Source organism: Enterobacter cloacae complex sp. IR53030, assembly GCF_049238365.1.
GTDB lineage: Bacteria > Pseudomonadota > Gammaproteobacteria > Enterobacterales > Enterobacteriaceae > Enterobacter > Enterobacter kobei.
The window spans coordinates 113,577-169,986 of record NZ_JBMKHA010000009.1; the positions used below are offsets into that span (position 1 = coordinate 113,577).

Consider the following 56,410-nt stretch of genomic DNA (forward strand, 5'->3'; position numbering starts at 1 on the left):
AAAGTCGTTGCTGATTTCCTCTCCAGCGTCGGCGTTGACCGCGTACTGACCGTTGACCTGCACGCAGAGCAGATCCAGGGCTTCTTCGACGTCCCGGTTGATAACGTATTCGGCAGCCCAATCCTGCTGGAAGACATGCTGCAGCTGAACCTGGACAACCCGATCGTGGTTTCTCCGGACATCGGCGGCGTGGTACGTGCCCGTGCTATCGCTAAGCTGCTGAACGATACCGACATGGCGATCATCGACAAACGTCGTCCACGCGCTAACGTTTCTCAGGTGATGCACATCATCGGTGACGTTGCTGGCCGCGACTGCGTACTGGTTGACGATATGATCGATACCGGTGGCACGCTGTGTAAAGCCGCTGAAGCGCTGAAAGAACGTGGTGCGAAACGTGTATTTGCTTACGCAACTCACCCGATCTTCTCCGGTAATGCGGTAAACAACCTGCGTAACTCCGTCATTGACGAAGTTGTGGTATGCGATACCATTCCACTGAGCGACGAGATCAAGGCACTGCCAAACGTGCGTACCTTGACCCTGTCCGGGATGCTGGCCGAAGCGATTCGTCGTATCAGCAACGAAGAATCGATCTCTGCAATGTTCGAACACTAATCGAACACGGCCGAAAAACCCGCTGCGGCGGGTTTTTTTGTCTTTAGGTTTTATTTGTATGATCAATGCCTCCTTCACCTGCCATTCATATGACAGATGATGCGCACTCGGATGATAGATAATTGTGAAAAACGTAGCCTCCTCACATGTTCTGCCCTTTCGCGCCCTCATCGACGCTTGCTGGAAAGAGAAGTACACCTCGTCACGTTTTGTCCGTGACCTGATTGCCGGGATCACCGTCGGCATTATCGCCATACCGCTGGCGATGGCGCTGGCGATTGGTAGCGGCGTTGCACCTCAGTACGGCCTCTACACCTCAGCCGTTGCCGGGATTGTCATCGCCCTGACCGGTGGTTCACGCTTCAGCGTCTCCGGCCCGACCGCCGCTTTTGTGGTGATCCTCTACCCGGTTTCGCAACAGTTTGGTCTTGCAGGCCTGCTGGTTGCCACCCTGATGTCAGGCCTGTTTTTGATTCTCTTTGGCCTGGCCCGCTTTGGCCGCCTGATTGAGTACATTTCCCTTTCCGTCACGCTCGGGTTCACCTCAGGGATCGGGATCACCATCGGAACCATGCAGATCAAAGATTTTCTCGGTCTGCAGATGCCTCACGTACCGGAACATTATCTGCAAAAAGTAGGCGCGCTGTTTATGGCACTGCCTACGGCCAACCTGGGCGACGCCGCCATCGGGATTGTGACGCTGGGTACGCTGATTGTCTGGCCTCGTTTAGGGATTCGTCTGCCGGGTCACCTTCCCGCGCTGCTGCTGGGTTGCGCAGTAATGGCTATCGTCAATATGTTCGGTGGTCATGTCGCGACAATCGGCTCGCAGTTCCACTATGTGCTGGCGGACGGTTCTCAGGGTAGCGGCATTCCGCAACTGTTACCGCAACTGGTACTGCCGTGGGACATGCCTGGCTCCAGCTTTACCTTAAGCTGGGATTCCCTGCGCGCCTTGCTTCCCGCCGCATTCTCTATGGCAATGCTGGGGGCCATTGAATCGCTGCTCTGCGCCGTCGTGCTCGACGGCATGACCGGCACCAAACATAAAGCCAACAGCGAACTGGTCGGTCAGGGGTTAGGCAATCTCATCGCCCCGTTCTTTGGCGGTATTACCGCAACGGCAGCCATCGCCCGTTCAGCGGCGAACGTGCGCGCGGGAGCAACCTCCCCCGTTTCGGCGGTTATCCACTCCGTGCTGGTGATCCTCGCTCTGCTGATCCTTGCCCCGCTGCTCTCCTGGCTGCCGCTTTCCGCTATGGCCGCGCTGCTGCTGATGGTGGCCTGGAACATGAGTGAGGCGCATAAGGTGGTCAACCTGCTGCGTCGTGCACCAAAAGACGACATCATCGTAATGTTGATCTGTATGTCGCTGACGGTGCTGTTCGATATGGTTATCGCCATCAGCGTCGGGATCGTGCTGGCTTCCCTGCTGTTTATGCGCCGCATTGCACAGATGACGCGCCTTTCGCCGGTCAACGTAGAGGTGCCTGATGATGTGCTGGTGCTGCGCGTAATTGGCCCGCTGTTCTTCGCCGCAGCGGAAGGCCTGTTCAGCGAACTGGAAACCCGCATCGCGGGCAAACGGATTGTGGTATTGAAATGGGATGCCGTACCGGTGCTGGATGCCGGTGGCCTGGACGCCTTCCAGCGCTTCGTACAACGTCTGCCGGAAGGCTGCGAGCTGCGGGTGAGTAACCTGGAATTCCAGCCGCTGCGCACCATGGCGCGCGCGGGCGTACAGCCGATCCCTGGCCGACTCTCCTTCTACCCTAACCGTGAAGCGGCGTTAGCGGATCTGTGATTCACCTGATGCGGAGAAGCGTCTCTGCATCATTATCCCGATGGCCTGCTGGAGCCATGCAAGCACAGCAGGCGACATCCATGTTCCTTTCATCAGCTGCGGCTCCTGCTGCATGGCCGCGCGAAACTTTTGCTGGGTTTCCGGGTTTGTTCCCGCATACGACTGGAATAACGCCAGCCAGTTTTCAGCCAGCTTTTGCGCCTCCTCACAGGCAGGATCGATACTTTTCCGCTGCGCCTGATGCAGTTTCGCCACCAGCGGCGGCCACTCCATCATGCGGTCAAAATAGTGTGCCCTGGTAAAGGCCATCTCTTCGGCGGTGAGATACTTCTCCCATATGTTGAGCTTAGATTCAGCAAACGCCCGGGTAATGTACTCCGTCATCTCCGACGTGATGCCAGTCTGCGCCTGCATTTGCGGCTCAACGCTGTGCATTTCGTTCAGCCGGGTAAGAAACTCCGGCTTGCCCGCCGTGTCCTGCTCCAGGCGTTCCATCCAGCGCGTCGCCAGCTCCATGGCTCGCGCATCCGTAACGGGGATATGTTGCTCCAGAAGTATGTTGGCCTCTGTAACCAGCCCTGACCAGATAGCCGTCAGTGCCTCCTTCTGCACCGCAAACGGCAGCTGCTGTAACTCTTCTTTGCTAAACCAGCGATCGTACATATTCATTAACTCCAGCGTCTGTAGCCAGGATTCCAGATCCGGCGTCGCATCGTCGCGAAGCCCGGTGCGCAGTTCCACCAGCCGGTCGCGCAGCGTATGTATGCTGCAAAGCTGTTTATCCAACAGCGTGATTTGCGCATCGAGTAACTCGGTTAACGACAGCGACGCCTGTTCCAGAAAATCCCTGATTTCAGCAAGTTCCAGCCCCGCTTTTGCCAGCGTCTGGATCATGTGCAGACGCTGGACATCTGCCAGGTTGTAAAGCCGGTAACCTGCCGCACTTCTGGCAGAAGGCAGCAACAACCCTGTTTGCTCATAGTGATGCAATGTCCGCACGGTGATCCCGGCCCGTTTCGCAAGCTCACCCACCTGAATCAACATAATTGCTCCTTTTTACTTTGCCAGTGCACACACTCTGGAGCCTTACGTTACGTGAGGGTCAATACTACATGCAAAAAAAAACGACTCCCTCGGGAGTCGTTCGGTGTTCTTTATCAGGTACTAGCTGTGCTTGTGCTGATCCCTGCGACAACGTTTATCATAATGGCGCACCCACCAGTATTTATCGCAGACTTCCTCATGTCCGCTCACGCGCGCCCCGGCAAGCCACAATACTGCACCGAGGAAAATGCTCAGTACCGCGCCATGCGCGAAGTATTGCGGGAGATCAAGCTGCGGCAATTGGTTTAAAATTGAATAACCCACGCCGACAACCATCACAAACAGCCCCAACCCCATCAGCACGTTACCGAGTAACGAAGCGTTTTTGCGTTTCATGTGTCACCTCCGGAACTTTGGGTTGTCAGGGGAAAAGCCCCTAATCCTTGTGTGTAAAGTATAGACAGCGCCTCTTTTATGAGTTGCGTGAATGATCACATTTACGGATAACTCCCAAACAAAAGTTTACAAATAAGGCGTTGAACAGCTTGAAATTCTAATTGTTCAGATGAGTAATTATTCGACTTTCGCCGTGACGATTGCAGAATTTTGTCAAGCGGCGCGCCAGACAGTAAACTACGCGCCAGATCTGGAACCCATTAGGAATTGAATCGTGACGATTAAACTGATTGTCGGCCTCGCCAACCCGGGCGCAGAATATGCGGCCACTCGCCACAATGCCGGGGCATGGTATGTTGATCTGCTGGCCGAGCGGTTGCGTGCTCCCCTGCGCGAAGAACCTAAATTCTTCGGCTATACCTCACGTATCAACCTTGCTGGCGCAGATGTGCGCCTGCTGGTACCCACCACCTTTATGAACCTGAGCGGTAAAGCCGTGGCGGCAATGGCAACGTTTTATCGCATCAATCCGGATGAAATTCTGGTGGCTCACGATGAACTGGACCTCCCACCCGGCGTGGCAAAATTCAAACTGGGCGGCGGGCACGGGGGCCATAACGGTCTGAAAGATATTATCAGTAAGCTGGGCAATAACCCGAATTTCCACCGTTTGCGCGTAGGAATCGGCCATCCGGGCGATAAAAACAAAGTTGTTGGTTTTGTGTTAGGTAAGCCCCCGGTTTCTGAGCAGAAACTGATTGACGAGGCGGTAGACGAAGCGGTGCGCTGCACTGAAATCTGGCTGAAGGATGGCTTAACCAAAGCGACAAACCGCCTGCACGCTTTCAAAGCGCAATAATCCGCCCGATACGGCTTTTTTACCGCGCGTGATGCGGGTTACGTGTATAATAGGCAGAGTAATTTACTTTTCATCAATCGGTTATCGTTAACGGATTGATTATCAAGATATTAAGGTGATTTAGAAATGGGATTCAAATGCGGTATCGTCGGTCTGCCAAACGTGGGCAAATCCACCCTGTTTAACGCGCTTACCAAAGCGGGTATCGAAGCGGCGAACTTCCCGTTCTGTACCATCGAACCGAACACCGGGGTTGTGCCAATGCCCGACCCGCGTCTGGACCAGCTCGCGGAGATCGTGAAGCCACAGCGCATTCTGCCGACCACCATGGAGTTCGTTGACATCGCGGGCCTGGTAAAAGGCGCCTCCAAAGGTGAAGGTCTGGGTAACCAGTTCCTGACCAACATTCGTGAAACCGAAGCGATCGGCCACGTTGTGCGCTGCTTTGAGAACGACAACATCATCCACGTCAACAACAAAGTGGATCCGGCTGACGACATCGAGGTCATCAACACCGAGCTGGCGCTCTCTGACCTCGACACCTGCGAACGCGCGATTCACCGCGTGCAGAAGAAAGCCAAAGGCGGCGATAAAGACGCGAAAGCGGAACTGGCTGCGCTGGAAAAATGTCTGCCACAGCTGGAAAACGCGGGCATGCTGCGCGCGCTGAAAAACCTGACGGAAGAAGACAAGGCGGCGATCAAATACCTGAGCTTCCTGACCCTGAAGCCAACCATGTACATCGCCAACGTTAATGAAGACGGTTTCGAGAACAACCCGTATCTGGACAAAGTGCGTGAAATCGCCGCGGCGGAAGGTTCTGTCGTTGTGGCTGTATGCGCTGCCGTTGAATCTGATATCGCCGAGCTGGACGACGCTGACCGTGAAGAGTTCATGGCCGAGCTGGGTCTGGAAGAGCCGGGTCTGAACCGCGTAATTCGCGCAGGCTATGAGCTGCTGAACCTGCAGACCTACTTCACCGCTGGCGTGAAAGAAGTGCGCGCGTGGACGATTCCTGTGGGCGCAACTGCGCCTCAGGCGGCCGGTAAGATCCACACCGACTTCGAGAAAGGCTTTATTCGTGCGCAGACTATCGCGTTTGAAGACTTCATCACCTACAAGGGTGAGCAAGGCGCGAAAGAAGCAGGCAAGATGCGTGCGGAAGGGAAAGATTACATAGTTAAAGATGGCGATGTGATGAACTTCCTGTTTAACGTCTGATTTGTTTTGTAAGGAAAAAATCCACGCCCTGGCGTGGATTTTTTTTAAGTTAACGAATTTAAGCCCTCTTGCGCAGATAGAACTCAAGGTATTTTTTAGGTCTATCCTGAAATGCTCGTTCTTTGCCGTAATTATAAGCATCGTTAAAATATTTATACGCTTCATCGAATTGATTCAGCTCGTAACAGACCATACCCAGGTCGATTAATGGTGCAGTATCTATATCCGAACCACGTGTCCGTAATGTCGTCTCTCCCCATTTCTTTGCCTCAACGTAATCCGCGAGATCAAAATATGCGCTGTACATGCATGCAGAGATCCAGTTGGCGAGCTCCCATTCAAGCTTTGGCTCAGGGAGAGCTTTCCAAGCTTTTTGATATTGCTCTAAAGCCTCGGCGTATTTTTTTTCATCGTGAAACTCGTTTCCTTTTTCAACAAAGGAGTTAATTTCGGATTCAATTTTTGGGTCTTCAAGGTCTTTCATGGAACAATGCTCCTTCATTGGAAATATTGGGATTTTTCCTGTGGGCCAATAAAATCGGCGGAATCTTTATATCTATCAGGTAGCAGAGCTCCCTGAGACCGGTTGTGGCCATAATATTCAAGCTCATAATTTCTGGAATCTCTCATAAAGGCTCTGACCTCACGAGATTTAGGCCCATAGTAGCCACCCTTCTGATTCCAGTATTTAACTGCATCTGTTAAATGAGCCATGTCCGCATCCTGAATACGGTACCATTTACCATCAGTTGAGCTTTTAAATTGCATCCTATCGCCCGTACCACGAATACGTCCTTCTCCTCGCATTCGTGCGATTACTTCACGTCCAGTCTTACTATTTTTTCCCGGGGTCCTTCCCATAAATTTTTTACGGCAACTCAACCCCCACGGATCCACCCACCCCAGCGCATTCGGCGCATACTGGTAAAGGTTTATCCCCCCCGCCAGCCCTATCGGGTCCTGCTGCGTAAACCTTCCGCAGTCCGGGTCGTAATACCGGAACAGATTGTAGTGCAGCCCTGTCTCACGATCCAGGTATTGCCCCTGCATACGCAGGTTCTGAGAATATCCTGATACCTGCGTTTCGCTTTCCCGCAGCAGCTTGCCCCAGGCGCTGTTCACTCCTTCCCAGCGCACCTGCCCTTCGATATCCGTCATCCGCTCCGGCGTGCCGTTGGGCTGACAGTGGAACCAGAAGATTTCCGGGGCATCCACGCCGTCGATACGCGCCAGCGGATCGTAGCTGTCCTGATCGCTGTAGACGTAGGTCAGCGGCACATCCCCGTGCACTTCCTGCAGCAGGCGGAACCCCTCCCAGACAAAACGGGTAGTGACCGGCTTGCCGGTTGGCTGCCCGCCCAGCATCTGGCGACGCGTTTTGCTGATCCGTCGTCCGAGCGGATCGTAGCGGAAGTTGACCTGCGTCTGCGGTTTGTTGCGATCCCGCGGCTGGCTGATGACCTCCGTCAGGCGGTGCTCGCCGTCGTAGCGGTAGTGCCACCGGGTCTGGCCGTTATCCTTCTCCACGGTGCGGCCGTGAATGTCATAACGCCAGCGAATGCCGTTCAGTTGCGTCAGGCGGTTATGCGTGACCTTCTCAGTAGCCCCTTCGAGCGGGTTACCAGCGGCATCCCAGCGCCACTGCTCCTGTCCGGGCAGCGAGCCGTCCTGAACCAGCAGGCGCCCGGCACTGTCATACTGCCAGCGGTACCAGCTGAACGGATTATCGTCCCGCTCTTCCCGCACCAGGTTATTGCGGTAGTTGTAATCCCAGCGGCGAGACCAGCGGCGCGGCGACGGGCGTTGGGCATTGCCAGTGAATACATCCCGGCGATGCAGTCGACCGAGACGGTCGTACTCGCTGCGGGTGGTCAGCAGCCCCTGAGTGCGGCTGGTCTCCCGGTGGAGTTCGTCGCGCGTGAAATCAGAGACCGACAGCTTATCGAGGGCAATACCGAGCAGATGCCCGCTGCCGTAGTAGAACTGTTTCAGCTCGCGGCCATCGGGCAGCGTGACGGAGGTGCGGTTGCCCAGCGCGTCATACTCCCACGCCAGCTCGCCGTGTTCGCCCGCCTCGCGCGTCACGCGACCGAGCGCGTCATAGTCAAAGGCAAGCTCCTGCTCGGCCTCGGTGGCCCATGCGTCGGCTGAAAGCGCCGGATGCAGCCCGATCCGGCTTAATAGCCCGGATGGTGTGTAATGATAGCGGGTCTGGCCTTCCGGCGTGGTGCGGGCGACCAGCTGGCCGCTTGCACTCCAGGCGAAGGTGTGGGTGATGGCCTCCGGATGACCGGCGGCAAAGGTGCGCGCTATCGTGCGCCCGCAGGCGTCGTAGCAATACTGCGAGGCTACGCCATCAAGCCCTGTCTCTTCCAGCAGCAGCGAGTCCGCGCCCCAGCGGAACCGGTACGCTTCGCCGTTTTCGTTTTCCAGGGCAACCAGACGCCCGCGGCTGTCCCATCGGCGGCGCACCTCTTCCCCCTGAGTATTGCGGGTGGCGGTTAAGCGCCCTGCGTCATCGTATCTGAACTCGCTTTCTTTCCCGTCAGCGCCCGCATGCTTCACCGGCAGGCCGCGCTCGTTCCATGCAAGTGACTCCGTCCAGCCTTCCGGACGATCGAGCTGTACCGGACGTCCTGCCGCGTCGTAGCGATAGCGCGTCTCTTCGCCGTCGGCGCCAGTCTCGGCCACCAGCCAGCCGAGCGGATGATAACGGTAGCGGGTAATGCGCCCGGAACAGTCCGTCGCACGTACCATCTGCCCGGCGTCGTTATACTCCTGATAGCGGCTGTTTCCGGTGGCATCGACCTCCTCAACCACCTGACCAAACTCATCCCGGTGCAGCAGCATGGTCTGCCCCATCGGGTCGACCACGCGCTTCAGGCCGTGATGTTCGTCGTACCAGAAACGGGTCGCGCTGCCGTCGGCTTCGATAATGGCCGCCGGAAGCGCGCGGTGCTCCAGCCAGGTGGTGGTACGGGTATTGCCGTCGGCGTCGATCTCCTGCACCCGGTTGCCCATTTCGTCGTAGACAAAGGTAACGGCATTGCCGAGGGGATCGACGCGACGGGTCAGAAGTTCGTTGTCATCCCACTCGTAGCGCCAGTTTTCACCGCGCTCGTCAACGTAACGGACAATCAGATTTTGCGCGTTCCAGTAGTGCTTACGCGTCTGGCCGTCGTAGTGCTCGACGGTCGTCAGCCCGGCGGCTAAATCATAGCTAAAGCGGCACCCGTCGCCGGTGCTGGTGCGGTTTTCCACCACGCGCCAGTGGTCGAATCTTTGCCAGCGGTATTCACTCTCCAGCCCACCAGGCAGGCGGTGCCAGACCATCAGGCCGCGGTCATTATAGCGATATTCACGCGTTACCACGCCGGAGGCATCTGTCGCGCTCGCCAGTTGGCCGCCCGCATCGTAGCGCCACTGCATCAGCGGCCAGGAACGGTTGCCGTCGAAATGGCTCGCCGACGTCACGCGCTGCGGGAAACGTTCATCTTCATAGCGCAAAGTAACATCTATTGCCCGTGGCTCGTCGTGAAGACCAACCAGCCTGCCGTGCTCATCCCACGTCGTCAGCAGCGCGTTGCCGTATTCGTCGCTGAGAGATGCCAGACGCAGAACAGCAGGGTTTGCCCGGGTTGGTTTGTACAGACGCCACACCGCACCGTCGTCATCAGCTATCGCCACGTCGCCATTTTCATTACGGCGGATAATGATGCCTTCGCTGATGCTGTAAAACGCGCGGTCGACAGGCGGCAGCTCGAAGCTCAGCTCACGCCCGGTTTCGTCGAACCAGGTGGCGTTGTTTTCTTCCAGCGTCAGATAGCTGTCAAAGGGGGTTGCCCAGCCCAGCCCGAACAGCCCTTCGCGGGTGGTCAGGCTGTTATAGCTGCGCTGCCAGCGAAGCGGGAAGCGCCCCGGCAGCGAGAAATCGAGTTCATCGTCGTCATTCAGTACCTTTACGCCGGTGGCGGCGTGAACCGGATGCGAGGAGCCAAACACGGCATTCACGGCCATATCGGCCAGCATCCCGCCGCCGGCCGCCGCCAGCGCGCAGGGCATGTTTTTCAGAATCTTGCCCGGACGTCCGCGCAGCAGGGAGAGCGCAATCATCCCCAGCGCCAGTCCCGGCGTTTTACCGCTTTTGATATCGCGAACCGTAAGCGTGTCGCCGCCAATGATCACGTTCGGGGAGACATCGTCGGAAATGGTGCCTTCGCAGGTGGTGCGATCTTTCGCGCGCACCGCAGGCTGTCCGTTGATAAAGACGCTTTTGGAGCCTTCCGCCAGATACTGCGGCCCGGAGTGTTTTTCGCACGCCACCTTGTCTTCTTCCAGTGGCGAGGTCCCCGCCGCGGCAGAGGCCACGCTCGGCTGCCACATTTCGCTGCCAAATTGTCCGGCGGCGGAAAGCAGCATCCCTGCGTAATCGGCAAAACTGCCCGGAGACTGCGGTTCAGGGGAAGGGGTATCCGCAGGCGTCAGCGTTCCGGCCGCGCGCGCGGCGGGGATCGCATTCGTCAGAACGTTATTCGAACCGGTGGTAATTTTGCCCGCAGGCGACGGAGGGAAAAGCGCATTGCCCAACCCTTCCGCGGCATTGCTGATATTGTCAGTGATCCCTGCCACGTTCGCCAGCACGCCGCCGATAATCCCGCTTAACAGACAGCTGGATCCAATTGCCGCCACGCCTGCTGCCGCGGCCCCCGCCCCCAGCAGTGGCGCCGCTACGGTTGCAGCAGCGCCAACCGCCGCACCGATCACCGCATAGGCGGCACCTTCCGCCACAATGCTGGTGATGTCAGCAAAAATGCTGGAGTGAATAATCTCGTCGCCCTTACGGGCCGCGTTGTTATCGCTCATGCCTTACACATTCCGGTTGTCGTTTAGCGTCAGACTTTGCTTAAGCGCGCTCCAGCGCCCCTCGTCCTCTTCGGTGAACGCTCTGAGTGCCGAGAGGGTAAAAATCATCAATACCGGTTTGCCCGGCGTCTGTACGGCCAGCTGTTTTTGCCACAGGCGTTGCCCGTTACTGTCGAAGGTGGTCTCAACTTCCAGCCCATTAATTTTTCCGTCAGGGCCGGCTTTTACATTCCGGAATTCGCTCTGAGCAATTTCGCCCATCTGAGGACGCAGCACATCCCACTGGCGGTGAAACTCTTGTTCGTAGTCACTGCCGTCCGGAATGACGCCGCGGCTGACCACCACGGATAATCCGCTTTCGTCATCGCGAATAATATTCATACTGTTATCCTGCCAGGCAGCAGGATAAAGGGAAAACGAACCTTCCTGGAGGGTGTATTTCATAAGTGAACTCGGGATGGTTAATATTGTGAGAAACAAGAAGGCCAATCCATGCTGGCCCTTTGGGCTGGCTGTTTTATTATTTACGCCATTGACCTGACTGTTCGACTAAAACCTGGCTGCCTTTGCTGACAACCAGTTTCGCGGGTGCATACGTCACGGTATAAACGATTTCGCCATTCTTGTACGTTGAGCCGATTATTTTACCTGCGGAGTCGCGCAACGTTTTTCCCCTTAAGGAGATCGTGCTGTTATCGCTTTTGCGCACGCCGAGATAAACCATCTGGGCACATTCGCTCTCGAAATGGCCGCACTTGTTTATCAAAGAAATAGCGAATTTTTCGGTTTCCAGTTTTCTGGATTCAGCGTGATGATCCGAATCGGCTTTATGTAATGTATAACGCAGCGGAGCATAATCATTGCCATGTTGAGGAGGCGTTACTAAACGCCATTCCATTTCATTCCCCTTTACTTCCAGAGCAGCCCGCCCACCTACACCGCCAAACGATGAATTGAACTCAACAGTGGCACGATTGCCAGCAATCGTACCGCTAAGATTACGCTCATCATCCTCGGGGCAATCAATGCGGTTTCCTTTCCGGGAGATATAGCAATAAGAGCCGGTGATACGGTTGCCTGACCGAGCTAACTGCAGGGTTAACGTCGAGTCGCTCCCGAACTCGCCTGCCCATACCCCGTCAAAGGCGAGTCCTGATTGGCTGTTCGATTCAAACTGCAGCGTATTGAATCTGGCAGCCCATTGCTGAATATCGGCATGAATAACCGGACTATTATCTGAAGACTGGTAATGAATAACGTCCGACTCCGGAACCACCCAGGCCGCAAAGATTTTGCCGTCAGGATAGATGACCAGCGCTGACGCATTCTCCAGGTAGAGATCCTTTAGCCAGCCTTCAACAAACAATCCGCCACCTGTGGTGGTATGCGGTTCACCAAAGACATCAAAGTTATCAATAAAGGTCTGGTAATGATTTCCTAGCGTCTTCCTGAGACTGTCTGTCACTTCGCTGTCGTTAACGATGCGGCTCACCGTATCAAGCTTATTGTATTGCGATAATTCAAGCGCCGATGACGTTTCAACGACGCCTGTCAATAAAGCGGTGAACAATGCGACTGCCAAATATTTTTTGGTCATAAATCACTCTGAAGTACCATTTTCGTAATTCATGGTTATTTTCACCACCTGACTGTCTATAACCTTAAAAGAGAGCAATTTCTTACCCAATTCATAGGAAATCCACTTCTCCCCGGAATCATTTTCGAACTGACCATCGCCGTACGCATTGTTCAGCTCTCTGATTGTTGAACCCACATGAACGCCACGCGGCGTTAAAATATCTGAGGCAGTCAGCGTAATCTGGGACACGATATAATCGTCAACGCTTCTTTCTGCTTTATCCCACCAGAGATTGGAACTGAATATTTCTAACCCAGCCTTTTGATGCTGGTAGAATTTATAGTTTGTTCCGTCAAAAGGAACTTCACCGACAAAATGGCCTTTCAACGGCACGTCAATTTTACGGGCAATATCAGGAATCCATCTGTCGCCCAATGCGACAGGCTGGTCTTTAATCTGCACAGAAAAATCCCGTTTTGTCAGAACGGAAGGCATCACCTGAGCCAAAACCACATTGCTGCTCAGACAGGTCAACATCAGGGCAGAAAAAAGAAATACCGGAGTGTGTTTTTTCACATTAATTGTCATTTAATGAATGTATATCGGGCTTCTCACCACTGGAAACCCCGTCAGGACATGGGAACTGTGTTTCTTATTCGTCGCTTATGACGACAGAATCCAGACAGTCAGGTTTTTTCACGGTGAAACTGAAGCTCACCTTTTGTCCATTACTGTCTTTTGGCGCGGTATAACTGGTCACTTCATTCTCAGAGCGGCCTTGCGGATAGTCAGTGAGCACCAGTTGCGGAAAGTGCATTTTAACGGTATCAAGCGTTATGCATTGACCTGACGGTGAAAAATTCAGTAAAGGCGCCATGTCGCCGTTATCTTTGCTTAAACGTAAACCAATTTCGGTAATGCTCGTTCCATCATCCAGTTTGAAATCGTCAGCTTTGTAGAAATTGATATATTCATTTTGTCTGGTGATCTTAAATGACAACGGCGCATTGCTTAGGCTTGTAACGGATAATGATCTGAGTGATGCGCTCATCCCGGAAATGAACATCCAAAGATCCTTTTTCTGAGCGCCTCCTTCAGCCATTCCCGTCGTTAATAATGCGATAAGTACCGCACCGGCCTTACTCATCTTTTGGCGTAAATTTCGCCTGCACCGCCGCATCAATATCCCCTTTATGCCCCGATCCCGGTGCCGTGGTGCCCGGCTTGGTTCCCGAGGTATTCAGGTGCAGCTTACCGCCCGTGGTGATATAACCATCCCCTTCCACGAAGAAGTTAAACTCTTTACCGATCAGGTTAATCTTGCCGTTAGCATTCAGCTCAATGGCGCTTTCCCCTGAGACCAGCCGCAGCTTCGTCCCGGAAGCAATGACGTACTGCTCCACCGCCGCATCCAGCTTGCCTTTGCCGGTCAGGATCTCAGTCCCACCTTTGACAGCCTGCGTCTGATTCGCTTCCACGCGATGCAGTTCATTTTTCTTCACGTAATGGCTGCGCTCGCCGCCGACGCTGTGCGTTTCATCATTTTTAACGCTGGTGTCCATGTTGCGCTCGGCCTGGATCCACACCTGCTCTGCACCTGCTTTATCCTCAAAGCGCAGGGCGTTGGCATTGTCCACGGAGCCGTCTTTCGTCCGGCTCATAAAGCCCATCTGCGTCGCGGCGGCAGGCAGCGCCCACGGCGGCATGCTCGCGTCGTTGTACACGCGCCCGGTAATAATCGGACGGTCCGGGTCACCATTGATAAAGTCCACCACCACCTCGTCGCCGACGCGCGGGATTTGCACCCCGCCGTAGCCCTGGCCCGCCCACGCGCTCGACACGCGCACCCAGCAGGAGCTGGTGTCATCCCCCTTCGCCAGACGGTCCCAGTGGAACTTCACCTTCACGCGACCGTATTTGTCGGTCCAGATACTCTCGCCGTTCGGGCCCACCACCTTCGCGGTCTGCGGGCCGTAGGTGCGCGGCCACGCCGTGCTCTGCGCCGGGCGATAAGAGACCGACGCCGGGATGACCGTGAAATCGGTCCTGTGAACAGTTTCACCTTCCCCGCTGGCGTAGCGGTTCTCTTCGAAGTGGTAGCCCGCCGCCGTCACCAGATACTCGCCGTTATCGCTGAAGAACGGCGCGTTGGTCAGGGTGAAGGTGTGGCCCGGCGCAATCCCCGCCGCCGTGGCGGTGGCCTGAATCTGCTGGTGCTCAACCTGCCAGCGCTCCTGGCGAATGCGGGCGTAAAACTCCGCATGCCCGGTCTCCACAAAGCGTCCCGGCCAGTCGTAGACGTCAATGCTGCCCGGCTTCGGCGACGCCGGGTTCTGCTGGGCCTGGAACAGCCACGCGTTCGGCTTGCGGAAGTCATAGTCGTCGAGGCTGTAAATCCCCGGCGTCACGCTGTCCTCAAGCGCCCACTGGCTGATGCCCTCTTCATCCGTACTGCCGCCGGACGGCGTCTGGTGGTAAGGAATGACCTCATAGCCGCTGAACGGCTGATGCTGGGTGGCGGCGTCGGTGAGCACCAGGGTGTGCTTGTCGGCCTCGTGGCTGAAGTGATAGGCAATCCCTTCCAGCTCCATCAGGCGGCTGATGAAGTCCAGGCTCGACTCCTGATACTGCACGCAGTAGTCCCACACCCGGTAGCTGCCGGTAAGTTTATCCTCCACGTTGACCTGATGTTCAGCCAGCAGGGTTTTCACAATCTGCGGCACCGTCTGGCCCTGGAAAATACGCAGGTTACGGTCGCGCTTCATCGGCCACAGGTCCGGCTCCACCGTCAGCTGGTACACCGCATAGCGGGTGCCCGTCAGCTCAACGGCGCTGACCGCCACGCGCGTGACTTTGCCGTTGATGTAGCGGGAGGAGAGCAGGTTCTGCGTCGGAATGGTCACCGTGACCGGCTGGCCGAGCAATTTGCTGCGGTCAATGCGTGCATCCGTGCCGAGCAGGGTCAGCGTCAGGGCGAACGACTCGGACATCGCCTCGCGGCCTGAAAGTTTCCAGAAGAGCAGCCCCTCGACCGGGAGCTGGACTGTAATTCGGTTGAGCATAATCTGTATTCCGTAATGGTTTATGCTAAATAAAAAGTGTTAACAAAGAGGAGATTTATGACCAGATGTTTTAGGAGATGCGCAAATCACCGTCAGCTTAATTTCGATACCGCTTTTGCCTTTTCAGATATTCATTATCTTGTTCATGTGGAAGGGTCACCTTTAACCCATAAGCCATCTGCGAAGCGATGTAGTTTACATTTGACAGATGCCGGGCAAGCTCTTCATCAGTCGTTTCAAACTCTTTTGCAGCCATAGCACCTAAATTTAAAGTATGAAGCTTACTTTTATCTGCCGCTTTTTAAGACTCATTATTGCTCAGGAAACGCACTGTTTAACGTCATCACTTATTCACCGGCGCAGGAGGCCATTTACCGCCATGCTGAATAAGCGCGTCTTTAATTTCAGTGAGTTTTTGATATTCGTCGCTGCCCTCTTTCGCCCGGTTCAGATACCGCTGCAGCTGATTAGCCATTGTCCAGCCATTATCCGCCTTGATCTCTGCGTTGGCACCACGCTCCAGCAGAAGCATGACATGATCGTAAGAGTGGAAATCGAGCGCAGCGATCAGCAACGTATTACCCAGTGAATTGGTAATATTGATATCCGCGCCATCATCAAGCATCGCCTGCAGGGTATCGGTGTTTTTTGCTTCGAGGGTTTCGAAGAGAATCGGCTCTCCAAACGTTTTATCCCTGGCATCCGGCGATAATCCGCCCTCCAGCATCGCCTTTATCCAGACTCCACTGTCCGCTTTCAGCACATATTCGGCCGGACTGCTCTCTCCCTTAGGCCTTGGCTGCAGCGGATCTGCCCCCGCTTTGACCAGCGCGGTAATAATTTTTAACTGCTCGGGTGTTTTCTTATCGTTAATTGAGTTCATCACCGCCCAAAACAGCAGCGTCATGTCCTCTTTACCGGGTGTATTAAGATCCGTTTGCGAAGCTAACTGAGTTACCTCATTCACTTCACCGGCTTCAATGGCACGCGCTAAGGTGAGCTGCTGTCCGCTGAAGTAGTTGTCTGGTTTTAAATCCATATTTTGCTTGCACCCCTGAACCATAAACATTAAACAAAGCGCTATCCAGCCAGTAATCAATGATTTCACGCGCGACTCCCGATGATTGCGATGTCTTCATCCTTCTGTTGCTCAATACACTTAATCGCCTGATCGATACCATGGCGATCCAGAGCACCTCCTGTTCCCCCCGGGAGGTCGTGTGCAATTCCAGCAGCGTTCGGCATGACGGCAGAAAGTTCTTCTTTGGCTATCAGTGCCGGTATGTGTCCTTTTACCGTTTTGAAATCTTCCCAAAGGTTAACTTCCTGAATTTTTGTCAGCAGTTCACCTTCAACACGGTAGGCCTGAATATTTTCCGTACTGCCCAGCAGGCTGCCGCCGTATTTCTCCACGGTACCCGAATGCAGACCGGCCGCGTTGAAGGTCCATCCCGGCATACCGCTGGCCATCGCGGTAGCAGAGGCTAATCCGCCCCCCAGAGAGTGACCCGCAATGTCCACTTGTTGACCGGATTTAGAGAGCTGTTCGCCGAGCCCCACCGCTCTTTTGTAATAATCTGACGCCATGCCGAGCCCCTGGGCACCGTTATTTTTCCAGTCAGCCATGTTTTTCATGGGGAAGAACTCGGGCTGCCGCGATCCTCTGAACACGAGCGTTGGATTCATATCGCGACCAAACACCTCGGGATCGGGTTGATATACGCGGGCCAGAAAATCAGGCGAGGCGGTATTGTCGAATAGTACTTTGCGGTTTAGCCCAAGCTTCTTCAGCGCGGCGGCATCATTACTAATATCCGTCCACCCCTCCGGCACACCCGGCGTCGTTTCCAGCGGGTTTACGGTCTTATAAACATTTTCCGCAAGCTTGGCTTTCTCCACGGCAATGTTATTCGCCGCTAACCGCTTAGCCGCGATCTGCGCATCCGGGTAGAGACTGTTGCTGCCCTTCGCAATCAGGTCCTTACGAGCCTGCCAGCGTTCGGCTTTGGTCATATTCTGCAGCTGCGCCGCATAGGTTTTACCATCTTTGCCAGGCGTTGGCTGGTCAGGCACCTGCGCCGCTTTGGATTTCACCACCTGAGTTGGCAGCTCCGTTGGCGCAGGGCGGGAACCATAGGTGCGCACCATCGTTTCGTAACGATCGACGATAGTGCTTACCGGGTACCAGCCCAGCCCGGTGAGCGAGGCGGCCTGAAGCCGCCCTTTGGCATTGATGTAAAAAATTTCCGTTACCGATGACCAGCTGCGGAAGCTCTCGTCAATCGCAACGATTCTGCCCATATCAAGATCCTGCGCGATCAGCTTGCGCGTATCGCGCCCGGACTGATAGGGATTCGCACCGGTGATGGTTCGCAGCAAATCGTAGCGCGTGAACAGCGAGCGCAGCGAATTGTCGGGCACCGACATAATCCACTGCCCGGCGACGGACGGGCGGATAATTTTCGCAAAAAGCGCCGGCGAGACGTTCTCGCTGAAAAGATAGACAAACTTAATGTTATACATTCGCTCCGTCCTGTTCCCTGTTCCTGACTGACTTACGGATTCACCAGCCAGGTGCCCGGCTTGGCAATATCCAGCGTCTGGCTGCGCGTTCTCCCGTTGCCCTGCAGTTCAATCTTCGCCTCACCGGCGGGCAGCTTGAGCGATGCATAGCCGTTGGTCGCCGGACGCAGCGCTTTTGGCTCGCCGTTCACTTTCAGCGTTTCGCCGTCCTGGATACGGATATAGACCAGCGCAACAGGGCTCTCGACAGGCGGTGGCGTCTGTTGCGCCGTCGCCTGCTCGCTCACCTTCGCCGTTTCTGGCTTCACGTCTGGCGCGTTCGCGGCGGTTTCCGTCGGACGCGTCTCTGCGGGTGCCTGCGCAGCCTGCTCTGGCGCATCCTTGCCACCGCTGAACAGCATCGCTCCGGCTACCACACCCACCAGCACGCCTGCGGCAACCATGCCCGGGATTTTGTAACGACGCCAGTCGAGTGCTGAAGCCGGCTTTTCCTCTTCCACCGGTACCAGCATGGTGCCCGGTTTTTTCGCCGTCAGCACATCGTTTATGCCCGCAACCGGCATCTCGATCAGCGCGGCGAATTCGTCGATAGACTGCGGACGGTCTTCCATGTGCAGCGCCAGCGCGCGGTCGATGGCCTGCAGCAGCGGGATGGAATAGCCCTGCGGCATAATTTCCACCAGCGGCTTGCAGGTATCCTGAATAGAACGCACCACGCTCACCGGCGGCGGAGAACCCACGATCAGGGTACGCAGCACGGCGCCGAGGGCGTAAATATCCGTCCACGGGCCCTGCTCGCTTTCGTTGTCGTCGGTGTACTGCTCGATCGGTGCAAAACCCGGTCGCAGCATGGTTTCCGTTTCGTCAGAAAGGTTACCGATGGTGCGGCGCGCGGAGCCGAAATCAAGCAGTACCGGCAGGCCGTTATCCTGGATCTGGATGTTATCCAGCGAGATATCACGGTGCAGATAGCCTTCGTCGTGGATGGTCTTGATGGCGCCAAACAGCATCGGCAGCGTGCGGCGGATCCAGGCCTCGTTGATCAGCTCCGGTTTTTCTTCGCGCAGGCGCGAAAGCGTGGTGCCGCTGTAAAACAGCGTACCCATGTATGCCGTGTCATTTTGCACCCAGAAACGCAGGACATGCAGCAGGTTCGGGTGGTTAAAGCGCGCCAGCAGACGGGCTTCCTGAATGAAGCTGTTCAGGCCTGCGGAAAACGCTTTGCCAAAGCGCTCGCTGCGCAGCACCAGGGTCATGTCGTCGCCGCGCACGGCGAGCGAGGAAGGCATAAATTCTTTGATAGCGATAGTGCGTTCGAGCTGGTGATCCCACGCGCGATAAACGATGCCAAAACCGCCGCCGCCGATCACCTCTTTGATTTCAAACTCGTTGAAGCGGTACCCGACCGGGAGCGCGTTTGGGACAGTCCGATTGTTATCATTATCCGTCATCTTTTACAGTTCTCTTGATGATTATTACGCGGCAAACTGACAGTGAAACTCGCCCTGCTCGCAGGTGACATGCAGACGTCGGTACTGCTCGTCGCTGCGGCTGGCGGTAAGTAAGATCTGGCTCATCTGAGGCAGCAGGGTGTTGGTCAAAATAGCATCTACCATGCGGCCACCAGACTCCACCTCGGTACAGCGCTGAACAATCTGTTCCACCACGCTGTCGTCAAACTCAGAAATGATATTGTGATTCTCTTCCAGACGACGCTGAATGCGCTTGAGCTGCAGGCGAACAATCTGCCCCAGCATCGCGTCGCTGAGCGGGTAATACGGCACCACCAGCAGGCGGCCCAGCAGCGCAGGCGGAAACACCTCCAGCAGCGGCTGGCGCAGCGCGCCGCTTAAGGCGTCCGGTTCCGGCATCAGTTCCGGATCGGCACACATAGCGCTGATCAGGTCAGTGCCAACGTTGGACGTCAGAATAATAATGGTGTTGCGGAAATCGATGTGGCGTCCCTCACCGTCCTCCATCCAGCCTTTGTCAAAGACCTGGAAGAAGATTTCGTGGACGTCCGGGTGCGCTTTTTCAATTTCATCCAGCAGCACTACGCTATACGGACGGCGGCGCACGGCCTCGGTTAACACACCGCCTTCACCATACCCGACGTAGCCCGGCGGCGCACCTTTTAAGGTGGAAACGGTGTGCGCTTCCTGGAACTCACTCATGTTGATGGTGATAACGTTCTGCTCGCCGCCGTACAGCGATTCCGCAAGCGCCAGCGCGGTTTCCGTTTTACCGACGCCGGACGGGCCGCAAAGCATAAAGACGCCCACCGGTTTGTTGGGATCGTCGAGTTTTGCCCGCGAGGTTTTCACGCGACGGGCAATGAGATCCAGACCGTGACGCTGGCCGATAACACGCTGGTTAAGCGTGTCGGCGAGATTCAGCACCGCGTCGATCTCGTTTTTCACCATCCGCCCCAGCGGGATCCCGGTCCAGTCGGAAACCACTGCGGCAACCACGTTTTCATCTACCGCCGCAAACAGCAGCGGCTCATCGCCCTGCAACGTTTTCAGCGCCTGCTGCTGTTCCGCCAGCTGGCTATGCAGCCCGGCGGACTCCTCCTCGCCCGCGGCAAACAGCGCGGCGCGCAGGCGGATAATCTCCTGCACCAGACCGCGCTCTTCTTCCCAGCGCTGGGTCAGGGCTTCACGTTTGCTTTCGTACGCATCACGTTCTGTGATTAACGCCGTTACGCGCTCATAAAGGCCTGCACCAACGCGCGCTTCGCGTTCGGCTATCTCAATCTCCACGTCCAGCGCGACAAGATGGCGCAGGCAATCTTCCAGTTGCGCCGGTGGCGCGCTCTGGCTGACCGCCACGCGGGCACAGGCGGTGTCGAGCAGCGCAACGGCTTTATCCGGCAGCTGACGCGCCGGGATATAGCGATGCGACAGCTTCACCGCCGCGCTGACCGCTTCGTCGAGCAGCAGCACCTGGTGGTGAGTCTCCAGCGGCGATACGGTACTGCGCAGCATCAGAATGGCTTTCGTTTCGTCCGGCTCGTGAACCTGCACCGTCTGGAAACGACGGGTCAGCGCCGGATCTTTCTCGATGTACTTTTTGTATTCCGCCCAGGTGGTGGCGCCGATGGTACGCAGCTGTCCGCGCGCCAGAGCGGGCTTCAGCAGGTTCGCCGCATCTCCGGTCCCCTGCTGGCCGCCTGCGCCAATCAGGGTGTGGATCTCATCGATAAACAGAATAATCGGCGTGGCGCTGGACTGAACCTCGTTGATCAATGCCTGCAGACGGGCTTCAAACTCGCCCTTCATGCCTGCGCCAGCCTGCAGCATGCCGATATCCAGCAGCCACAGCTGAATATTTTGCAGCGGCTCCGGCACGTCGCCATCGGCGATACGCAGCGCCAGCCCTTCCACCACCGCCGTTTTCCCGACTCCGGCCTCACCGGTCAGCAGCGGGTTGTTCTGGCGGCGACGCATCAGGATATCGACCATCTGGCGGATCTCTTCATCACGCCCGACTACCGGGTCAATCTTCCCTTCGCGGGCGCGGGCGGTGAGATCCTGGCCGTACTGAGCCAGCGTACCCTGCGCTGCCGGTACCGCACCCGCTGGCGCCTCGACGGTGGCCGCGGCCTGCTGCGTCTCTTTGCTGTTGGCGCAAACCGTATCGAACTGCTCGATCAGCACCTCGACGTTAAGACGGGTGAACTGCGCCGAAATGCTTTTCAGCACGTTTGCCAGGTTCCAGGTTTTGAGCAGGCCGATCAGCAAATGGCCGCCACGTATGCGGCTGACGCCAAACTTCAGCGAGCCATAGACCCAGGCGCGCTCTACGGCGCTGTCGATATGTTCGGAGAGATCGGAAACGGAACTCGCGCCGCGCGGCAGCGCATCCAGCGCGGCCACGATATCGCGCGTCAGTTGCTGTTCGTCGAGGGCAAAGTGGCGGATGACCTGCTGCAAATCGCCATCCTGCTGTTGCATCAGTTGATGCAGCCAGTGCACCAGCTCAACATAGGGGTTACCGCGCAGCTTGCAGAAGGCAGTCGCGCTTTCCAGCGAGGTAAATAACAGCGTATCCAGTTTGCCGAAGAGCACGGCACGGCTAATTTCTGACATGTTAGTTTCCATTAACAATGATTCGGTATACGGAAGGATTACCGCTCTGCGCGATAGACCAGATCGCCACGCGGGACAGGCTGCGGCTGAAGGCCCAGCCAGGTGTTGTAGCCTAATTGCCCATTGCTGCCGAGGGAGGTACCCTGCACCGCGTCTTCATGCAGGATCACCCGCGTTTCCCATTCAAACTCCACCCCAATGTACTGGCGCACCCAGTCGCGCAGTTCGGTGACCCACGCTTCGCCAGGTAAAAACCGGTTGTACTCTTCAGCGCTCAGCGGGCCGATTTCAATACGAAACTTATGCTGCACGTCGCGGACGGCGACGCCAAGAAAGGCGGATTCCCCCATGCGCGGCATACGGCGTCCTGCGCCAAGCTGCGCCTGCTCACGCGTGGAGAGCGGCATCCACTGCGGCACGTTGCTTACCAGCCTGACCGGGGCGTTAAAATAGTTGCGCAGGATCTTCTCCAGCCCCTCCGGATCCCGACCGTGACGGGTCAGATGCCCGGCGTGGGTAAAGCGGGCATGGGCGCTCAGGCTGCCTTTATTCATCTGCCCCGGTTGTCCCATGCCAATCAGCGAGGCCAGGTAGCCCTCAAAGCGTTTGTTGTCAGCGCGATCAAGGGAGACGGCAGGCTGCGCATCCGCCCAGGCGCGGTAAAACAGCAGCGTCAGATGATGATGAAACAGATCGACAAACGCGCTCAGGCTGGTGTCCTGATGATGATGAATACGCTCGCGGGCATATTCGGTCATGTGAACCGGCAGCGGGCCGTTCGGACCAAACAGCCCGAAGCTGAGGATAGACACCTCATGCAGCCCGCTCTCTTCCCGCAGGCTAACCTCGGCCAGCGTCGACGGCGCAAAGCTCATCGACGGCTGCTGGCCGATGCGCAGCGGCTCAAATTTCGGCAGCGGCGCGCGTCCCAGCGGGTAGCGTTCGCCTCCCTGGGCATCAATACGCCTTAACAGCTGAAACAGATCGTAGCGCCAGGGCGTTTGACGGACCCCGTGCCAGAACGTCTCCGGCAGTTTCGTCAGGCGATGCACGCGCAGCGGTGCAGTGGCAGCGTCACTCATACCAGCGCCCTTTTACCCATTCTCGGTGCCCAGTAGCCGATCTCGCCGCGCTGCTGACTCTTCAGGGTGAACTCAGTAAAGCTGTTGATGGATACCAGCCGGGCAAACAGGCGTTCCAGCACGCTGCCGAAAAGCCACGGGCTGGCACCGGAAAACGCCCGCTCGTCTACGGTCAGGGTAATGCCGATTCCGCGGGCGAAAACGACCGGACCGGGTTCAGGCACGCGGCGGTGAACCGGCTCCAGCACGCAGTGGCGAACCCCCTCCACCTGACGCGCCACGGCCGTTTCGGCCAGGTTGGCATACAGCCCTAACAGCTGGCGAAGCGCGGCAGCCCCCTCTTCATTCTCGCTGTCCATCAGGCTGAGGTAGTTCATCTGCAGCTGGCTGATAAGCCGCCAGGTGCTGAACCCTTCTGCCAGCGCCGGACGCGGTGGCGTCGGGCCTTTACGCAGGGTCAACGATTTCACCGGCATGGAGTCGGCCATGATGAACTGCCCAAGCTCCTGCTGTAGCATCAGCGGCAGGTCGCGGCTGGTGCAGAGCACCTCGGCAGAGATGTAGCGCAGGTTTTCCTGCCACGGGGCGTGCTGTTCATCCACCAGCGAAACAAACACCTCTGAACCGATATAGCCGGTACGGGTGCCGTAGCGCTGGGCATGCTCAGAGAGCACGCGCTGTTCCCGGCGCAGGGAAAAATAGGCTCCGTAGTTGCCCGCGTCCCCGCTCCAGGTGCTCCAGAAAGGACGAAACGTCTGGTCGTCACGCTGACCGTCCGCGCTGCCGAAGATTTTATTCACCGCGTAAATTTCATAATCCAGCGGGCGGATGTTATCGACCACCAGATGGTATTCGTGCTGGCCTTCATTCAGCTTTTGACGCGCCGCCACCTTCGGGAACAGGTTGATGACTGGCGTGCAGTGCAGCGCCAGATGGCTGGCATCCACCACGCGCTCCAGCTGTTCATCTGATTTATCCAGCAGGATGAAGATATCGAAGGCTTTTTCGCCTTCACAGCGCTGGATCAGCGTGCTCAGGCCGCTCAGGCTGATAAAGCGGAAACGGGCTGGAAACGCGAAATACTCCTGCAGCAGACGATAACCGTCAAAGTTGCGCAGATCGTCCGGGAGCAGTGCCTGATCCGCGGCAAAGCCCTCCTGACACAGGGCATCCGACGCCAGCAGCTGTCGCTGAGGTTGCGGGCTGACCGTCTGGCAGACTATTCCGGCGTGATGTTCCATCACCAGCTCCAGCAGCTTCAGCGCTTCAATGTCCGGGCCGCTGAGGAAAAACGTCAGCTGGTCGAAATTCAGATGGCCGAGGTTTTGCGGGCCGTCGCAGGCAATGCGGATCCGCAACGCGCTGTTGATTCCCCGCTGGCTTAACCCCAGCTGTGCCAGCGGCAGGTCAGCAGGCACGCCGCCCAGCTCCACGTTGTCAATTTTCAGCGGCAGCAGATTAACCTCGTGCGCCGTAGTATAGCTGCAGGTTACGCCGGTCTTTTTCAGCGCCAGGCTGTCCATCATGGTGCCGCGTGGCACAATAAAGCCATTGCTCAGATCGCCCCGGCTGCTGTCGGGCTCGATTTGCGCAATCGCCATTGATGGGGTTGGCGCGAGGTAATTCGGCGCGATCATCTCCAGCAGACGCTGGGAGAAACGCGGAAACTCGGCATCCATTTTCATCTGCACGCGGGAGGTCAGAAAAGCGAAACCTTCCATCAGGCGTTCCGTGTACGGGTCCGCCACTTCAATGCCGCGCATGCCCAGTCGTCCGGCGACTTTTGGGTAGCGCTCGGCAAACTCGGCCCCCATTTCACGCAGGTAGGCCAGCTCACGGTTGTAGTATTCGAGCAGTTTACTTTCCATGATTACCCCGCATCTTTCAGTTCAAAATGGCCGTTTTCCAGATCGACATCGGTGCGAAACAGAAACTCCAGCGGGTACGGCACACACCATAAACGCCCTTTTATCTCAATGGAGAGCACGTTGTGCAGATCCAGCGAGGAGGTATCCGACACGCAGCGCACCTGCAATCCCTGCGGCAAAATGCGCGGTTCAAAATTGATGATGGCCTCGGTGAGCTTGCGCTGGATATCGTGCCATTCGATATCTGACATTCGCTTACCTGCGAGCGGCGCGACGCCGAAGTTGATCACCGAGCGGCTCACCTGCGGCAAGGCGCTCAGATCGCCGGAGGCATCATGGTTGATGGTATTAAACAGCCACTGCAGATCCCGCAGGACATTGCGACGCAGCGCAGCGTGGGTGATCAGATTACTGTTGGCTGGCTCACGCTTTTTTTCCGGGTCGTTATCCGTAAGGCGATCCAGCAGCGAGGGCTGCATTTTGTCGCGCGCCCCCACCTTATCCTGCTTGCTGCGGGCCTGCCAGCCGCTGCGCAGCAGATCGCCTTCGCCAGCGGGATTACTCATCGGCTCCGTCCGTCGCAAACGTCACGAGGCTTAACGACAGCAGCGGGCTTTCGCTTTGCTCGCTCAGCCAGGCTTTTTGACCCAGCCCTTCATACAGCGTGCCGCTCTCATCAAGCGGATGCCACTCGGTAGTGCGCCCCAGTTTGACCGCATCCTGGGCATCAGCCGCAAAAGGATAGCGCGCCGGGATCTGGCACACCTGCTCGGTACCGTCGGTAAGACGGACCAGCGCATGACGCCAGACCAGATCGGTCACGCTGGCGGGCGCCTGGAAACGGATCTCCGCAATAGCGTTAAACGGCAGCCAGAAATAGCGTCCGTTAACAAGGGTTTCGCACACCGGACCAAGACGGGCATCACCGTCCATCAGCCAGTCAAACGCCTGCGTCTCCTCGTTTTCAAGGATGATGTGTCCCGCCGTTGCCTGCGCCTGTTCAAGGGCTTCCAGGCGCAACGCCTGGGCGCGCTCGCCCTCTTCGTTAAGCGCGGCGGCAAGCGTGGTCAGCCACGGCCACTGAGTTTCAGGCATGGCCGGACGCGCCTGGCCCGCCATCACCTGCGCACGCTGCAGCTCACCCTGAATGGCCTGCTCCAGCAGTGTGACGGTCGGCTTCGCCTGAGGCTTCAGCGCCAGCCAGCTTTTCAGCTGGGTCAGCGCCCGGGTCCAGTTGCCGCTGAGGGTTAAAAACTGCACGAACGCGGCGCGAAGGTCGGCATCTGCCGGACGGGCTTTGATCCCGGCTTCCAGACGCGCCAGCGCGTCATTGAGCGTTTCACCCGCCAGCTGTTGATAGAGCGTATTCATAACCATTCCTTAATTCGCCGCGCGCCATGCGCCCACGGCCGGATCGCGCAGCTGAGGGCGCAGGGTGTCAATCAGAACGATATTCAGTGAGGTGCCGGGTGCGACCCAGGCGCTCCAGGTTTTCTTCACCGCCGCAATACGCGCCTGCAGCTTTGCATCATCGCTGGCGGTTTCACGGGAAATCTCTACTGCCACCGTGCCGTTACTTTTCCAGCCGTTGAGCGCGTTATCGTAAGGCAGGATCATCCAGCTCTGGTCGCTGTTTGGGGTGCTGAACACCATGCGCTCTTTGTTGACGGAGGTGATCAGCGCGTTTTCCGGGTCAGCGTTTTGATTCAGCCCCATGACCGGGAAGCCATGAATGTACGTCACAGCCATCTCTTTTTGCCCGCCGTTGCGGGACTGGGAGATCACGGTGTGACCGCTGAGCCAGCTGCCATTGCCGCAGCGGGTGGTATCAGAATTCGGGATAAAGAGCGCAGGTGCGGATGCGCCGCCTTCCCAGAAGGTGCGCAGGTGACAGCCGTCCTGGAGGGTAAACTCCTGCCACGGCGTCCGGTCAGCGGCAACCGTAAGGGTTGCAACGTTTTGATCCGGCGGCATTAACGCGCCGCTGGCAGTGGTCGTCGTCACGGCTGGCGTCGCCTGCTGCTGTTTCACCACCAGCGCCCACTCCTGCGCTTTGGCGGCGGTTCCTTGCGCCAGCGTCGTTCCCGCCGGATCGTTGAGCGTCCAGCTGAGCGTGTTCACTTTGCTGCACTGGTGTTCCAGCAGTGAGCCAAGGCGTGGCACGAAGTTTTCCAGCACAGAGACATCCTTCTTGCCGTTCGCCACGATGCGCAGTGCCACCTCCGGCTTACACCAGCTTTGCGGGGTGTTGTCTTTGATGTTGTCGATCCAGATATCCAGCTTCTGCGCAGGAGACTGCACGATGCGGAAATTCTCAGCCTGCGCGGTGGAGGTCACCGCCAGAAGTGCCAAACCCGATAGCCAAAGTTTCATATCGTTCCTTGTGTGTCTAATCAGTTCCGCAGGGAAGAAATTGTGCTGCATCAGAGAGGGTATGCAGCAAAGTGGTGTCCTGAGGGTTGCCCATCCATACCGCCAGGGCGGTGTAGTTATCCTGCGCATTCCCCTCCTGCTCGCCATTCTTTTGAATGATTTGGTTCATTAAGGTCAGCCATTCCTGGGGCGTATTGACCATATGCAGCGATTGCTTCATTTGCTCTTCGCTGACGCCGTGCCAGAACCCGTCGGTGCAGAGCAGGAATGCATCGCCGTCTTCGACCTGCACGACATCGCTGTAGCTCGCTTCCGGCCCACCGTTTTCAATCCCCAGCGCCAGATAGAGCAGATTACTGTTCAGGTTGTCGGTCTGGTGCCCGGCATCTTTCATCTGCTGCACCAGGCTGTGGTCGGTGGTGACATGCCACAGCCATCCCCGGCGAAACAGATAAAGACGGCTGTCTCCGGCATGCGCCCAGTAGGCCAGGCCATAATCACGGTCAATAAACAGGCTGACCAGCGTCGTGCCCATCCGGCGATAATCCTGAACGGCCTGCTGTTCGCTGAGAATGGTGCGATTCGCGGTCTGCACATAATCACGGATATGCTGCGCGTTAAGGTGTTTGTCGCCATCGAAGCGGGAAATAATACTGTTGCGGGCCAGTTCAGCGGCCACCTCACCGCCCGGCAGGCCAGCGATGCCGTCACAGACGACAAAGCAGGCTGAACGTTCCCCTATGGTTTCTCCCGTCTGATCCTGGTTGCTGGCGCGCGTCCCCTGGCGGGAGAGAGAAGCCGTTGCGATATTCATTTGTCTTCCGATCCGCTCTGTGAGTCTTTGTACTGATTCACCTCCATGTCATACGCATGAAGGAAGGCTTCGCCGAACAGGGTGTGGAAGTCATCCTCAATCTCGCCCGCCGTCTCGCCATAGCTGCGAACAAAATAGTCCCACAGGGCGGCTTTACGGCTGCCCGGCAGCGCCAGACGCGAGGTCATGCCGTTTTGCTTCGCCTGCTCTTCCAGTTGTTCCGGATTAAAGGATTGCAGCATCGCAGCAATAATGGCGCGGATGCCGGAGATCATGCCCAGCTGGTGCGCCTGCAGATCGATCAGCGCATCGCGCACGGATTTCGTTGGCGGCATAAAGCCCGGCATCGGGGTGCCAAACATCTGGATCAGAACCGTTTTCCCGGTCGGCAACAGCTTGAACGGGTTGTTGGCATCGTCCAGCACCATGGTCATATCGGCTTTTACGCCGCGTTTAAGAATAGAGCGTGAGGAGAGCAGCGCCACGGTGCCCTGAGAGAACATGCCGAGGATCTGCCCCAGCTGACGCATATTTTCCCGGTCAAACTGCGGGACAGGCTGCATTTCGCTCAGCCCCATCCCTTCCAGCAGTGCCTGCAGCAGTTCCCCCTGCAACACATCGCCCTTCTCTCCAGTGTTCGCGGTAGCAGATGGGGAGGCAGCGTTATTTACCGGATCGATACGCAGTCGGCCCTTAGGGGTCTGAGCGCTGCTGCGCGCAACGGCCTGCGGCGTAGGCATCGTGAAACCTGCGTAATCTGGTCTCACCGGCTCCTCTTCTGCACGCGGCGTTTCCTGCGGCTCAGGGGCAAAAAGCGGGGAACCGGCAAGGACGTCTTCCTCATGCTCAGGCTCAGGCGCTGGCTTTTCGTCAGTGATGTCATCCGGATGGGTTAACGGCGCCCCGCCCATCAGCCCGAGCGGGTCATCATTGCGTGCAGCCGGCGCGCTGGCCTTGCCACCAAATAGCGCCAGCGGATCGAGTTCATCTACCGCCTCTTCTTTAGGGGCGGGTTGAGTCTCAACAGGTGGCACCAGCGTGGAAGGCGTCACGTCGTCGAAAATGCTCTCTTTTTTGAACAGCGTTTCTTCGCCGAACAGCGTGTCCGGGTCGACATTCTTACGCTCAAGCGTGGGATCGCTGTCGTTGAACATCGCCAGCGGATCTTCAGCATTACGCTCCGGCGCCGCAGGCTGAGAGAACGGATCCTGCGAAGCCGCTGACTGCGGTTTTGCACGGTTGCTGGAGATGCTGTCGGAGATGGAAAACTCCTGCATCAGGCTATCCCAGATTTCCGACGGCACGGCAGTTGGTTCCGCTTTACCGCGTGGCGCAGGGTTCGCAGGCTTCGGTTGCGATGCTGGCGCTGGCGCGGCTGTCGGATGCGCCTGCTGCTGCATGCTGGCGGCCATGCGGCTCACCGGCTGCGTGTCGTGGATAAGTTCGGCCACTTCGATACGGTAGTCATCAATACCGAGAATGTCGCCATCCTGCAGTTCAACCTGACGCCCCCGCTCCAGCGGAATATCATTTAATACCACGCGGGTGACGCTGCCACGGTTAGTGACGCGACATTCACCATTGGCGTCAACGTGAACAATGGCCTGCAGGCGCGAGATGGTGCGGTCATTGTCCGGCAACACCAGATTGTTATCCGTACCGCGCCCAATGGTGCCGCCCGGGGCATAAAAATCACAGCTGCTCTGCGGCGGCTGATGACCGGGTTTCGTAGAAATAATCGTGAATCGCATGGCGTATTCCTGCTGGTATGATTAGCGCTCAAACGCTGCCGCTCTCGGGGGTGAGAACGGCGGCGTTTGGGGGTAAGTCAAAATTATTATTTGAATTTTCAGAATAGAATTAAATATCTTTAACACTTGCAAGAATTAAAAGCAGTAAAAACAAAATCGTGGCAATTTTAACCTTTCTGTTATATGCATTAATCCATGACACGTCGAACTTTGACAGAATATCTTTGCATGATTGTGGTTCAAGCCAGCGCGACCCTGTAATTTTTATACGTTTACCCCGCAAAAGCTTTGATAAAATCATGGCACGAAAACCAAATCCCCAAAACCCAAGATTTTGCCAGGCCTGATAATCCTCGATCTTAAGCAATTTACTCTTAATTAACAGATTATATATTTGTTCAACCTGGTCGGAATGTTTTCGATAGTCAATATAGAAAGTTACCACAATGATAAGAAAAACAACAAAAATACAGATAATAAAAGCAGGGTAAATATTATTGGTAACCACATTACTCTCCGCTAAATATTAAATTATTCACTTGTTCTCCCACAAACCCACCTACTTTAGTTCCACCTGCTGCCCCAGCGGCACCAACGATTAAACCACAAACAAGAGTTCCTGTGCCCGCTGTTGGTACACCTAATGCAATACAAATGGGTGCCGCAAGGGAGGAGCCTAACGCAGCGCCAGCGACACCGCCTCCAAATTTGCTATATTCACTCACTGCAACCTTGCCACATTCATGTTCTCTTCCAACAGTGCAAGCATGGTAAACTTCGTTAGAGGTATTCGCAAAAGAAAAGCCTAGCGCAACCCATCCACCCGCTTTCATGTAAGACGTGATTCTCGACGCCCTGTCGATATATGTTGAGTAGCCGGGAATCGCTCCAATGCCAACGGTACTCCATTCATGAACAATTGATTTTGTGGATAACCCTAATGCTCTTTTCAGATCCGCATAATCTCTAAATTTAAGCTGATTTTTCGTTATTTTATTTAACAGTGGTTTAAGTTGCGCAAGAAGAGCATTACGTTCCGAATAAAACTGCTGTCCAATAAGAGCGCCTTGTGTTCGATACTGATTTTGGTATGTCTTTTCAATCTTAATCAAAATATTTTCAATTTGTTTAAAATAAGACTCTCCCGCACCACTTAGATTACCTATTAATGTATCGCCCCAGGCAGTTATGGCAGCAATATTATCAAAGTTATTTTTCAAAAACTCTGCAGCGGAACCATCAATAGTAGCAAGCGTATTATTAACTTTCTTTTTGGCGATAGTTAACCCATTAACCTGTTGCGATTGGTTATGATTATTCGGATCCGCCACAATTAATATCTGGCCAGGTTTAACCCAAGCTGTATCTTTATTCAATTGCATAAAATACTCGGATTTTTCATTTCTTGTACTACCAAACAGTTGTCTTGCCTGGAAATCCAGAGTACCGGGTTGCTGCACCACACAGTAACCCGGAGCAATGTTTGATTGGTTTGCCATGAAAAACTCCCTGTATCTTATCTAGAACGCATAATTGAATGGGGAAACACTATTTTTGGCTTTTGAGCGAACGAATTGCGTCGCTATTGGCGATTAAGCTGCACTTCAACACCTGATATTGCCCCTGCTCAGTACCGCCTACTTTCTCTTTCAGTAGGATATCAATCACCTTGTCAGCTTTTTCAAAATTTTCGGCAGGAAGATCGCTTGCTTCGAGCCATGCGGCGGCACTGGCTTCAGCATCATCTTTCAGGCTTTTGCTGCCAGCAATCTTACTGATGCAACGATTTTGCACCCAGTTTTCCAAGATTTGTTGCTGAGAAAAAGCACTGACATCAGGCAGTTTTTGGGCATATACAACGGAGGCATTTAAAGCCAATATAAGCAGCAATAAACGTTTCATTTCAGGCTCCAGAATGTTGCATTGGTAGGGATAAACGAACCATTACCAGGAGAGCCAAGGAAATGGCAATCATCAGAGCAAATATTTCCATTCCAGAGGGTGACATGCCCGGTGGCGTCACTCCAGCCGTGTCCGGTAAAGATGATAATGCCTTGCTTTCCTGCAAATTGGGCAGGCGTTGGGGAAGATACTGACATATCTGCATTGCCCAGTACTGTAGGTAAAAATGCAATCATGTCTTTTACCCGAAACATATAGCGCTTTTTGTCATTTCCGGTCACTGTTGCATATTTGCTATTAGACGGAATCGGAATGCCGCAATAATTTAACACGTAGCTCATACGAATCGGGCAGGCGTTTTTAAAAATTCCGGCGTCAATATTATGCTGAACCTTTCCACCTAATAACTTACCAACCTGTTCTACGTTTACGTTCACTTCTCTGAATCGGTTCCAGGCGGCACCGAAAGCAGGGCGCATATGAGACATGTCGTTTCTCCTTGATAAAACGCTCAGGATAAAATGAGCCATTCCGCAACGATATCAATACATTGCACAATCCATTGTAGGCCCGTGCAAGCGAAGCGCCGCCGGGCGGCACGAACAAAATGCACGTTATCATCAGTCTTAAGTGAGCCCTTTCGGGCCCACTATTATTACGCTTCTTTGTTCTCTTTGATGTTCCAGCCAGCGCTGCTTTCAGCACCTTTACCACCGGCAGTGGTCTGCTCCCAGTACTGCTGTTTCACTTTCGCAGCCTGGAACGCGTAGGTCACACCAACGGTATCGCCGTTGTCTGCACCGGTGTACTGAACAGAAGTCACCAGCACATCTTCCAGCGTGATGCGGGTATATTCTACCTGCTGACCACCGGCTTTACAGACGGACAGTTCAACTTTGGTCAGGTGTTTACCGCTGGCGCAGTGTTTCAGGATTGCAGTGGTGGATTTGTCGATCAGAGCATTAACGTGCAGATCGTTAAAGTTTACTTTACCGGCACCGCCGCCACCGCCAACGCTCATATTACCCGGCTGGGAAGCGCCCCAGGAGAAGGAGGTAATATCAGTCCAGCCGGTGTGGTTAGAATCTTTAGATTCGCCCGTAACACCCTCGACCTTCAGAAACATATCAATAGCCATAATATCTACTCTTCGTGGATGAACAATATTGCTTTCGAAAAAGCACTTATATGGCAAACAGGAAAGCATGGGGCTGAATAAAACCGTCCATATTTTACCTCTGCCTCATATCAAATGACCCGTGTCATTTGACAGTCTTACATTCCCCCGAAATAACGGAATGAATGTGAAGTCTTTCTTGCCGGGTGGTGCTGCGCTTACCCGGCCTACATCGGGCAACGACATCTGTAGATTGCACGTTTTATGGTAGGCCCGTGCAAGCGTAGCGCCGCCGGGTGAAATTCACTTACGCGTCTTTCGTCTTCAGCGACGGCAGTTTAGAAACCAGACGCAGGGAAACGGTCAGGCCTTCCAGCTGGTAGTGTGGACGCAGGAAGAACTTCGCGGCGTAGTAACCCGGGTTGTCTTCAATCTCCTGCACCTGCACTTCCGCAGCCGCCAGCGGTTTACGGGACTTGGTTTCCTGAGAGGAGTTCGCCGGGTCACCGTCCACGTAGTTCATTATCCAGTCGTTCAGCCAGCGTTCCATCTCTTCGCGCTCGCGGAAGGAGCCGATTTTGTCGCGCACGATGCACTTCAGATAGTGGGCAAAGCGGCAGCAGGCGAACAGGTACGGCAGACGAGAAGCCAGACGCGCATTCGCGGTGGCATCCGGATCGTGGTACTCGGCCGGTTTTTGCAGAGATTGCGCGCCAATGAAGGCAGCAAAGTCGGAGTTTTTCCGGTGAACCAGCGGCATGAAGCCGTTTTTCGCCAGCTCGGCTTCGCGGCGGTCGCTGATGGCGATCTCGGTCGGGCATTTCATGTCCACGCCGCCGTCATCGCTTGGGAAAGTGTGGCACGGCAGGTTTTCTACTGCCCCACCGGACTCCACGCCGCGAATCGAGGTGCACCAGCCGTACTCTTTGAAGGAGCGGTTGATGTTGGCCGCCATCGCATAGGCGGCGTTCGCCCACGAATAGCTGTTGTGGTTTGCGCCGTCGGTCTGCTCTTCAAAATCAAAGCTGTCGACCGGGTTAGTGCGGATGCCATACGGCAGGCGCGACAGGAAGCGCGGCATCACCAGCCCCAGGTAACGGGCATCTTCAGATTCACGCAGTGAACGCCAGGCCGCGTATTCGGTATTCTGGAAGATTTTGGTCAGGTCGCGCGGGTTAGCCAGCTCCTGCCAGGACTCCATCTGCATCACGCCCGGTGCGGTACCGGTGATGAACGGACAGTGTGCCGCAGAGCCGATGCGCGCCATTTCGCCCAGCAGCTCAACGTCCTGCGGGCTGTGGTCGAAGTAGTAGTCGCCCACGATGCAGCCAAACGGCTCGCCGCCAAACTGACCGTACTCCTGCTCGTAGATTTTCTTGAAGATCGGGCTCTGGTCCCAGCCCACGCCCTTGAAGCGCTTCAGGGTACGGCCCAGCTCCTGCTTGGAGATGCTCATAAAGCGGATCTTCAGCATCTCGTCAGTTTCGGTGTTGTTCACCAGGTAGCTCAGACCGCGCCAGGCGCTCTCCAGCTTCTGAAACTCTTCGTGATGAATGATCTGGTTCACCTGTTGAGAGAGCTGTTCGTCGATACCGGCAATCAGGTTCTGAATGGTGCGATAGGTATCGTTAGAGAAGGTAACGGTATTCTCCAGCGCCTGCTGTGCCAGGGTCTTGACCGCGCTTTCCACGGCAGAACGCGCCTGATCGGTTTTCGGGCGGAACTCTTTGTTCAGCAACGCGCTGAATTCATCCTGGCTGAAGGCCTGACCCGCCTGCTGCTCATGTTGTTGAGTCTGGTTGCTCATCGATTATTCCTCGCTACCTTTCGCACTGTCGTCATTTTTCGGCAACTGGCTCAGAGATTTGAGCAGCGTCGGATCCTGCAGAATTTTTGCGATCAGCTCTTCCGCGCCGTTTTTGCCGTCCATGTAGGTCAGCAGGTTGGAGAGCTGAGTACGAGCTTCCAGCAGCTTGTTCAGCGGCTCCACCTTGCGGGCCACCGCGTCCGGCAGGAAGTCATCCATGCTGTCGAAGGTCAGATCGACGTTGAGCTTACCTTCGCCGGTCAGGGTATTATCCACCTGGAACGCCACGCGCGGCTTCAGCGCCTTCATGCGTTCGTCAAAGTTGTCGATGTCGATTTCAAGGAATTTGCGATCGTCGACCGCCGGCAGGTTTTCCACCGGTTTACCGACCAGATCGGCCATGACGCCCATCACAAACGGCAGCTGAATCTTACGTTCTGCACCGTAGATCTCTACGTCGTACTCGATCTGCACGCGGGGGGCACGGTTACGTGCGATGAATTTCTGCCCACTGTTACTCATTGCCATGATGTTCTCCATCAAAGATGCGCGGTGAAGGTGAAACGGCAGGCTCCATGCCTGTCGTCATAATGCCTGGACGCGTTATTCGCGGCGTCCAAAGATGTTTTCCAGTTGGTTAACGCCGTCTGGCGCCAGGTCGCGAATAATGTCCATAAAGTTAAGTTCTGACAGCCGCTGCACCCGTTCAATCATCAGCGGTGCGGGGTGGCTCGGTTCGTACTGCGCAAAATACTGTTTTGCTTTTTCCAGCATCAGTTGCGCATCGGCACGGCTGGTGACCTGCACGCTGCGCCAGTCGGTAACCGGCTGAACGGGTTGCGTTGCCGCAGGTTGATGATCGGCTTGCGGTTCAGCCTGCGCCTCGCGGCCCGGCAACAGCTTGCTGATGTCGGTCACCTGACAGGCACTGGCGACCAGTCCTGTGGTCTTCAGCAGTTGTTCCATCTCGGGTACACCGCTTTCACCGAGATACCCGGTAAGCAGCGCGCGGATGGCCAGCAACCGCTCGTTAATCACGATTACCGCGGCAGTCCCTGGCTGGTCGCCGCGGGCCAGTTCGTCAATCAATCTTGGACGGCCCCCCGGATAGTCCGGGCATTCAGTTTTACTGCCGTCCAGCAGTGCCTGGGCGTCCCGCAGCGAAATTTCATCGCCGTTTGAACGCAGCAGCGAGGCGTTGCGTACCGCAATGGTGAGTTCAGATTTATCGCTCAGCCCCGCCAGGGCATTAATCCGATAGAACGGGTCGGTTTCGCCATACTCCTCCAGAAGCGGATAGAGCGGCTCCCAGTAGCGCGCGAGCGCCTCCTGCACCAGCAGCAGCCCGTCTGCGTAGCCTGCCAGCCCGCGGCGGCGTGTCCACGCATGGGTTAGCGCCAGCATCACGCGTAAATCTTTCGTGCGCGCCAGCAGGCTGGTGGCGTATTTTTCTACCGTGTTCCAGTCAGCAGGCTCTGCCGGGATAATGGTGTCGCCAAACTGCTGTTCCGCTTTCCCCTGGCTTGCCTGGTTCATCACCTGGAAGTCAGCGTCGTATTCCAGATTGTCGCCACAGGGTTTATCCGGGCTTATGGGCGCGAGAAATTCTTCGATATTCATGAGATCCCTGCTTATTCAAACATGGGCGGATAAAGACCGTGACGTCCCGGGCGGGCGCCCCCTGCCGGGTCGAACAGCAGGGTGAAAAGCTGCCCGGTAAAGTTGCCGCTGTGGACATGGGTGTACAGCGGGTAACCGTCGCAGCGGTTGGTCCACCAGTAGCTGGTCTGACGCAGCGGGTCAAAACACTCTGCCGCCTGCGGCCAGCCCAGCGTGCTCTGACCGTCCTCGTCATAGCCAATCACGTCAAGGATGTCGGAACGCTTTTGCGGCTCGACGGGCTGCGGAGCCGGAATGGACATCAGCATTTCATCCAGCTGCGAGGCGGAAAAACTGTTGCGCACCGCGTGCAGTCCCAGACGACCTATCTGCTGATACCAGCTTTCCGCCTGGCTGAGCAGGCTGGTCGACCACTCTGACGGGGCGAAGCTCAGCTGGATGCACACCGGGTATTGTCGGCCAACGCTGTCCCGACCGGGCAGCAGGCAGCCCATCTGGATCATCTGGCTGCCCAGCATTGGGGGGACAACAAAATTCCACACCGGCGCTTTGGTGAACGGGCGTTCTCCGCTACGCTGCTCTTCCTGCTGCCAGGCAAGCAGGCCAACCTGAAACCAGTGCGACCACTGGCGCTGTAAGGTGTCAGGAAAGCGGCGCTGCAGGAAATCTCCGGCGCTGGGTAATTTGCCATACCAGCTGTAGCGGTTCATCGCAGGGGTATTCGTCATACGGCTGTCCTTGCGGTTATGGGCATGAGAAACGGGGTAGCTGGAACGGATTGCGAATGCTGTTTGGCGCAAACTCCAGCGTGACCTGATGTCCGTCGACGTTGAAGGTGGCCTGACGGCTCAGGCTACCGGCGCCCGGGCTGGTGCTCGCTTTGTCGAAAAAGCGGTTGAGTGCCCAGGCGCCGTTGGTCACCAGCGTCGCCGTGCTGCCGTTAGCCAGCCCCAACTGCATGCGGACCTGGTTGGTGCCGCCCGGCCCCGGCCAGTTCATGATTTGAACGGCTTGCGGACCGTGGCTGTAGCGCAGCAGCTGGCCGTCAACGTCCAGCGTCAGGTTCAGGATGGTGTTATCCATTCGCACGGTGCGTACCGTGACCTTGAAAGACGGCGTGGTGGCACCATTCGCAAAGAAGGCGTCACGAATCGACTGGGCCTGCTGGAACGGTCTCAGCAGCCCTTCACTTCCCGGCAGCGTTTTACCGTCGATGCCCGGCATAAAGCGCCAGTTTGCCTGGGTGGTATCGACTTTATTGGTCAGGTTGTCGCGAAAGAAGGTGTCCATCAGCCCGGTACCTGGCGCAAACATGCGGGCGAGGTCGTCTGGGGTAACTTCCGTGCTGGCGCTACGCACCAGCGGATAACGCCCGGCAATGGCCTGGCGGCAGAACCCGCCCACTTCGACATTAATCCGCTTACGCACGTTCTCCAGATCGCGGCGCTGGGTATCGCTGCTGGCACCCACCGCCATATTGCTGAACATGGTTTGCAGCCCACCCGGCAGACGACCGGCGCTGGCCTGCAGACGGCTGATCGCCTCGCCGCCCGGCGCTGGCATGCCGCTGTTGGCGGCATCCTGTACGGCGGTCAGGTAACGATAAAGCTCATCCACCTGCTTAAGAAAATCATCAAAGACGATGGTCTTGCCCCCCTTCTCCAGCGGCTGGGCCAGCTCAATCATCGGGGCGTAGTGGTCCGTCACCAGCTGTTCCGGGGCCTGGGTAACGGCAGCGGCCTGCGTCGGGGCAGTGTCATTATTGCTGAACAGCGCTTCCAGCGTGCGGGTGGCACGGTTGCTCTGCGCCTGCGCTTTACCGGCGTCTTCCGGGGCTGGCGTATCGCGCGACAGCGTCAGCACCTGGCTCAGGTTCTGCACCAGACGGCGCAGGGGTGAGTTTGCGCCTGAGAGCAGACGCGCAGTGTTGATGCGCTGGGAAAGATCGGCGCTGTTGTTAAGCTGAATGTCGGCGAGAAAGCGATCCCAGGTAGCGATAAAGTCGCGCATGTAGAGCTGACGCACGGCGTTGTCGATCTGCTGTTTATCCTCCTGCGCCGTCGCGGCGCCCAACACCCAGGCGTCGTCTTCATGCAGTGCGGTGGTCACGCTGTCGATCTGGCTGTTAAAGCTTTTCCAGTAACCGTCTGGCGTATAAAGACCCGGCACGCCGTCGCTTACCGACTTGCCGCTTTTGCGTGAAAACACCAGCTCGCTCTGCGGTCCGCCCAGGTCGGAAAGGGAGACCGGCTTAAGGTTTTCATCATGCTCCAGCAGACGCTTAAGACGACCATACACGCGAGTGGATAACGGCTGCTGATTGATCAGCGCGCGTTCACGCGCCACCAGGGACGCGTCCTGCGCGTACGGCGAAGCCTGAATTTTCGGCTCCAGCAACTGCGTCAGGTGCCATTCAAGCTGTTGCAGCTGCGCTTTCGTCACGTTCTGCGGCAGGTTACGCTGCAGATTGAGCATCACCCATGAATGCAGGAATTTGCCGTCGTAGTGCTTCGGCTGGTAAAGCATCTGATAGGCTTTCAGCGCTTCATAGCTGTACTCCACGTCGCTACCATTATCGTTGCGAAGCCAGGTGGTGATGTGCATGGCGACCGCTGGCAACAGCAGCTGATCCAGCGCTTTCTGGTACAGAGACTGAGAGGCATCGCTGACGTCATCTCCGCGGTAGAGCCCCATGCGACGGGAAACCGGCGGATCGTTTACATCAAACGCATCGCTTTTTGGCAGATCAACCAGACCATTCATCAGCGGCAGCAGATCGAACAGATCGCGCTGCGGCTGGTTCTGTAAGGCTTTGCTCTGCTGATCCAGCAGCGGCACCTTCGCATCCACCTCTTCAAGATAGGCCTTATTTTTGGCACAGCTGGTCAGCCACAGTCCGCCGAGTATCACCAGCAGGGCCAGCAGCGCCGCATAGCCGGACCATATCACCGCCCGGTTACGCAGTTCCCACCAGCGGTTTTCTCCGGCAATGCCGGCTTCCTGGAAAATGACGTTTTGCAGCAGGTTCTTGATGAAGAAGCTTTGGCCTTTCGCCCCAGGGATCGGCGCGTCTTTACTTACCGAATCCCAGTTATCACTTTCTCCCCCTTCCGGCAGAGAGAGCGCACGGTTCAATTCGCCCATTACGCGGTCAAACGGCATCCCTTCCTGGGTGCCGCTGGCAAAGTAGATCCCACGCGGAGAGAACTCGGTTTCAAAGTTGGAGCGGGCGAAGACCGTGCTCAGGTAATCCGCCAGCAGGGGACGCAATGCGGCGAACTCCTGCGGGAAGAGATACGCTTCGGCACGGGTTTTCGCGTCATGCTCTTTCAGCATGGTTTCCGGCAGCCCGGCATCGAGGCGCTGCTGCAAGAGCGAGAACTCTTGCTGGAAGTTGCCCATCAGGTCGTAATCGGCGTGTTTAGTCTGCTCCCACGGCAGCGTAAAGCCCCAAATCTGGTCCCGCTGCGCTTTGTCGTAGTCGGCAAACCACGCACGGAAGCCTTTGAGCAGGTCAGCTTTGGTGACCATCACGTAAACCGGGAAGCGGATACCCAGTTGCTCGTGCAGCTCAGAAAGACGCTGGCGCAGATTCACCGCCTGCTGGCGTGACGCCTCCGCAGACTGGGTGAGCAGATCAGAGATGCTGATGGTGACAATGACGCCGTTGATCGGCTGACGACGACGGTACTTACGCAGTAACCCCATGAACTGCAGCCATTCACCGGCGTCCTGCACCTGCTCGCTTTCTTGCGTGGTATATCGGCCCGCCGTGTCGAGCAGCACAGCCTCGTTGGTGAACCACCAGTCGCAGTTGCGCGTACCGCCGATACCGCGCAGCGCGGTCTTACCGAAACGGTCAGCCAGCGGGAATTGCAGTCCGGAGTTAACCAGCGCCGTGGTTTTACCGGAGCCCGGTGCGCCAATAATGACGTACCACGGCAGTTGATACAGGTATTGCGTGCTGAAGCGTTGCGTCCACTGGGCGCCCTGTCCTGCTTTGCTGAAGTGCGCTTTTTTGAGCATCTGCGCGGCTTCATCGAAACGGCTGGCAAGGATTTGCTCCTCGCTGTTCAGGCGTTTCTGCGGATCCGCCGCTTCCGGGCTGGTGGTGTTCTCGTTGAGCTTATCCATCAGCTTGCGGTTCAGCCAGGCGTTATAGAGACGCGGCAGAATGTGTCCCTGCGCCCAGAGCAGATAGACCACAGCAATACTGATAATGCGGTTCTGTTCAGATTCCAGGGGTCGGGTATCCACAATGGACAACAGTGGACCAATCATCCAGATCACCGCCGCAAGCGCGGTTACGCCCAGGAAGCTCCACAGAATGCGGTTGGTCAGAATGGAAAGAAGTGTAGTCAGCATCCTTAGTTTCCTTGCGGCAATCCGTTCAGCTCAGCCTGAGTATTTTCAGGCGACACCAGCAGAGTAATTTCCACACGGCGGTTACGGGCGCGGTTTTCCGGCGTCGTGTTCGGTGCTACCGGGTTAATCTCACCCCGCCCTTCCGCTTTCACGCGGTCTGGCTGAGAGAGGCTTCCTTGCAGCATTTTCTGTACCGAGCGGGCGCGTTCCAGAGAAAGCTCATAGTTGGAAGCGAAGCGCGCGCTGCGGATTGGAACGTTGTCGCTGTATCCCACCACCAGAATTTTGCCGCTGACGTTGTTCATCGCCTGCGCTATGCGGTTAATAACCGGTTCATAACGGTCACGCACCACCGTCGAGGCGGAGGCAAACAGCCCGTCTCCTTTCAGGATAACGACGCTGCGATCCGCTTCATCTTTTACCGCGACCAGACCTGCCTCGATTTCAGGCTTCAGGAAGCCGCGCAGGTTTAGCACTGCGGGCAACTGACGGGCCGGTTGCTGAATGGTGGTTTCCGGCAGCTGGGATTGATAAATCTTCGCCAGGACCGGACTGGTGTTATCGCCAAGACGCCAGTTAAGGACGATATAAAACAGGCAGGCGATAAACCCGGCCAGCGCCACGCAGGCCCACAGGGGAACCATCGGCCGCCACAGCTTACGCAGCACCGGGCGATCTTCCGGGTGGGGAGAGAGCGGTGGCGGATAGCTGCCCCGCACGCCGCGGATCATCTGCCACAGCCGCTGCTTGATGGTCTCAAGCTGGGTGCGACCATTGTCCAGCACACGGTAACGCCCTTCGAAACCGAGCAGCAGGCAGTAGTTGATCATCTCCAGCAGCAGGATATGTTCGCGCGGGTTCTGCGACAGACGCGCCAGCAGCTGGAAAAACTTCTCGCCGCCCCAGGTTTCGTTATGAAACGTCACCAGCAGGCCATTGCTTGACCAGACGCCGCTGCTGCCCCAGGGGGTAAGCGCAGCGGCCTCATCCAGCGCCGTGCAAAGGCAGTAACGCGCCCCGACGATCACTTCGTAGGGTAGCCCCGCCTGCTGACAGCGGACTTCAAAACGGCGAATCTCATCGATCAGGCGCTGGCGTAACGCCACCTGATCGTCATGTGAAACCGAATGACGGATCTGCGGAATCGCATTGAGCAGCGGATTAGCGGCCGCCACCAGCTGATTGTTGCTACTGGCTCCGTTAAACGCGGCATCACTGCCGGTATCCTGTCGTTCCTGCATATTAAGCGCTCGCTTTATTATTCTGTCGGGCTACGGATGGCCCAAAACTCCATATCCAGCCCCGGGAACTCCCCTGCCAGGTGCAGGGCGAAGGCGCCGGACTTATCCATCTCGTGCCACAGCTCGCTGCCCTTCTCCAGCTCGAAATAGCTGTAGCCTGCATGCCACGGGATCTGCGGCGGCGCGACCGGCATGGCACGCAGCATAATGCCCGGCAGCTGAAGCTGGACCAGATCGCGGATTTTCGACACCGGCGCGATTTTCATCTGCGCAGGGAAATGGGTTTGCAGGTGTTCGCCGGGCACATTCGCTTTGACGGCCAGCACGAAGCCAAACTCGCGTACCATGCTGGTTTCAGGAACGGTGGCAATGTTAAGACCATGCGAGCGCTCGTTAAGCGGCAGCTGAATAGCGTGGTCTTCCATCACCAGCGACAGCCCCTGACGCAGCATCAGCATCAGCTTACTGAAGCAGTTCGCCAGATCGTCGTGATCGTAGACCGGCAGCACGCTCTCCGTGGTCCGTTGTGGGGTCCAGGTGGCAAGCTCGGACGCAAACGGCAGCCAGCTGCGCCAGAGGGTTTCCGGGTGCAGCAGCGGCAGCGTTTTTAAATGCGAAACCTCGCCAAGATGACGGTTCACCAGCGACAGTAACGTAAATTCAATCAGTTCCGAGGTGTTAAAACGGCCAGGCTGGCGCAGACGGCCGCCGATCTGCTGGCTGCGCTGCACCAGTAAGCCGTGCAGATCGTTAATCATGCTGTAGATCTGCGGACTGTTATTGGCGTTCAGCATCGGCGGGATGTAGCTGTTATCGAGCCGGACGTGGTTGTCGTGGCGTTTTTCAGTGACAAACGCCACGCCGATGGCGGTCCATTCTGCCGTGAGATCTTTTTCCAGCATCAGCGTCAGGCGCAGGCGGCCAAACTGTACGGTGGCATCCCCCACCGACATGGCGTTGTCGTCTTCGACCTCTTGCTCGAACGCGATGAAGCGCGCCAGCGAGGCCGGCTCTTCGCTGAAGATCACCTCTTCCCGCTCGCCACGACGTACCGGCAGTGCGAGCACCACCTTTTCGTTGGTGAGATTGTCAGGGATTTTAAGCGGCACAGGACCATTGCGTCCGTTGCGCACCTGGAAGAAGGTCCCGTCTGGCAGAAGCCCACTGCAGTAGCTCAGGGCAATGCATCCCTGACGAAGCATCGCTTCGTCGAGTTCAACATCAAGAAAGCCCCAAAGATAGGAACGCTGCAACGCACCCCATTCACGAACGTGGTTGAGCAGATAACTTTCAGTCCGCTGAAAATGGTGTGGACGCAGGAACATGCCTTCGGTCCAGACGACCTTTTCTGCTTTCGTCATGATGATGTGTTTCCTGTTGTGAAGCGCGTTACTGGCTGATGACCCGAATGCCATTTACGTCGAGAAAAACGTTGGCCTGGAGTTCATCCGCGGACCATTTCCAGAACTGGTAGATATGATTTTCGCCTGGCACAGGCAGAGGGAGAGACACGCGCCATTTTTTACCATCCAGCTTCTGATATTCCGCCATCACGCCGATGTAGCGAGCCTCGGGATCGCTCTGACCGCTGAGGGTTTTCGACAGCTGTCCCGGCATCAGGAAGAACACATCGCTGTTCAGCAGATTCGCGCCAAGGGTTGCTGACGCGTTGTTCTGCAGGGAATAGAAGTCGCTGGACATGAAATCCGCATCGGATTTCAACAACAGCACACGGACTTTAAGCGGCGCAGAATCATTGATTTGTGGATGAGCCTGAAACTGCAGATTGTAGCGGGAGGGGTCGCTGTGTGAAGACGACGTACAACCACTCACAAGGGCGAAAACCGCCGCGTAAAAGACCAACCACAGCTTATGAAAATTTTTATTATTCATAAAAATACGCCCACGAAAGCCGTTTAGTTCAGGATCCAGGTACCGTTAGCGCTGTCTTTGCAGGCTTTGCTGTTGCCATCGACATCAACGCAGGTCGCTTTTTTACGCGCCTTAGGACGAATGGCCTGTTTACGGACGGTCGCTTCATACTGGTCGGCTTTGATAACCGCACGCATCGGGACGTAACCAATCAGCTGGTCATTACCCTCATCGGCAAGCGCCATCCAGTAGTGTTCAACCTGACCCAGCACCACGTAGGTTTTTCCGGTTTCCAGCGTACGGATAACCTTTCCGCCAAAGTCAGGACGGCTCATCAGGGAAGCCGGATACATGGCACGATAAGGCTCGTTGAGCGGAGTGAATTCCGTCGGCGGCAACACGGCGTGACGGTGCGTTAAGGTGACACCGTTGACCTGACTGGTCACGATCGTGTCGTCGTTGATTGCAGGTTTCTGTGGCGCTTTACAGCCCGCCACCGCCATGACAAACAGAAATGAAAACAGTACGCGCATTTTCATATGCTTTTCCGTAGCGATATTTCGATAATGGAGATAAGGGGATGAAATTTGACTTAGGTGCTATTGTTAAAATAGTCAGGATAATTTCGGGGTGTTACTATTTTGAGGGCATAGCTACCGCACGAACCTTTCAGAATAAGGCCCAGCGTCTTCCTGACATATTTTGACAAACGGTAAACAAGTTTACATGAGCTTCGCATCAATTCAATATTTACCGCTACGTAAGTGGCGGTTAATGAAGCAGTCGAAACATTATAGGATTTATCTGATAAAAAACCCGACATGGCCTACTTTCACTTATTTTCACTCCACACACAGACGTAATTTATTGTTGTAAAAATAAAAAAACATAAAAGAGAACGACTTTCATTAACGCAATAAAGCTATTATCGCCACTACCATAATTAGTAGAATTCTCCTATTGGTGATGTCAAAACAATATATCGCCGATGAATTATTTGTTGCACTAACAGGGTATCTTTAATATTAACCGTACTGCCCGCTCGCAGGACGCCTATTTCACTTAAGACGCGGGCGTTAATTTTACTGCTCAAAATAACTATATATTTCACGCTGTGATAATTACCGCATAAGACTTCAAAACAGCCATTAATCATTAAGCCAGAATAAACATTCAGGTCCCTATTTTAATCCTGAAGGTGCTATACCCCCTGCCAGCCGTGGCATTTCTGTTTCTGATCGACCTGAGCCTTCATTCGAAATTTTATCAGTGCTACATCCTTCCTCGCCCACCGCTATCTATCCCACCTACTGGATGATAGATATAATTTATTATTAAAATGATAAAAAAACGTTATAATTTCATTAAATATTTAAGCCGCCTGTCAAGTAAGCCGCTGTAATAAATAGCATTTAAGATAAGCAATTATGTTGCGTCGCGAGCACTTCCCCACCCGGCCCTCATTGCTTTAACTTATTGCCCTTTTCAGTGGATTGGCGGGCGCATGCGCGGTATGACCGAACAAGTCAGGAGTAGGTATGAACAAGAAAAGACGCTCAGTTCCCGGTATCAGACACTATGATGGCCCTGCCGGCGGCTGGGGTGCGCTAAAAGCGACAGCCATTGCGGTACGAACCCAGATGGATACCTTTGATGCCCCCGCCACGCTGCTGCGCACCAACCAGCCTGATGGTTTTGACTGCCCGGGCTGCGCGTGGCCCGATAAAGAACACAAATCGACCTTCCAGTTTTGTGAGAACGGCGCCAAAGCGGTAACCTGGGAAGCCACCAGCAAACGCGTTACCCCCGCGTTCCTGGCGGAAAACACCGTCTCTTCTCTGCTGGCTAAATCTGACTTTGAGCTGGAAGGGTATGGTCGTCTGACGCATCCTCTGCGCTATGACCGGGTAAGCGACACGTTCAAGCCGGTTGAGTGGGACGAGGCGTTTCAACGTATCGGCGAGGTGTTGCGCGAGCTTGAACCGGACCAGGTCGAATTCTATACCTCCGGGCGAGCCTCTAATGAAGCGGCGTATCTTTTCCAGCTGTTTGCACGCGAATACGGCACCAATAACTTCCCCGACTGCTCGAATATGTGTCACGAGGCCACCAGCGTCGGTCTACCCCGCTCCATCGGGATCGGGAAAGGCACCGTCTCACTGGACGACTTCGATAACACCGAGCTGGTGATCTCCATCGGCCATAACCCCGGCACAAACCATCCGCGAATGATGGGTACGCTTCATGAGCTGGCGCGACGCAACGTGCCGATTATCGTCTTTAACCCGTTACGCGAGCGCGCCCTGGAACGTTTTGCTGACCCGCAAAGCGTCATTGAAATGGCAACCTATAGCTCAACGGACATCGCCTCGACCTACTTCCAGGTGAAGGCCGGAGGCGATGCCGCCGCGCTGAAAGGTATGGCCAAACACCTGCTGGAAATGGAGGCCGAACGCGGTAACGTGCTCGACCACACGTTTATCGCAGAACACACCCAGGGCTTTGATGACTTTGCCGCCGATATCGCGCAGACGCGCTGGGATGACATTGAGCGCGAGTCCGGGCTCAGCCAGGCTGCGCTCAAAAAGGTGGCCGTGGCCTATGCGAAATCCAACGCCACCATCATTACCTACGGGATGGGGATTACCCAGCATAATAAAGGCACGGCAAACGTCCGGCTGATCGCTGATGTGCTGCTTCTGCGCGGAAATATCGGCAAGCCCGGTGCGGGAATATGCCCTCTTCGCGGCCACTCTAACGTTCAGGGGAACCGTACCGTCGGGATTAGTGAGAAGCCCACCCCGGCCTTCCTGAACCGTCTGAAAGAGGTGTTTGGCTTTGAGCCCCCTTCGCACCATGGGCATGATGCGGTGCAGGCGACCCAGGCCATGATCGACGGTCGGGCGAAAGCGCTTATCTGCCTCGGCGGTAACTTTGCCGTCGCGATGCCCGATCACGAGAACGGCTTCCCGGCAATGGGTAACCTTGATTTGAGTGTTCACGTTGGTACTAAGCTGAACCGTACCCATCTGCTGGTGGGTAAAGAGACGTTTATTTTCCCGTGCCTTGGCCGTACCGAGCTGGATGTTCAGGCCACCGGTCGTCAGTCCATCACCGTCGAAGACTCCATGTCGATGGTGCACGCCTCGTCCGGCAAGCTGAAACCCGCCTCACCGTTACTCCGTTCAGAACCCGCCATCGTCGCCGGCATGGCGAAAGCCACCCTGCAGGAGACCCGCGTGGACTGGATAACGCTGGTTGAAGATTACGACCGTATCCGCGATCTGATCGAGCAGACCATCCCGGGCTTTGAGGACTACAATGCGCGGATCCGTATTCCGGGCGGCTTCCGAATGCCGCTTCCCCCAACGAAACGCGTCTGGCCAACGGCGACGGGAAAAGCGATGTTCTCCGTATTCGACGGCGTACACGAGAACGCCAGCGGCGAAGGCGAGCATGTTCTGCGTCTGATTACGCTGCGCAGCCACGATCAGTACAACACCACCATTTATGCTCTGGACGACCGCTACCGTGGCGTGTTTGGCCGCCGCGACGTGCTGTTTATGAACGAAGAGGATATGGCCCTGTCAGGGCTGGAACACGGCGACCGCGTGGATATCGAAACCGCCCTGCCCGGCAGCGTTCAGCGTCTGGAAGACATTACCGTAGTGGCATACCACATCGCGCGGGGTTCAGTCGGGGCTTATTACCCGGAGGCCAACGTGCTGGTGCCGCTCGATTATCTGGATAAGGACAGCGGTACACCGTCTTACAAATCCGTTCCGGTTCGCATCATCCTGCGCTCGAAAGAGATCCGAATGCTGTAAGGCTGTTCGCGAAGAGTCATCCATGGATATTAAACAGTTAAAATACTTAATTGCGCTCGACGAGACCCGTCATTTTGGTAAAGCGGCCTCGCAGTGCAACATCACCCAGCCGACCCTCTCCATGCGCATCCGCAACCTGGAAGAGGAGCTCGGTCTGGTGCTGATTGCGCGCGGACAGCGCTTTGAGGGTTTTACGCCAGAGGGCGAACGGATCCTGGCGTGGGCGCGTGCTCTGCTTGCCGCTCACGACGGACTACAGGCGGAAGCCGCGCTGTGCAAAGGCCAGGTGGTGGGTGAATTACGCCTGGGGATGGTTCCGCTGGCGAGCGTCGATCCGATGATCTTTATCCGCCAGCTGACGCAAAAATACCCGGAGCTGACCTACAGCCTCTATTCCATGTCCTCTGCACACATTGCCGATGGCGTCAGCCGCAACCAGCTGGAGCTGGGTATTTGCTATCTCAACAGCATCGATACCAGTCTGTTTGACATTATTCAGTTGCCTGAGACGAAGATGGGCCTGCTGCATGATATTCGTCATTTCCAGCTGGACCCGAGGCCGCTGACCTGGCAGGACCTGACGGATTTTCCGCTGGGGTTCCTGACAAAAGGGATGCATTACCGGGCGCATATGGAGGCCAGCTTTGCCGCCGCTGGAATCGAACCCAGATCCGTTTTCGAGAGCGACTCTACGTTCCAGATCATTCAGGCGGTTCAGAGCGGCGTTTGCTGCGCCGTGATGCCGCTGAACAACGGGCTTGAGGCACTAAACAACCATTTCAGGATTGTCCCCATCGCCGACGCGAACATTGAGGCGGCCATCGGCCTGATAATGCGCAGGCAAAAACCCCTCTCCTCCCTGGCGCTGCGCTGTTTTACCGACGCGCAGGAGATTTATCATGCGGACAATAACGCATAAGCCTGGCGCGTGACCACGCTAAACCCGCCGATCAGCACCGCATCACAGACCGCCCGGTGCTCCGGGACGGTTACCAGCGCGTGAAGCGCATCGCGGATGGCGTTAAGCGTGTCAGGAGGTGTATGAGGCGACGTGATTAAGGGCAGGCCCGGCGTTAGCGGAGTTTGGTCAATCACCGTCAGCCCCGCCAACGCTTCCGGCTCATGACGCTGCAGGAGTGCCCAGGTGACACAGTCGATAGCGGCGATATCACCCTTCCCACGTTTGACGTCAATCAGCGACTGACGGTGGCTGCCGCTGAATGACGTTTGCGAAAAGAAAGGGGCGCGGGTCACCCACGGTGCCACTTTTTTTCGCAGCGCGTGATAGCCGGACTGCGAGTCAGGAGAATTACAGACCGCCCGGCGTCCGCGAAAATCCGCCAGCGTAAGAGGCCGATCCTCCGAGCGCGTCACCAGAAAGCTGCGGTAGTGGCTCCCTTCGCATCCCGCTGCCGTGTAGTGAAAACAGCCCACCACCTGCACCTCCGGGAGCTGCGTGACCAGCGGGTAGCCGCAGGTCTGGCTGAGAATCAGCGCCGGCTGCTGCCAGTGGTTCAGCAGGTCCGATTCGGGCCAGCGGGGGACACGCTCAACGTACACGCCCCGGTCGGCCAGACGTTGTTGTACCGCCAGCCAGAGCGCGCGAGTGTCGGCGCGATCCACGGCATACATGGGAAACGCCAGCAGGTTACTCATATCTTTCCTCTTGTTTTCCGGGGTGAACGGTGACCGCCACTGGCCGGGTCGAGAACTGGCGTAGCCATTCGCCATAGCCCCTGACTACAAAACCGTGGTTACGCTGCCGGTACGCCTCGCGGTTTTGGTGGTAGATCGTCTGTAACCCATACCAGGGAACGCCCGGTAAATCGTGGTGAATGGAATGGTAGTTGAGATTTAAAAACAGTACCCGCCAGAATAGCCCAGCCTCGTTAATGACGGAACGCGCCAGCGGATCGTCCGCCGCGCGATGTTCGTAAAAGGAACGGACCTTGGTCAGCGCCAGCGCCGGATAGCTTACCGCCAGCACAAACCAGACGGGTGAAAAGCCGTTATGCGCCATCCAGGTGAAAAGCGCCGCCAGGAGCACAGCGTGAACCAGCCACATCGCCATCGCCCGCCGTTGACGCTGCCGAAAGGCCGCCACGGCGATCCCCAGCGTCTGCAAAATATCCAGCAGCGGTGCCAGCACTATCCGCCCGCAGAAGGTATTGCGGACCTGGATCATGCGCTTCTGCCAGGAGGAAAAGCGCGCCCAGCTCGCCTCTGTAAAATAGTACGACTCCGGGTCATCCACCGGGATGGTCAGACTGTCGTGACGATGATGCGCCAGATGGGAATCCCGGTACAGGCCATAGGGATACCAGACCGCCAGCGGGAGCGTGCCAAACAGCTGGTTAAGCCAGGCAAAACGCGTGGGATGCCCGTGGATCAACTCATGCTGCAGGGACATGTACCAGGCGGTAAACCAGATAAGCAGCAGCGTGGCGGGCAGCAGGCCGAGCGCTTGCCAGAACGTCAGCGTGGCAAACCAGCCAGCATAAATAGTGACGATCAACAGCCACGTGGGCAGTTCGCTTCGCCACAGAAATCCTGAGGCAAGATGGTGGATGCGATCGCGCTGTTGCGGATGCAAATAGAGAGATCTTCGTTTACCCATTCCTTCAGACGCCGTTTCGCCAGAGACACTACCCTGACGATCGGGGATAACGTCTGAAATGACAAAGAACTTAAATCGCTTTGCTTTGCCAGAAACAGAGGCCCACACGCGGCCTTGACTTATTCTGTGATAAAGGTACTTTTCAGGACATGAAGAAGATCTTAATTATCGTCCCTGACGGCGGCATGCTGTTTGAAGCCGCCGGTATCGCCGACATTCTGATGCAGGCTAACCGGCTGCACCCGGAAGGGCTAGCGCACCCCCGCTACCGCATTATTATCGCCACCACGCAGCCGCACCAGGTGATCCACGGTCAGTCCGGCCTGAATCTGCTGGCGGATTATCGTCTGCCTGAACTGGATCCGCGTGAACCGCTGGACACCATTATCATCACCGGACGCGGGATGAACGAGCAGGAGAGCACGGCGGTGGTGGACTGGCTGCACCTTGCTGCGCCGCATGCCCGGCGGATAGCCTCCATTTGCGGCGGCGCGATGCTGCTGGCCCAGAGCGGCCTGCTGGATGGTCGTCGCGCAACCACCCACTGGCGGTTGCTGGAGACCATGCAAACCCAGTATCCGTCTATCCGCGTCGAAGGCGGCCCACTGTATATTCAGGATGGTCCCGTCTGGACCTCCGGCGGCGTGAGCTCGGGGTTCGATCTCACTCTGGCGCTGGTGGAGGATGACTATGGTTTCACCCTCGCCCGCGACATGGCGCAGGATATGGTGATGTATCTGCGCCGCCCCGGCGGTCAGCTGCAGTTTAGCCGCTACAGCCTGCAGCCATCCGGCGCGTCCGGGCCAATAAGCGACCTGCAGGCCTGGATACTACAGAACCTCACTGCCGACCTGTGCGTGGAAAATCTGGCCGAGAAAGCGGCGATGAGCCCGCGCAATTTCACCCGGGTCTTTACCCGGGACGCAGGCGTTCCACCTGCCCGCTACGTGACCGAAGCGCGCCTGGCCGCCGCCAGACAGCTGCTTGAGCAAACCCGTGATTCCCTTGAGCTCATTGCTGCGCAAAGCGGGTTTGGCACCAGCATTAACCTGCGCCGCGTGTTTGAGAAACAGCTCCACCTTACCCCGGGCGAGTACCGCCAGCGCTTCCACTGCCGCAGGATGGCGTAATCTGATCCTTTTTTGTCGTTTACGCCAATCGGCCTGACGCCTACAGTGACTCCAGACAACAGAGATAAGGAGTGCACCATGGTTAAGGTCGGTATTAACGGTTTCGGCCGTATCGGACGTAATTTCCTGCGCGCAGCGCTGGGTAACCCGGATCTTCAGATTGTGGCGATTAACGATCTGACGGACAGTAAAACCCTCGCCCACCTGCTGAAACACGATTCCCTTCTGGGTAAATTGCCCGCACCGGTTGAAGCGGCTGACGGTGCATTGCAGGTTGATGGCCAGCGGATCGTGGTGTTTAGCGAACGCGATCCGGCAAATATTCCGTGGCGTGAAGCTGGCGTGGATGTGGTAATTGAAGCCACCGGTTTCTTTACCGAGCGGGAAAAAGCTGCGGTGCACGTCACGCACGGTGGTGCAAAGCGCGTCATCATCTCCGCGCCCGGCAAGAACGACGATCTGACCGTGGTCATGGGCGTGAACCACGATCGCTATGACCCGGCTCAGCACGTTGTCGTGAGTAACGGGAGTTGTACCACGAACGGTCTGGCTCCGGCCGCGCAGGTGTTGCATCAGCAGTTCGGGATTGAGCATGGCCTGATGAATACCACGCATGCCTATACCAACAGCCAGGCGCTGCACGATCAGCCTGAGAAAGATCTGCGCGGCGCACGCGCGGCGGCGCTGTCGATTGTGCCCTACTCCAGCGGCGCGGCAAAAGCGCTCGGCAAAGTCATCCCCTCTCTGGACGGTAAGCTGACCGGTTATTCCCTGCGCGTGCCGGTTCCGGTGGTATCAATCGTCGATTTGACGGTCACCCTGAGCCGTAACGTGACAGCCGAAGAGGTGAATGACGCATTCCGCAGTGCGGCAGCCAGTGGGCCACTGAAAGACATTCTGGGGTATAGCGATGAACCGCTGGTTTCCAGCGATTATCAGGGCGATCCGCGCTCCTCCATTATCGACGGGCTTTCCACGCTGGTGATTGGCGGGAACATGGTGAAGATCCTGGCGTGGTATGACAACGAGTGGGGATTCTCCAACCGCCTGGTGGACCTGGCGGTGCTGATGGATAAAAAAGGGCTGTAAGCCTCAAGCCGGGTGGGATAAGCACCCACCCGGCATAAAATCACGCCGCTTTGACCTTCACGCCCATAAATACAATGACCATCGCCGTCACCAGCAGGAAACCACTTCCGGCAAACACGCCGCTGGCCCCGTTGAGGTCAAACACCACCCCGCCCCCGGCCGCGCCAGCGCTAATCGCCAGCTGAATGGACGCCACCAGCAGCCCTCCGGCACTTTCCGCTTCATCCGGAACGGTGGTGGCAAGCCAGGTTGACCAGCCCACCGGCACCAGACCGAACGCAAAGCCCCACAGCGCCACCAGTAATCCGTCCAGCATCGCCAGATGACCAAACGCCACCATCATCAGCGCGAGTATGCCCATGCCGAATGGCACGAGGGCCAGCGTCAGGCGCAGATTACGGGCCAGCAGATGCCCGGCAATGGAGGTGCCGACAAAGTTGGCAAGCCCGAAGCCCAGCAGGATCAGCGAAATGGTTTCAACATTTGCCTGTCCGACGGTTTCAAGGAACGGGCGCAGGTAGGTAAAGAAGGCGAAATGGCCGCTAAAGATCAGAATGGTCGCCAGCATGCCGCCAATCATGCCAGGACGGCGCAGCACGCGGAACAATGTGCCAAGGCTACCGCTACTCTCTGGTTTCATGGACGGCAGCACCCAGATCTGCCACAGCAGCGCCAGCATGCTCGGCAGAATGCAGAGAATAAAGACGTTGCGCCAGCCGATCAGGCTTCCCAGATAGCTCCCCAGCGGGGCCGCGACCACGGTGGCGATCGACACGCTGGAGAAGATCACCGCCAGCGCTTTCGGCACTTTGTCCGCCGGAACCAGACGCATTGTTGTGGCCGTCGACATCGCCCAGAACCCACCGATGGCAACCCCTAACAGCAGACGCCCCATCAGCAGAACGTGCAGAGTGGGCGCAAAGGCTACCAGCAGGCTGGAGATAATTTGCAGCAGGGAGAAAAACATCAATACCCAGCGACGATCGATTTTCCGGGTCGCCGGGGTGATCAGCAGTCCGGTGACTAACGCCACCAGCGCAGTGGCGGTCACGGCCTGCCCGGCCATCCCCTCACTGACGCCCAGGCTCGCGGCCATCGGCGTCAGCAAACTGGCAGGCAGGAACTCCGCCGTTATCAAACCAAAAACCCCCAGCCCCAGTGAATAGACGGCTCGCCAGGCGGGTTTGGCAGGCGCGATGGCCTCTCTCGCCTCGACACATGCATTCATCTGTTGATCTCCCGTTATAAAAGTGTGACAACTGTCGCAAAAGCATAGAGGGTTCACCCTGGACGATCTATGACATATAATCTCCACTTATTGATTATTCGTCCGGAGTTACGCCATGACCGCACAGTCACCCGATTTGATCAGCGAACTTTTACGCGGCATGCGTCTGTCGGGGGTGAAATACCGCCGGATTGAAGCCAGTGCACCGTTTGGCGTCGCGTTCCATCAGGCACCGGGCAAGGCGCAGTTCCATTTTGTGAGCCACGGCAACGCCCTGCTGCGAATGGACAGCGGTGCAACCTTCGAACTGAGCAGCGGCGATGCGCTGTTTATTCCTGGCGGTAATGCCCATGCCCTGCTCTCTGACGAAAAGGCAACCATCACTCCAGTCAACGCTTTCCCCAGCGAGCCCATCTGTAGCTCGGTCTGTGCCATTACCTGTGAGCCCTGCCCGGAGAGCGAAAACACCATCATCTTTAGCGGGTGTATGGATTTTGAGCTGGGCGGCATGCAGCCGCTGATCAAAGCGATGCCGGAAGTGATGATGGTCAGCCGGTTGATGTCCACCTGGCCGGAAATTCATCCGCTACTGGCCGCGATGGAGCGCGAGTCCATGACGCGTCAGGTCGGGTTTGCCGGGATCCTCGCCCGTCTGGCTGACGTGGTGGCGGCATTGATTGTTCGGGGCTGGGTTGAAGCAGGCTGTGGTAAAGCGACGGGCTGGGTGCAGGTCTTACGCGATCCGCGTCTGAGCCGGGCCATCTACGCCATGCACCAGCAGCCGGGCCTGAACTGGAGCGTGACGGATCTGGCGAAAGAAGCGGGCACCTCCCGCTCCGTGTTCGCTGAACGGTTTCTGGCGGCGACGGGGACGACGCCGGCAAAATATCTCAGCGAGCTCAGAATGCGACTGGCTATTCAGTATATTCGCCATGAAAATCAACCGATTGAAACCGTCGCGCTGCGGCTCGGTTACGGGTCTCTGGCGGCGTTTAGCCGGGCATTTAAGCGCATCATCGGCCATGCGCCGGGCACGCTTCGGGAAGTCAGCCAGACCCCGGAAGAGGTCTGACCGACTGACAGGACATCAGAAATAGTATTTAAAGCGCACGCGACCACCGTAGCGATCGTCATTTTTATTGTCACCCTCTTTCGGGGAGGCATTGACCCATGACGCATACGCGCCCAGATAGATGTTGAAGTTTTTCATCTTCATGACGTTCGGGATCAGGTACGAGGTATGAATAGTATGGATGTCATACTCGCCCGGGTCGGTTATCCAGCAGTCGTTTTCACACTCTGCGTCAAACGTTGAGGTATTAAACTCGTCGATTTCGTTATGGGCATAGATGTAACCCAACTCAAAATTACGCCAGAGGGCATTAATAGCTGAGGTAAAGTCGGTTTCGCCCGTCGCGTCCAGATAAGCCGTGTTGAGATTCATGACCACTCCGTTTTCCGGATCGGTTTTGAGCCCGTCCCAGGTCATCGTGAACCCGTAGCCCGTTCTCTCTGACTGGTCTACCCAGCGCCCGGCATCGTCGCGATAGCCATAAGCGTTGTTGACCAGGTTGGTCTCCATGGCAACCGCGCTGGAAAACGGCCCATTCTGCCACGAGATGACCGGGCGCACGTAGGCCACATTTTTGTCGTTCTCAAGTTCTGCACCGTGATAACGCTGGTCGACATACAAATCGCTGCCGTCTTTAAACAGGGTATTCAGCTCAAAATACCAGTTATCCAGCGTCTTGTTCATCAGGAAGTTGCCCCCGCTGTCGGTTCGCCCACGCCCCTCCTTCAGCATATAGATATAGCCATAGCCGTCGCTGTAGAGATCGTCTGCGGTATTCCCGGAGTATTCCACAAACGTATCCTGATTGAGCGGGAACATGTCATAGGCCTCAAAGCGTCCGACTTTTATTTCCCAGTCATTCTCAGTGCCAAAGAAGAATACCGCATCATCCAGGTACATTTTCCCGGCGAGGTCGCCGAGCGGCTGGACGGAGAACCCGGCGAAATTGCCGTTATCCATTTTACGATAACCATCAAAGCCTAATAAAATACGCCCATTAATATCCCAGCGTTCTTTATCGCCCGGCGCCCAGTCACTATTAGCACTTTGCTTAACAGACGTGAGGCTACCCGTTTTACTGGCGGCATCCATATTAAATTCCACATCACCGTAAAATTTAATATCACCAAACCCTGAGAGCGTCAGTTTTGGCGGAGCGGTTTTGCTCACCGGCTCTTCCGACTGCACCACAACGGCTGGCGCAGCCTGCGTCGTAGCGGCCTGCTGCTGTTTAAGCTCCTGAATTTGCGCTTCCAGTTGCGCCAGCTTTTCTTCCACGTTCATTGAGGGTTGTGCCGCCAAAAGTGCGCCGGAATAGAATGCGCTTATCAGAATTACCGTTTTCTTTAATTGCATAGAATCCATCCTGATTATAAAAGTGAATACCCAAATATCGAGCACAGCCATTTCCACCAAATACCCTCAACGGTACTATTATGTTTTTTCACAACGTAATTATGATTTTTAACTTGTGTGATCGGCACAAAGAAAACTTGCGGTAATGAAGAGAAGAAAGACCACCCGCTTCACACTCTTATTTCATTAGGGAAGGTGCGAACAAGTTCCTGATATGAG

47 protein-coding genes and 1 pseudogene (1 of these 48 running past the window's edge) are annotated in these 56,410 nt (G+C 56.3%); 9 read left to right on the forward strand and 39 right to left on the reverse strand.

Annotated elements, in window-relative coordinates; all coding sequences use genetic code 11:
• Positions 1-618, forward strand: partial view of a ribose-phosphate diphosphokinase gene (gene prs, locus ACOTXR_RS11685; RefSeq protein WP_003856663.1) — the 3' portion only. It extends 330 nt beyond the left edge of the window; 618 of the gene's 948 nt are visible here — the last part of the coding sequence; the start codon falls outside the window, past its left edge; its stop codon occupies positions 616-618.
• 124 nt (positions 619-742) lie between these two features.
• On the forward strand, positions 743-2,422 hold the full coding sequence (gene dauA / locus ACOTXR_RS11690) for a C4-dicarboxylic acid transporter DauA (protein WP_058689878.1): 1,680 nt from the start codon (positions 743-745) through the stop codon (positions 2,420-2,422).
• Here dauA and ACOTXR_RS11695 read toward each other — a convergent pair.
• Entirely contained in the window at positions 2,408-3,466 is a 1,059-nt protein-coding gene (locus ACOTXR_RS11695; protein WP_058689877.1) for a MerR family transcriptional regulator, read from the reverse strand. The genes dauA and ACOTXR_RS11695 overlap by 15 nt on opposite strands.
• A gap of 120 nt (positions 3,467-3,586) precedes the next feature.
• Positions 3,587-3,862 (reverse strand): stress-induced protein YchH, encoded by a 276-nt coding sequence (gene ychH, locus ACOTXR_RS11700; protein WP_008499505.1) that lies wholly within the window; start codon positions 3,860-3,862, stop codon positions 3,587-3,589.
• A gap of 274 nt (positions 3,863-4,136) precedes the next feature.
• Between ychH and pth the strand changes: the two genes are divergently transcribed.
• Positions 4,137-4,721, forward strand: a complete 585-nt coding sequence (pth, locus tag ACOTXR_RS11705; protein ID WP_014884200.1) for an aminoacyl-tRNA hydrolase — start codon at positions 4,137-4,139, stop codon at positions 4,719-4,721.
• Positions 4,722-4,847: 126 nt separating this feature from the next.
• Positions 4,848-5,942: a redox-regulated ATPase YchF gene (ychF, locus tag ACOTXR_RS11710; RefSeq protein WP_023312134.1), complete on the forward strand. Its 1,095-nt coding sequence runs from the start codon at positions 4,848-4,850 to the stop codon at positions 5,940-5,942.
• Between the two features lie 58 nt (positions 5,943-6,000).
• Here the strand turns inward: ychF and ACOTXR_RS11715 are convergent, their stop codons facing one another.
• The 33 genes and pseudogenes from ACOTXR_RS11715 to ACOTXR_RS11875 all read right to left on the reverse strand — a co-directional run bounded on the left by ACOTXR_RS11715 (position 6,001) and on the right by ACOTXR_RS11875 (position 44,411).
• Entirely contained in the window at positions 6,001-6,426 is a 426-nt protein-coding gene (locus ACOTXR_RS11715; RefSeq protein ID WP_058689965.1) for a hypothetical protein, read from the reverse strand.
• A 14-nt stretch (positions 6,427-6,440) separates the two neighbouring features.
• A complete protein-coding gene (locus ACOTXR_RS11720) occupies positions 6,441-10,805 on the reverse strand; it encodes an RHS repeat-associated core domain-containing protein (protein WP_421767032.1) in 4,365 nt (1,454 codons plus the stop codon).
• A gap of 3 nt (positions 10,806-10,808) precedes the next feature.
• The gene (locus ACOTXR_RS11725; protein ID WP_014884212.1) at positions 10,809-11,249 is read right to left on the reverse strand and encodes a DcrB-related protein; all 441 of its coding nucleotides are present in this window, start codon (positions 11,247-11,249) and stop codon (positions 10,809-10,811) included.
• A 76-nt stretch (positions 11,250-11,325) separates the two neighbouring features.
• Entirely contained in the window at positions 11,326-12,402 is a 1,077-nt protein-coding gene (locus ACOTXR_RS11730; RefSeq protein WP_023338411.1) for a hypothetical protein, read from the reverse strand.
• A gap of 3 nt (positions 12,403-12,405) precedes the next feature.
• A complete protein-coding gene (locus tag ACOTXR_RS11735; RefSeq protein WP_072205409.1) occupies positions 12,406-12,960 on the reverse strand; it encodes a hypothetical protein in 555 nt (184 codons plus the stop codon).
• A gap of 76 nt (positions 12,961-13,036) precedes the next feature.
• Positions 13,037-13,531 (reverse strand): hypothetical protein, encoded by a 495-nt coding sequence (locus ACOTXR_RS11740; protein WP_072205406.1) that lies wholly within the window; start codon positions 13,529-13,531, stop codon positions 13,037-13,039.
• Complete coding sequence (locus ACOTXR_RS11745; RefSeq protein WP_045134156.1) at positions 13,524-15,446, reverse strand: type VI secretion system Vgr family protein; 1,923 nt, start codon at positions 15,444-15,446, stop codon at positions 13,524-13,526. The genes ACOTXR_RS11740 and ACOTXR_RS11745 overlap by 8 nt, the downstream gene beginning before the upstream one ends.
• Positions 15,447-15,543: 97 nt before the next feature.
• Positions 15,544-15,729 (reverse strand): annotated as a pseudogene (locus tag ACOTXR_RS11750) (immunity protein Tsi6 family protein); the annotation flags it as partial.
• A 60-nt stretch (positions 15,730-15,789) separates the two neighbouring features.
• Positions 15,790-16,515, reverse strand: a complete 726-nt coding sequence (locus ACOTXR_RS11755; RefSeq protein WP_198924575.1) for an ankyrin repeat domain-containing protein — start codon at positions 16,513-16,515, stop codon at positions 15,790-15,792.
• A gap of 35 nt (positions 16,516-16,550) precedes the next feature.
• Positions 16,551-17,969 carry a phospholipase A(1) gene (locus ACOTXR_RS11760; protein ID WP_047026997.1) on the reverse strand — a complete coding sequence of 473 codons (1,419 nt, stop codon included), beginning with the start codon at positions 17,967-17,969 and terminating at the stop codon, positions 16,551-16,553.
• A gap of 32 nt (positions 17,970-18,001) precedes the next feature.
• Complete coding sequence (locus ACOTXR_RS11765) at positions 18,002-19,420, reverse strand: serine/threonine protein kinase (RefSeq protein WP_048996364.1); 1,419 nt, start codon at positions 19,418-19,420, stop codon at positions 18,002-18,004.
• Between the two features lie 24 nt (positions 19,421-19,444).
• Complete coding sequence (gene tssH / locus ACOTXR_RS11770; protein ID WP_149410173.1) at positions 19,445-22,060, reverse strand: type VI secretion system ATPase TssH; 2,616 nt, start codon at positions 22,058-22,060, stop codon at positions 19,445-19,447.
• Between the two features lie 38 nt (positions 22,061-22,098).
• Positions 22,099-23,142, reverse strand: coding sequence for a type VI secretion system baseplate subunit TssG (tssG, locus tag ACOTXR_RS11775; protein ID WP_222834555.1), 1,044 nt, complete (start codon positions 23,140-23,142; stop codon positions 22,099-22,101).
• Complete coding sequence (gene tssF / locus ACOTXR_RS11780; RefSeq protein WP_032636246.1) at positions 23,139-25,010, reverse strand: type VI secretion system baseplate subunit TssF; 1,872 nt, start codon at positions 25,008-25,010, stop codon at positions 23,139-23,141. The genes tssG and tssF overlap by 4 nt, the downstream gene beginning before the upstream one ends.
• 2 nt (positions 25,011-25,012) lie before the next feature.
• A complete protein-coding gene (gene tssE, locus ACOTXR_RS11785; RefSeq protein WP_014884223.1) occupies positions 25,013-25,576 on the reverse strand; it encodes a type VI secretion system baseplate subunit TssE in 564 nt (187 codons plus the stop codon).
• On the reverse strand, positions 25,569-26,381 hold the full coding sequence (locus ACOTXR_RS11790) for a type VI secretion system accessory protein TagJ (protein ID WP_149410172.1): 813 nt from the start codon (positions 26,379-26,381) through the stop codon (positions 25,569-25,571). The genes tssE and ACOTXR_RS11790 overlap by 8 nt, the downstream gene beginning before the upstream one ends.
• A gap of 9 nt (positions 26,382-26,390) precedes the next feature.
• Positions 26,391-27,383, reverse strand: coding sequence for a hypothetical protein (locus tag ACOTXR_RS11795; RefSeq protein ID WP_063861456.1), 993 nt, complete (start codon positions 27,381-27,383; stop codon positions 26,391-26,393).
• 16 nt (positions 27,384-27,399) lie between these two features.
• Positions 27,400-28,197: a PP2C family protein-serine/threonine phosphatase gene (locus ACOTXR_RS11800; RefSeq protein WP_014884226.1), complete on the reverse strand. Its 798-nt coding sequence runs from the start codon at positions 28,195-28,197 to the stop codon at positions 27,400-27,402.
• The gene (tagH, locus tag ACOTXR_RS11805; protein ID WP_057057963.1) at positions 28,194-29,948 is read right to left on the reverse strand and encodes a type VI secretion system-associated FHA domain protein TagH; all 1,755 of its coding nucleotides are present in this window, start codon (positions 29,946-29,948) and stop codon (positions 28,194-28,196) included. Before tagH ends, ACOTXR_RS11800 begins: the two co-directional genes overlap by 4 nt.
• Positions 29,949-30,057: 109 nt before the next feature.
• The gene (locus ACOTXR_RS11810) at positions 30,058-30,456 is read right to left on the reverse strand and encodes a hypothetical protein (RefSeq protein ID WP_023330608.1); all 399 of its coding nucleotides are present in this window, start codon (positions 30,454-30,456) and stop codon (positions 30,058-30,060) included.
• 1 nt (position 30,457) lies between these two features.
• Positions 30,458-31,447 carry a hypothetical protein gene (locus ACOTXR_RS11815; protein WP_078310191.1) on the reverse strand — a complete coding sequence of 330 codons (990 nt, stop codon included), beginning with the start codon at positions 31,445-31,447 and terminating at the stop codon, positions 30,458-30,460.
• Between the two features lie 49 nt (positions 31,448-31,496).
• Positions 31,497-31,850: a T6SS amidase immunity protein Tai4 family protein gene (locus ACOTXR_RS11820; RefSeq protein ID WP_058690960.1), complete on the reverse strand. Its 354-nt coding sequence runs from the start codon at positions 31,848-31,850 to the stop codon at positions 31,497-31,499.
• The gene (locus ACOTXR_RS11825) at positions 31,847-32,338 is read right to left on the reverse strand and encodes a type VI secretion system amidase effector protein Tae4 (protein WP_023330611.1); all 492 of its coding nucleotides are present in this window, start codon (positions 32,336-32,338) and stop codon (positions 31,847-31,849) included. Before ACOTXR_RS11825 ends, ACOTXR_RS11820 begins: the two co-directional genes overlap by 4 nt.
• A gap of 167 nt (positions 32,339-32,505) precedes the next feature.
• A complete protein-coding gene (locus ACOTXR_RS11830) occupies positions 32,506-32,988 on the reverse strand; it encodes an Hcp family type VI secretion system effector (RefSeq protein WP_014884229.1) in 483 nt (160 codons plus the stop codon).
• 286 nt (positions 32,989-33,274) lie between these two features.
• On the reverse strand, positions 33,275-34,774 hold the full coding sequence (gene tssC / locus ACOTXR_RS11835) for a type VI secretion system contractile sheath large subunit (RefSeq protein WP_058690961.1): 1,500 nt from the start codon (positions 34,772-34,774) through the stop codon (positions 33,275-33,277).
• Between the two features lie 3 nt (positions 34,775-34,777).
• Positions 34,778-35,302, reverse strand: a complete 525-nt coding sequence (gene tssB / locus ACOTXR_RS11840; RefSeq protein WP_014884233.1) for a type VI secretion system contractile sheath small subunit — start codon at positions 35,300-35,302, stop codon at positions 34,778-34,780.
• Between the two features lie 75 nt (positions 35,303-35,377).
• Positions 35,378-36,394 (reverse strand): type VI secretion system protein TssA, encoded by a 1,017-nt coding sequence (gene tssA / locus ACOTXR_RS11845; RefSeq protein WP_023330612.1) that lies wholly within the window; start codon positions 36,392-36,394, stop codon positions 35,378-35,380.
• 11 nt (positions 36,395-36,405) lie between these two features.
• Positions 36,406-37,122 (reverse strand): type VI secretion system-associated protein TagF, encoded by a 717-nt coding sequence (gene tagF, locus ACOTXR_RS11850; RefSeq protein WP_014884235.1) that lies wholly within the window; start codon positions 37,120-37,122, stop codon positions 36,406-36,408.
• Between the two features lie 16 nt (positions 37,123-37,138).
• The gene (tssM, locus tag ACOTXR_RS11855; protein ID WP_222834556.1) at positions 37,139-40,759 is read right to left on the reverse strand and encodes a type VI secretion system membrane subunit TssM; all 3,621 of its coding nucleotides are present in this window, start codon (positions 40,757-40,759) and stop codon (positions 37,139-37,141) included.
• A 2-nt stretch (positions 40,760-40,761) separates the two neighbouring features.
• A complete protein-coding gene (locus ACOTXR_RS11860) occupies positions 40,762-42,000 on the reverse strand; it encodes a DotU family type VI secretion system protein (protein ID WP_058690962.1) in 1,239 nt (412 codons plus the stop codon).
• Between the two features lie 17 nt (positions 42,001-42,017).
• Entirely contained in the window at positions 42,018-43,361 is a 1,344-nt protein-coding gene (tssK, locus tag ACOTXR_RS11865; protein WP_014884238.1) for a type VI secretion system baseplate subunit TssK, read from the reverse strand.
• A gap of 28 nt (positions 43,362-43,389) precedes the next feature.
• Entirely contained in the window at positions 43,390-43,893 is a 504-nt protein-coding gene (gene tssJ, locus ACOTXR_RS11870) for a type VI secretion system lipoprotein TssJ (RefSeq protein WP_014884239.1), read from the reverse strand.
• Positions 43,894-43,916: 23 nt separating this feature from the next.
• Positions 43,917-44,411: an SH3 domain-containing protein gene (locus tag ACOTXR_RS11875; RefSeq protein WP_421767033.1), complete on the reverse strand. Its 495-nt coding sequence runs from the start codon at positions 44,409-44,411 to the stop codon at positions 43,917-43,919.
• 999 nt (positions 44,412-45,410) lie between these two features.
• Between ACOTXR_RS11875 and ACOTXR_RS11880 the strand changes: the two genes are divergently transcribed.
• Positions 45,411-47,699, forward strand: a complete 2,289-nt coding sequence (locus ACOTXR_RS11880) for an FdhF/YdeP family oxidoreductase (RefSeq protein WP_058690963.1) — start codon at positions 45,411-45,413, stop codon at positions 47,697-47,699.
• A gap of 22 nt (positions 47,700-47,721) precedes the next feature.
• Positions 47,722-48,618, forward strand: a complete 897-nt coding sequence (locus ACOTXR_RS11885) for a LysR family transcriptional regulator (protein ID WP_058690964.1) — start codon at positions 47,722-47,724, stop codon at positions 48,616-48,618.
• Here ACOTXR_RS11885 and ACOTXR_RS11890 read toward each other — a convergent pair.
• Together ACOTXR_RS11890 and ACOTXR_RS11895 are read right to left on the reverse strand one after the other, a co-directional pair.
• Positions 48,597-49,355 carry a phosphate/phosphite/phosphonate ABC transporter substrate-binding protein gene (locus ACOTXR_RS11890; RefSeq protein ID WP_058690965.1) on the reverse strand — a complete coding sequence of 253 codons (759 nt, stop codon included), beginning with the start codon at positions 49,353-49,355 and terminating at the stop codon, positions 48,597-48,599. The two genes, ACOTXR_RS11885 and ACOTXR_RS11890, sit on opposite strands and share 22 nt — an antisense overlap.
• Positions 49,348-50,316 (reverse strand): fatty acid desaturase, encoded by a 969-nt coding sequence (locus tag ACOTXR_RS11895; protein ID WP_058690966.1) that lies wholly within the window; start codon positions 50,314-50,316, stop codon positions 49,348-49,350. Before ACOTXR_RS11895 ends, ACOTXR_RS11890 begins: the two co-directional genes overlap by 8 nt.
• Positions 50,317-50,465: 149 nt before the next feature.
• Here ACOTXR_RS11895 and ACOTXR_RS11900 point away from each other — a divergent pair, with 149 nt between their 5' ends.
• Both ACOTXR_RS11900 and gap read left to right on the forward strand, forming a co-directional pair.
• The gene (locus ACOTXR_RS11900) at positions 50,466-51,446 is read left to right on the forward strand and encodes a GlxA family transcriptional regulator (RefSeq protein ID WP_058690967.1); all 981 of its coding nucleotides are present in this window, start codon (positions 50,466-50,468) and stop codon (positions 51,444-51,446) included.
• Between the two features lie 78 nt (positions 51,447-51,524).
• A complete protein-coding gene (gene gap, locus ACOTXR_RS11905) occupies positions 51,525-52,535 on the forward strand; it encodes a type I glyceraldehyde-3-phosphate dehydrogenase (RefSeq protein ID WP_023330621.1) in 1,011 nt (336 codons plus the stop codon).
• A gap of 40 nt (positions 52,536-52,575) precedes the next feature.
• On the opposite strand, the gene ACOTXR_RS11910 is transcribed toward gap, so the two are convergent.
• The gene (locus tag ACOTXR_RS11910; protein WP_058690968.1) at positions 52,576-53,763 is read right to left on the reverse strand and encodes an MFS transporter; all 1,188 of its coding nucleotides are present in this window, start codon (positions 53,761-53,763) and stop codon (positions 52,576-52,578) included.
• 115 nt (positions 53,764-53,878) lie between these two features.
• On the opposite strand from ACOTXR_RS11910, the gene ACOTXR_RS11915 reads away from it, so the two are divergent.
• Complete coding sequence (locus ACOTXR_RS11915; protein ID WP_058690969.1) at positions 53,879-54,835, forward strand: AraC family transcriptional regulator; 957 nt, start codon at positions 53,879-53,881, stop codon at positions 54,833-54,835.
• A gap of 15 nt (positions 54,836-54,850) precedes the next feature.
• Here the strand turns inward: ACOTXR_RS11915 and ACOTXR_RS11920 are convergent, their stop codons facing one another.
• On the reverse strand, positions 54,851-56,191 hold the full coding sequence (locus ACOTXR_RS11920) for a carbohydrate porin (RefSeq protein WP_058690970.1): 1,341 nt from the start codon (positions 56,189-56,191) through the stop codon (positions 54,851-54,853).
• Positions 56,192-56,410: the final 219 nt, after the last annotated feature.

Bases quoted from the DNA above. Each gene is read 5' to 3' on its own strand.
- ACOTXR_RS11795 (WP_063861456.1), bottom strand. From the start codon at position 27,383: ATGAAACTTTGGCTATCGGGTTTGGCACTTCTGGCGGTGACCTCCACC.
- tssA (WP_023330612.1), bottom strand. From the start codon at position 36,394: ATGAATATCGAAGAATTTCTCGCGCCCATAAGCCCGGATAAACCCTGT.
- ACOTXR_RS11900 (WP_058690967.1), top strand. From the start codon at position 50,466: ATGAAGAAGATCTTAATTATCGTCCCTGACGGCGGCATGCTGTTTGAA.
- ychF (WP_023312134.1), top strand. From the start codon at position 4,848: ATGGGATTCAAATGCGGTATCGTCGGTCTGCCAAACGTGGGCAAATCC.
- ACOTXR_RS11760 (WP_047026997.1), bottom strand. From the start codon at position 17,969: ATGTATAACATTAAGTTTGTCTATCTTTTCAGCGAGAACGTCTCGCCG.
- tssK (WP_014884238.1), bottom strand. From the start codon at position 43,361: ATGACGAAAGCAGAAAAGGTCGTCTGGACCGAAGGCATGTTCCTGCGT.
- ACOTXR_RS11725 (WP_014884212.1), bottom strand. From the start codon at position 11,249: ATGAAATACACCCTCCAGGAAGGTTCGTTTTCCCTTTATCCTGCTGCC.
- ACOTXR_RS11885 (WP_058690964.1), top strand. From the start codon at position 47,722: ATGGATATTAAACAGTTAAAATACTTAATTGCGCTCGACGAGACCCGT.
- ACOTXR_RS11820 (WP_058690960.1), bottom strand. From the start codon at position 31,850: ATGAAACGTTTATTGCTGCTTATATTGGCTTTAAATGCCTCCGTTGTA.
- tssH (WP_149410173.1), bottom strand. From the start codon at position 22,060: ATGTCAGAAATTAGCCGTGCCGTGCTCTTCGGCAAACTGGATACGCTG.
- ACOTXR_RS11790 (WP_149410172.1), bottom strand. From the start codon at position 26,381: ATGAATACGCTCTATCAACAGCTGGCGGGTGAAACGCTCAATGACGCG.
- ACOTXR_RS11860 (WP_058690962.1), bottom strand. From the start codon at position 42,000: ATGCAGGAACGACAGGATACCGGCAGTGATGCCGCGTTTAACGGAGCC.
- ACOTXR_RS11720 (WP_421767032.1), bottom strand. From the start codon at position 10,805: ATGAGCGATAACAACGCGGCCCGTAAGGGCGACGAGATTATTCACTCC.
- ACOTXR_RS11830 (WP_014884229.1), bottom strand. From the start codon at position 32,988: ATGGCTATTGATATGTTTCTGAAGGTCGAGGGTGTTACGGGCGAATCT.
- tssE (WP_014884223.1), bottom strand. From the start codon at position 25,576: ATGAGTAATCCCGCTGGCGAAGGCGATCTGCTGCGCAGCGGCTGGCAG.
- ACOTXR_RS11880 (WP_058690963.1), top strand. From the start codon at position 45,411: ATGAACAAGAAAAGACGCTCAGTTCCCGGTATCAGACACTATGATGGC.
- ACOTXR_RS11815 (WP_078310191.1), bottom strand. From the start codon at position 31,447: ATGGCAAACCAATCAAACATTGCTCCGGGTTACTGTGTGGTGCAGCAA.
- ACOTXR_RS11800 (WP_014884226.1), bottom strand. From the start codon at position 28,197: ATGAATATCGCAACGGCTTCTCTCTCCCGCCAGGGGACGCGCGCCAGC.
- ACOTXR_RS11920 (WP_058690970.1), bottom strand. From the start codon at position 56,191: ATGCAATTAAAGAAAACGGTAATTCTGATAAGCGCATTCTATTCCGGC.
- ACOTXR_RS11715 (WP_058689965.1), bottom strand. From the start codon at position 6,426: ATGAAAGACCTTGAAGACCCAAAAATTGAATCCGAAATTAACTCCTTT.
- tssB (WP_014884233.1), bottom strand. From the start codon at position 35,302: ATGGCAATGAGTAACAGTGGGCAGAAATTCATCGCACGTAACCGTGCC.
- ACOTXR_RS11730 (WP_023338411.1), bottom strand. From the start codon at position 12,402: ATGACCAAAAAATATTTGGCAGTCGCATTGTTCACCGCTTTATTGACA.
- ychH (WP_008499505.1), bottom strand. From the start codon at position 3,862: ATGAAACGCAAAAACGCTTCGTTACTCGGTAACGTGCTGATGGGGTTG.
- ACOTXR_RS11915 (WP_058690969.1), top strand. From the start codon at position 53,879: ATGACCGCACAGTCACCCGATTTGATCAGCGAACTTTTACGCGGCATG.
- tssG (WP_222834555.1), bottom strand. From the start codon at position 23,142: ATGAGTGACGCTGCCACTGCACCGCTGCGCGTGCATCGCCTGACGAAA.
- ACOTXR_RS11765 (WP_048996364.1), bottom strand. From the start codon at position 19,420: ATGACGGATAATGATAACAATCGGACTGTCCCAAACGCGCTCCCGGTC.
- tagH (WP_057057963.1), bottom strand. From the start codon at position 29,948: ATGCGATTCACGATTATTTCTACGAAACCCGGTCATCAGCCGCCGCAG.
- ACOTXR_RS11825 (WP_023330611.1), bottom strand. From the start codon at position 32,338: ATGTCTCATATGCGCCCTGCTTTCGGTGCCGCCTGGAACCGATTCAGA.
- tagF (WP_014884235.1), bottom strand. From the start codon at position 37,122: ATGACGAATACCCCTGCGATGAACCGCTACAGCTGGTATGGCAAATTA.
- ACOTXR_RS11890 (WP_058690965.1), bottom strand. From the start codon at position 49,355: ATGAGTAACCTGCTGGCGTTTCCCATGTATGCCGTGGATCGCGCCGAC.
- ACOTXR_RS11895 (WP_058690966.1), bottom strand. From the start codon at position 50,316: ATGGGTAAACGAAGATCTCTCTATTTGCATCCGCAACAGCGCGATCGC.
- tssC (WP_058690961.1), bottom strand. From the start codon at position 34,774: ATGAGCAACCAGACTCAACAACATGAGCAGCAGGCGGGTCAGGCCTTC.
- ACOTXR_RS11755 (WP_198924575.1), bottom strand. From the start codon at position 16,515: ATGTTTATGGTTCAGGGGTGCAAGCAAAATATGGATTTAAAACCAGAC.
- ACOTXR_RS11745 (WP_045134156.1), bottom strand. From the start codon at position 15,446: ATGCTCAACCGAATTACAGTCCAGCTCCCGGTCGAGGGGCTGCTCTTC.
- tssF (WP_032636246.1), bottom strand. From the start codon at position 25,010: ATGGAAAGTAAACTGCTCGAATACTACAACCGTGAGCTGGCCTACCTG.
- tssM (WP_222834556.1), bottom strand. From the start codon at position 40,759: ATGCTGACTACACTTCTTTCCATTCTGACCAACCGCATTCTGTGGAGC.
- ACOTXR_RS11910 (WP_058690968.1), bottom strand. From the start codon at position 53,763: ATGAATGCATGTGTCGAGGCGAGAGAGGCCATCGCGCCTGCCAAACCC.
- ACOTXR_RS11875 (WP_421767033.1), bottom strand. From the start codon at position 44,411: ATGAAAATGCGCGTACTGTTTTCATTTCTGTTTGTCATGGCGGTGGCG.
- tssJ (WP_014884239.1), bottom strand. From the start codon at position 43,893: ATGAATAATAAAAATTTTCATAAGCTGTGGTTGGTCTTTTACGCGGCG.
- ACOTXR_RS11695 (WP_058689877.1), bottom strand. From the start codon at position 3,466: ATGTTGATTCAGGTGGGTGAGCTTGCGAAACGGGCCGGGATCACCGTG.
- ACOTXR_RS11740 (WP_072205406.1), bottom strand. From the start codon at position 13,531: ATGAGTAAGGCCGGTGCGGTACTTATCGCATTATTAACGACGGGAATG.
- gap (WP_023330621.1), top strand. From the start codon at position 51,525: ATGGTTAAGGTCGGTATTAACGGTTTCGGCCGTATCGGACGTAATTTC.